We start from the raw sequence: 57671 nt of genomic DNA, 5'->3' as shown, positions 1-57671 counted from the left end.
CCTGGTATCGGCCAAACCCAGGCCGACCATCAACAGTGTCGTCGCCGGGTGATCGTGCAGGTCTCGGTTGGAGGCCTGCTCGTCGGCGAGTTCCAGCGCGGCGATCCGGCTCTGCCGCCGGGCGGTCTCCGCCTCGGCGATCGTCTGGTCGGCCAGCTCGCCGCCCCGGTGGACCAGCGTCCAAAGCAACCGGGCCAGGCCTGTGACGAACACTGCCCAGCACGCCGTTATCACGCCGTCGATCACCGAACCCTCGGGGCGCCCGGTCGCCGTCCCGACGACCATGCCAATGATGACGACGAGGCCGGCGAGACTGCCGGACATCCGCCCTTCGTAATACTGATACGCGACGCAGGCGAAAGTGCAGAACGGCACAATCCATGACTTTCCGCTGCTTAACCAGCCTGCCGAAACAAGCCAGCTCGTGGCAAGAGCCAGCGCCGCCAGCGCGCATGCATCCACTGCGGTGACCCAGCGCGGCGGGTTGCGGAAGACCTGGCGGGCGTAGAAGACGCTCCAGCCCGCGAGCACCAGCGAGGCGGCGGCGCAGGCATACCGCATCCGCGGCGAATCAGCGGCGGCTATCGCGACCACTGCGGTGATCGGTAGCGTGACTACTCTGATCACGGCGGCGTAACGGCGGCCAGCTGCACGAAGGCTCTCGACCGCGTCACCGGAGTGGGCGAGTAGCGCGGTTTCTGGAACCCGATCATGTCGGACGTGCGGCATCAGAACCCACCCGTCGTCAGCAACGTGTGCGGGCCAACAGTATCGGCGCAGTTCACACCATTGTGTGGGGTGAACACAGGACGCCGGACAACCACCGCAGCGATCACAATCGACTCGGCGGCCCGCGAGGGGGTGAGGCCGCCCGGCTCCCCGAGCGCACCGTCGCGTCAGGAGCCGTCGAATGACCGCTGGAGGGAACGATCTCATGAACGACAGATCTTGGCGGGCCACAGCGGCCCGCCGTAGGGAACCGCACGGTACGACGCGTCTCGCCAGGCGTCGGCTGGCCACCGTGTTGACCGCAGGCACTCTGGCGTTGGCCGTTGTGCCCGCCGCCTCCGCCGAGGCCGTCACCGCCGCTCAGCATGACGAGCAGATTCGCTATGCCAAGGAGACGATGCTGCTCAGCAACCGGCAGTTCGCCGAGCGCAAGGCGAACTTTGTCGCTGCGGACTGCGGGACGCTGGACAACATGGACAAGTGCCGTAAGCCGGTGCCGTACAACCAGTTCGACTGGGACACCGACAGCTGCAGCTGGCCCACGCCGGAGAGCTGGCGCAAGCTGTTCCACCCGGCCTGCCAGCAACACGACTTCGGCTACCGCAACTATGGCAAGAGCCTGACGCTCGGGCGGCACGAGGACACCCGCCGATGGATCGACGACCGGTTTCGCGTGGAGATGAAGTCGATCTGCAACTACCGCTTCAGCGACTGGACGCAGTACGCGAACTTGCAGGCCTGTTTCAAGGAGGCTGATGGCATGTACGCGGTCGTCCGGAACCTAAGCGACTGGAGCAGGCCGCTTGCCCGGCCCGTCGCACAGCAGACGCCGGCCGCGCCAGCCGCGCCGGCCACGTTCGCGGAGACCACCGGCAGTGTGACTCATACATGGACGAATCGGCAGAACGCGGGCGGCTCTGTCGGACCAGTGATTTCGGCCGGAACCACGGTGCAGGTCGCCTGCCGTGCCGATGGCTTCCGGGTCGCCAACGGCAACACGGCCTGGTACCGCATCACGTCGAGTCCGTGGAACAACACCTACTGGGCCTCCGCCGACGCCTTTTACAACAACGGAAGCACCTCCGGCAGCCTAAGGGGCACGCCGTACTTCGACAACAACGTCCCGGTCTGCTGACCACCACCGAGCTGCGGAGAACCGAGATATGACCACCCACATCGGCAGCGGCCCGGCGCCATACGGCGGCGGGGACACCCTCGGCACCGTGCTGGGCCTCGCCGGTGTGGTGCTGGCCGTCGCTGTCATGCTGTTCCAGCCCGCGCTGCCCTACGAGATCAACAGCTCACTTGGGATCGCGCTTCTGGTGTGCTCCTCGGCCGCGCTGGTCTGGCTGATCAACCTCGGCGTGCGGTGGCGCCGACAGCAACAGCGCCCCCGGGGGTTCCGGCGTACCACCGCGATCACCGGTGTTCTCGGGGTGCTGTTCATCCTGGCCGCCATGCAGGTCCAGGAAACCGGGGTCCGCACCGCCCACTGCGAGTTCGGCGTGCACGGCGTCGGGCACGGCATGGTGTGGGCCAAGGTCGAACCCCGCGAGCCCGGCAAGAAGTACCAGATCACAGTGTTGTGGGCGGGCTGGACCGGCCGACCGGATCCGGTCGTGCTGAACCAGGCCACGTTTTTCACCTTCCTCAAGCGCGACGTCTACAGCCCGGCCGCCGACGTCATCACCGACCACGACGCGAAGATCACCTGCGGGGACGGGCGCCCGCCGGCCGACGAGGACCAGATCCATCTCGTCGGGGCGGACTGGATCCATGGCAAGGCCGAGCCGGTCGCCCGGCGCTGATCACTACCCGAAGGGTTCGCCTGGCGGCCCACCCGGCGCCAAGCCAGCTGCGAGCGCGGGTGCCACAAGTCAGGGCCGCGAGGGTGCCCGTCCGGGTGTACAGAGCTGATCGGGTGCAAACAGCTGCGAACCACCACGGTGCCCGGATATGGCCGCGTGGTGCGGTCAAACGACGTGTGCTGGGGTCAGAGGTGCCCCCCCAATACCCCTACAGAGGGCTGAGGATCGATGACAAGCCTTGATCACCGTGTAGCGGCGTTAGGCAGCTCAGCATCAAGAGCCACCAACCGACGACGAGCTACCGACCGTAACTGTCGGTAATAGAAGGACCGAGGTTCAGGTGACGTGAGCCGGGCTATTGCCGACTGACGCTGGTTGCGTTCCTGGCCCTGCTGGGGAGGCGATCGGGGGCATCGTCGTCGAGCCCTGCCTCCGACAGGAGGCGCAGGTAGCGGCTCTGCAGTTCGGTGGCCGCTTCGTGGTCACCGTGAGCGGTGAGCGCGCTGCGGGCGCGGGCGTGTAGGTCTGCGTTGTACGGGTCGATGCGGAGGCCCGCCTGCAATACGGCAAGGCCGCGCTGCGGGTCGGGTTCGGCCTCGGCGAGGGCGGCGCAGGCGTCGATGACATACCGACGGGTCGCTTCGCGAACGGGGTCGAGCCATGGCCAGATGCGTCCGGCGGCGACGTCAGCGGGGTAGGCGTCGAGGACGGCGTGCCAGGCAGCGGTGGTGTTGGTGACGGCGGTGGCGGCGTGGTGAATGGCGGCTTGCAGCTGCCACAGGTCGACGTTCAGGTATGCCGGGTTGAGGCGATAGCGGTCGTCGGTGTGTTCGATGACGTGCAGCCCGCTGGCATCACGGATGACAGTGCGGAGTTCGCTGAGGGTGGTGTAGAGCCGTCCGGTGAGAGACCGGCGGGGGACACCGGGCCAAATGGCATCGGCTAGCTGTGAGGTGTTAGCGCCGGTGGGGTGGCTGGTGGCGAGGAAGACGAGGATCTGGAGGGCGGCGCTGCGCCGGATGGTGAGAGGTTCGCCATCGACGAGAAGGGTGGGCTCGCCCAAGACACGTAGACGAAGCCGCCGAATGGATGCATCGGGCCGGCTGCGGGGCTCGCCTCGGGTCGCCTGCCGCGGCAACCTGGTTTTGGGTGGCACCACGTGCGGCAGGGGAGGGCCTGGAGGCGGTGCCGGGTCGGGGTGGACGATGACGGCGAGCAGGTCAGCCGCCGCCACCTGGTCCAGGACACACAGTCGAGTTCCAGGCTCTTCGGGGCGCAAGGGGTCGTGCAGATGGCCTGTCGGGGCGGCCTGCCAGGTCGGGCCCGCCGGCCATCCGCCCAGCACAACGACCCGGCCACCGGCCGTGGCCGCCATACCAGCGAGGTCTCTGACGTCGTAACCGTCGCACTCCTCCTTCAGCAGGAGGACGATCCTCGGTGAGGGGGCGGACTCGACGAGCCGGGTTACCTCGTGGATGGTCTCCACGGTGGTGAGCCGTGGTAGACGCCGGTCGAGTGCCTGCGCGTCGCCGCCCAGGAGGCTGGTCAGCGTTGCACTGGTGGTGACCAGCGTTGGGGTGCGGAGGTGGTGCCCGGCCAGCAGTGCAGTGATCAGCAGACCTCGGCCGATCGATAGCGTCCCTGGTCCGCTGACGCCCAAACCGCTGACCGGGAGGGCGCCGACAAGTGAGGCGAAGCTGCCCGAAGGCTCCGACGCAACCGACGGGGCGGGAGGGTCGGCGAAGGCTGCCTGCACGGCCGCGACGGTCGGGGGCAGCCCTGCGGCGTCAAGTTCCTCGCGGCGGTGTGGGCCGGGTGGGCGGGGCTGGTAATCGCGGCGGCGGCGTAGCCAGACGAGGGCTGCGGCAGCAGCGACCTGCTCGGCGACCTCATCAGGCAGCCAGCCGCCGGCCAGGTGAATCCCGTCATCGCTCGCTGCCATGTCGTTATGAATGGGGCTACCCCCGTCGGAATCCTCGGGCATCCCTGCCGCAAGCGGAGGCGACGGCTGCGGCGGAGCGATGGTGACCGTGTTGGTGGCGACGCCGAATACTGCGGCTCCCGCCATTCCGCTTGCCGTCGCCTGCAGCGGCGTCGGCAGCGGAAGCCGGCGCAGCCATCCCACGGTCGTCCGCAGACGGGTCAAGACCCGTACGGCGACGGTGTAAGCGAGCAGCAGCCACAGCAGCCACGCTCCGACCGTTAACGCGGCGGTGAGGCTCTGCTCGGTCAAGGGCTGCTGCACCCACGCCCGCACCTGCTCCGTGCTCGGCCACCCGCGTATGGGTGGGCCGATCAGGAGTAGCAGCACCACCGGCGGACCTGTCAGGAGCGCGAGGACGACCAGCAGCGACATCAGCTGGCGCGGCCACCGCACCTCACCCACCCCCGCCCGAGGGCCTGGCACCCGCTGAGCGCTGGGCAGCGACAGGGCTCGTGGTGGCGGGGCGGATGATGCGGGTCCACAGTCGGGCTGCCCACCACATCGCTACGGCCACGGCGTAGCTGACGCCGAGAATGCCGGCGGCCTGCCTGCTGACGATCGCGGCGCTGATGACCGCGACGGGGGCGCCGAGGATGAGGCGGAACATCAGCGGAGTCACCAGCGCCATGACCAGCCCGACGCCGAGGAGAAGCCCACCGACGCGCCCAGAGATGTCGATGAACAACAGCCGGTCGGGCCACCTGTCGGCCGTCAGCGAGTACTGGATCAACCCCATGCCGAGCGCTGCGGTGACGATCGATCCGGTCGGTGCGGCCAGCAGCGCCGACCAGCCGCCGTGCGGGGCACGCCATTGCCGGGCGGCGACCACCGCCATCGCCACGGCCATCACCACGATCGGCGTGATGGGCCATAGGGCCCATTTTAGGAAGGGACCTACGGGTTCGCCGAAGTACTGGCTGGTGACGACCGCGTAGAGGCCGGCGATCGCCGCGCCGAGGCTGACCGCGGCGAGGATGCCGATACTGACCTTCCCGCCCTCGGTGCGGGTACTCGGGGAGGGGCTACGCGCGGCGATCAGGGAACCGAGGACGGTCCCGGCGGCGAGGCAGGCCAGCAGGGCGAACACGGCGGCCATCGTGAACTCGCCCCAGTTCAAACTCACCGAGCGGTAGACGTTCATCAGATTGAACTGCTCGGCGGTCAGGAGAACCTGCCAGATCAGGGCCAGCGACGCGAAGCCCGGCACCGCGATCGCCACGGCCCGTCGCACCGGCGGCACCGGCACCTCCACCAAAACCGCCGCCCCCGCATGCGCGGCGCCAGCGTCCGCAGCACCCCGAGCGGCCACGAGCTGAGGCTCGGGAACAACCGTGGGGGTGATACCCGTGCGCTCGGCGACAACCGCGTCCAGGTGCGGCAGGTGGGCGCTGCCGCCGACGCAATAGATCCCGGCCAGGTCGCCGGGGGAGAGTTCGGCGGCGGCGATGGTCTCCCCGACCAGCTCCGCCACGCGTCGAATTGCTGGCAGAGCGGCTTCGACGAGCATGGTGCTGTTCGCGACGACCGGTGCTTGCCCGGCGAGCGGCACCGTGACGGCAGGGTGCGCGCCCAACGTCTCCTTCGCAGCGCGGACGCTCTGCGTCGTCGCCCAATCGCCCATGCCGTCGCCGGGTGCGTCCCGGCCGCCTGTCAGAGCGGCGGTCAAGGCCAGGTCGACGGCGGTGCCGCCGGCGGCCGGGTCAGCGAGGGTCGAGAGGACCTCAAACCCCGCCGGGCCGCGGCGAAGTACCGTTACCTCCGCGCCCGCGCCGACGTCACAGACCACGATGAACGCCCCGACCGGCAGCTGCAGACCGCTCGCCAATAGGTACTCGGCAACGGCTACCGGCGCCTCGACGAGACGCGGCTGCGCAAGACCCGCCCGATGCGCGGCCTGCCTCATCCAGGTACGCCGACGCGGCCCCCAACCCGCCGGAACCACCAGCCGCACATCCCGCACCGGCCCACCAGCAACCCGCTCGGCCTCGGCCGCGACCGTCCGCAGCGGCGCCGCCGCCAGCACGAGTGCCTCCACCGGCGTCTCGTTGACCGTGACGTCGTCATCGACGGCGCGGCGAGGGCTCGGAATAAATCTGCTCGGCTGATCCACGGCGGCCTGCCACGCCCGCTGTCCCGTCCGCACCTCCCCATCGGGGCCCACGTGCACAGCGCTGGGCAGATACGGCAGCCCGTCGAAAGAGAGCGCAGACGCGCTGCCATCAGCCCAGACCAGAACAGCCACGGTGCTGGCGTCACCACAATCGATCGACAGCCGCGCTTCCCCCGCCTGCATACACACAGTCAAACATGAAGATCTCGTTCACGTCATCTGTTGATCACGCAGAGGTAGCTCGGTGCCGCCCAGCCTGTCCGGTGATGCCGCTACCAGGCGAGCGGTCGTCGCTGGAAGTAGAGTCCCCCGGTCGGGCCGTCTGACGGCAGTGTGGCAAGCCATACGAACGTGTCCGCAGCTTCGTCGGGCGTGGAGTTCGCCTTTCCGTAGGCCAGGCGAGTGTCGACCTTTCCCGGGGACGCCGCGTTCACCAAGATGCCGTCGTCCTTGAGCTCAGCTGCGAGGATGCAGGTTAGTGCGTTCACCCCAGCCTTGGACACTCGGTAGGAGACACTTCCGGTTCCCATCTCGCCGAAGGTGCCCATGTGGCTGGTGACGTTGACGATCCGGCCGTACCCGTTCTTTCTCATCTCAGGGATGGCTGCGGTACAGCAGCGCCAGGTCCCCGTGATGTTGGTGTCCAGGGTGGCTCGCACCTTCTCGATGTCGGCGCTGGCCGCTGCCTGGCCTCGGTCGATGGCGATGCCGGCGTTGTTGACGAGGATGTCTAGCCGGCCGTACTGGTAGCTCACGTCTGCCATGGCACGAGCGACGCTTGCCGGATCGGCGATATCTAGTTGCTGGCCGGATGCGGAGAGTTCATCCGCGAGTAGCTCATCGGCGGCCCGATGTGCGGCTTCCTCGGTGCGGGCGGTGACGACCACGTGGGCGCCGGTCTCGGCTAAGGCGCGGGCGATGGCTTTGCCGAGTCCGCGATTGGAGCCGGTGACAACTGCGACCCTATTGGCCTCGCTCATGTCAGCAGACTACGCACGCGTTCATCCAACGCCCCTGCGGCGGGGTGTCGATGCGCCACGAGGCGACCATGGATGTCCAGCAAGCGGCGATGGTTGCGCACGGATCGGGTGGCGACGACATCTGGAGCAGCCTGGGCAACGAGGCTGCACGCCTGCTCGACATCTCCGAGATTCAGTACGGAATCAGCGCGCCAGATCAGATAGGTTGCGCGGTCCCGGCTGCGCTCGGCCGGTTGGAGTGCGAGGGTCTGCTGAAGCCAGTAGTCACTGGCATGGTGGCGCTGCAGGAGTAGGTAGCAGGCCGCAACCTGGGCGGCGTATTCCGCATGATCAAAGTAGCTGGCCCAGGCTGGGCTTGCTTCATCATCAGCGCGTGACATCTCTGTGTCGGCCTCTGCGAGTCGGCGCTCGCACGCTACCGATTCACCAAGCACTGCGTGTGTACGAGCCAAACGGGTAGTGAGCATCGCTCGCACGCGGGCGGGCGCGTCCTTCGCCCCAGCTCGCGCAGCATCGGCCAAACGGAGGGCCTCGGTGGGGCGTTCCGTGTCGACCCGCTGAAGGCTCATGCACTTCAGGATGTTCGCGCCTGCCGCTCGGTCGGCTGCGGAGTGGGCAGCGTGGAGGGCCGCAAACCAGTAGCGCTCGGCCGCCGCGTGGAATCCTGCATCGAAACTAGCCCAACCAGCGATCCGCCCCAACTCGGCGGCGACAACCAGCAGGCGGTTGCCGGCAACCTCCGAGTAACTGCTGTGGCGCAGGAGATCCGTTACCAGCCGAAGCTCAGCGTCAACCAGTGACCGCACGCTCCCGCCGCCGAGGCTGGCATCCATGCGGCGCAGGGCCGGCAGTCGCTGTTCAAAGCAATCTAGGAGGTCTGTGTCGACGCGGCCTCCCTCAAGCGCTGCGTTGATCTTCGGAGGCTCGGTTGCGAGCCACCGTTCGGCTATCGCAGCGGCTAACCCGGCCTGCATGATCAGAAACCCTCGGCGATCTAGCACTGCTGGTCCTGCAGTGTCGTCAAGCAAGGCGACTGCTCCGTTGACGGTCCAGGGCGCTGACGTGCTGATCGCGGGACCGGTAGGGAGCCAGTGGGGCCACCCGAGCGCCCTAACTGTTTGCCTATCGACGCCGAGTTCGTCGGCCAATGCGACCTGTGAATCCTCATCCGGCACCACGCCCCATCGCTCCCAGCGCCAAGCCTTCTCGCGCCGGGCTGCAGTGTTTAGACGGCGCGCGATGACATCGACGAGATCTTGTTGCGTCCAGCTTCGCTGTTCTCGAACGTAGCTCAACGGATGCACCAAGAGCTGACTCCGTGGCGATGGTGTCCGCGTCATCCTGCCTCCCGATCGTCGCCGTCACTCTAGTCCGATCCGGTCAAAGAAACGTGCTCTCAGCTGCGGAAACTGCTCAGATTCGTCATGAGACAACAGCGAGACAACAAGCTAGGCGTCGATTTGCTCTGGTCGTTCGGCTTTCCTGAACGGGCCAATCCGTTTCGGTGTCGACCGGTCGCTGTCGGTGATTGGACCGCGCAGAACCCAGGTCGCCCGGCTCGGCGGTGAGCAGGGGAGGTCCGCCCTAGAGGCGCTGGCGAGCCTCCTGCATGGAGGAGTCAAGTTGGGGCCGAGAGAGGGGTGGCTTAAAGATGCACCGGAGAAAGTGGTTTGTTCCGGCCGACGATAGGTCGTTCGATCCCGGAGGCAGCAACGTGACGCGGAATAGGGCTATCGAGGCACGGGTAAAGACGTGTGCGGAAGATCCGAAGCCCAGGCGGGTGGTGCTTAGCGTTGGCCGCCCACCCAGGACCAGCCGGCGCGATGGCTGACCTGGGGCTCTCGCTGGCGGTCGCCCTCGCCTCGCATGGCCGAGCCGCCGACCACTTCTGGTCGTTTATGGAGGACCGCAGTGTGCGGCTACTCCCGCACCAGTTCGCGGCGGTGTTCTTCTCGACGCTTGGGCAGTTAGTCGCGGGTCGGGGTGATCCGGCCGGTCGGCGTGCGGCGTTGGCGGTGTTGGGTCGGATGTACCGTCGTTTTGATCTTCAGCCCTATCACGGTACGGCCGTTGCGGCGGCGTTGGTCGATACGGTGCGCCGGTTCGCGGGCGAGGGTTGGGAGCCCGAGCTGGCGGGTCAGTGGGAGGTGGGGTGTCGGCGGGCGCTTCGGCTCGCGGAGCGGGCGGCGGGGGTGTTGGGTGATGGTCCGCATGTGACGTTCGGCGAGGTGGAGGCGTGCGAGGCGGCCTCTGATGGTGTCGCGGTGTTGACTGTTCGGCCCTTGCGGAGGCTTCGGTATTTGCCTGGTCAGGCGATGCCGGTGTGTACGCCTCGGTTGCCGGGGTTGTGGCGGTGGTATTCGCCGGCGAGCGTTCCGCGCCCGGATGGGCGGGTGGAGTTCCACGTTCGTGCCGTGCCGGAGGGTGTGGTTTCGCCTGTTCTGGTCGAGCGGGTCGCGCCGGGGGAGCTGTTGTGGCTGGGGCCGGCTTCCGATGTCGGGTTGTCGCTGGAGGCCGCTGGTGACGCCGATCTGCTGTTGGCGGCTGGGGGTACTGGTCTCGCGCCGTTGCGGGCGTTGGTCGAGCAAGTTGCCGCGTCGCCGGGCGGTCGGCGGGTGACGTTGGTGGTGGGCGTGGGGACGCTTCTGGACCTCTACGACGCGGTCGCGTTGGACAAGCTTGAGCAGGCGCATGGTGACTGGCTCACGGTCGTGTTGGCGTTCTCGAACGACCGTGATGTGGAGCCCGCAGCGCAGGGTGATCTGCTCAGCTTGGCCCTGTATCACCATCAGCCGGGGCAGGCGTTCTACGTCTGCGGCTCACCGCGGTTGATCGAGGCAGCGCGGCACCGGCTGCCAGCCGCAGGGGTCGCCGCGGACAGCCTGCATCTCGCTGCGACTTTCCATCGCGCGCTCGATTCGGCGCTGTGGGTGTCTCGCCAACGCTCAGCGCACGCTGTCCACCTGGGAACCGGGCTGGAGACGGCCGGCGACGGTAGCTCGCTCGGCCAATTCCGGGGGGAGGCGCCATGAGCTTGATGGAGACGGCGGTCCGGCGCGCGACCGGCGAGGACGTTGACGCTTTGTCCTCGGTTATGGCTGACGCGCTGATGGCCCAGCCCATTGGGGTTTGGCTGGTTCCTGATGTGGCCAAGCGTGCAGTGGTTCTGCGTCGCTGGGCACGGCTTGTGCTGTTGCAAGGGCTGGAGCGCGGTCGCGTCGATACGACCGACGATCGGGCGGCGGTGGCGGTCTGGTACGCGCGGTTGGAGCCGCCCCCGCCGGCTGCCGCATGGGTGTACGACCTGCACAGGCTCCTCGGCCGGCACGCGGGCCGGTTCGCCTTGCTGCACGCCTGTGTCGATGGGCTGCGTCCCCACCGTCCGCATCACCAGCTCGCTCACATCGCGATCCGTCCTGGGTACGAGGATGCCGCGCAGGCGTTGCTGGCCGCCCATCACCAGACCCTGGACCATGCGGGATTGCCGTCGTGTGCGGAGTACAGCGGCGACCGGCCCGGAGACGGACTGCTCGCCGAAGTGGGTTATCAACCGCGCTCGCCGGTCCTGCTTGCGCCAGGAGGTCCGGCTCTGTGGCGGATGTGGCGCCCTCAACCTTGCGACGAGCAGCCCTGCCGATCGGCTGGTGGTGGGCTGCCGCGACGAGTCCGCCTGGACCGCACCGCGACTCCTTTCCTTGGCCGCGTCATCCCGGGCGCACCGCCGCGTTCTCGCTGACCGCCCAGTAAGGCACCGACTTTCTTACCTGCTGGCGGCGACGTTTCGCCGGCGCGGCACGTCATCACACCCTCATACCGAAGGAAGGCACCCCTCATGCTGACCCGAGCCGCTCCGCCCACCACCGCACTGCGACCACGCAGTCCCGCCTTGGGGCGCTGGTTGAGGTTGCCAGCGCGGATCGCGGCTGCCGGTACCGGCACTGCCCTCACGCTCGCAGGCGACCTGGCGTCGTCGGAGTACGCGTGGGGTTATGCGATCCGGCGCGAGTGGCCAGACGGGGCTCACGACCTGTTCGGGTTCACGCCCGCCGCCGGCACCGCGATTCGCCGGCTCCAGCGCGACCGGAGCTTCTGGCGTGGTGGCCCGGTACGGCCGACGGCGGTCTACCTCGTGCCCGCCAATGCCGCCGATGTGGGCGCGCATCCCGTGGATGGCTGCCGTAGGTCGGGGTGCCCGGACTCGCCGGAGCGGGGGCAGCGGTGAAGTCGGCGCAGGTGCAGGTGGGTCTGGCGCGGCGGACCCTGACGCCGTTCGGGTTGTGGATGTTTGGGGCGGCGGCGTCGGCGCCCATGGTGGTGCTCACCGGAGGCATCGTTGGCACCTATGCGACGACGAAGGTGGTGGCGCTGCCGCTGACCTTCGTGATCGTGGCAGGAACGGTGGCGCTGTTGGCGGTGGGGTACGCGGCGATGGCGCGCCAGCTCGGGCACCCGGCGGTCTACTACGCGATCCTCGCGCACGGGTTGGGCCGGAGTTGGGGTGTCGCTGCCGGCATGGTCGCCCTGGTGGCCTACAACGCGATCCAGATCAGCCTGTATGGGCCGTTCGGGGCGACGATGGCAGCCCAGCTCGGCGGCGCGTGGTGGGTGTGGGCGGGCCTCGCCCTGGTCGTCGTCGGAGTGCTCGGTGTGCGGGCGATCATGTTGTCGACCCGGGTCTTGGCCGTCGTGCTGGCCGCGTCGTTGCTGATCGTCGCGGCGTTCGTCTTCGCCGGGGTGGGACAGCCAGCCGGCGGGGAGGTGTCCTGGGACGGCTTCCACGCCTCGGGTCTGGCGGTCAGCGGGATCGGCGGCGCGGTCGCCTTCGGCGTAGCCGCGCTGATGGGCTTCGACGCGCCGGGGTCGCTCGTCGAGGAGGCCGTCGAACGTAGGTCAGTTGGCCGGGCCACCGTCGGCGGGGCACTCGTTCTCGGCGGGGTGTATGCCGTTGCCGCGTTCGCGATGGGGGTGGCGGTCGGCCCGGACGTCGTTGGGGAGGTGGCCGCTGATCCGGCGTCCGGGTTGCCGTTCTCGGTCCTGACGCGCCTGGGCAGCTGGTGGACGGCCCTGGCGAACGTGGTGCTGATCTTCGCGATCGTCACGTCGATGCTGGCGTTCCATGCGGTGCTCGCCCGGTATGTGTTCGCCATGGCCCGGGAGAAGGTACTGCCGGCGGGTCTTGCCCGGACCGGTAGCGCGACCCGGGTTAGTGCGCCGCGTGGTGGGTCGTTGATGCAGACGGCCGTCGCGGCGGTGGTGGTGGGGGTGTTCGCAGTCAGCGGTGCTGACCTGGTGGCGGTGATGTTCACGTGGCTGTCGGCGTTGGGGGCGATGGGCCTGCTGTGTCTGCTGCTGGCCGCGTCGGTGGCCGCGATGATGGCACCGGCCAGGGTGCGCGGCCCGCAGGCCGGTGCGTGGGAGTGGCGGCTCGCGCCCGCCTTGGGTGTGCTCGGCGGGTCGGTGGTGCTCGTGCTGATGGTCGGCAACGCCGGCTCTCTGCTCGGTGCCGCGCCCGGATCGCTGTATCCGTTCCTGCTGCCCGTGATCCTCCTGGCCGCCGCCGTTGCGGGCGGAGTGTGGGCCGGGCATCTGCGCCAGGCCCGCCCGGAGGTCTACGCCGGCATCGGCCGTGGCACACCAAAGAGACATGCCGTTCCCGACGCCATGAACCTCTCGATCTGAGGAGGGCGATGATGAGGACCCACGCGGCTACGTCACCTGGCGGGCACTACGGCGTCGACCCCCTGGACCCGCGCTGGCGAGCGGGCTACCCGCCCGCAGCGCCACCTGCCGACCACCCCGAGCCTGCGGTCACTGTGCCGCCGCCCGGCTACGGCGCGGCACCTGTCCCCACCGGGTACCAGCGGCCACCCGACGCCGCCGTTCCCCCGATCCCGCCCCCAGGCCCGGCCGGCTATGAGCACCGCTCTGCCGACGGCGAGGTGCCGGCTGACCTGCGCTGGGCGGACCTGCGCCTGCAGGTCGTGTACCGGTCCAAGCGGCTGAACACCGGCCACCTTATTGAAGCCGATCAGGCGTTCGGGGGGCGCGGCGCGGTCGGCCCTCACGCGTTGATGCTGTTCTTCGTCTCCGACGCGCCCAACGAGCCGCACGGCTACCGCTTGCACACCGCCCACCGCACGTGGCCGCAGTCGCCGGACTCCGATGTCTTGCCGCAACTGCTCGCGGAGATGGCTGAGGTGGCCGCGGACAACATCGCCTCCATCGGACGCGAGTGGAGTCCCCTCGGTCCAGAGGGTTCCATGGTCAACGGCGGGGACATGACCCTGCCTCCAGGTGCGTGGTACGTCGGTGTGGGTGTCAGCACCCTCGATTCGGACCAGGGCCGTTGGTACCAAGTCGCCCGGACATTGCGCGAAGCCGCCGCCGCTGGCCGCTACATGTCGGCGTTCAACCTCAAAGGTCAGTGCTATGTCCTGTTGACCGACGGCACCGCCCTGCACCTCGACCGCGACCCGCAGGCCCGCCTCGGCGACGACGGCGTGCGCTGCAACAAAACCCTCAACCCGGACCGGATCACCTACTACAACCCGTACGAGCGCCTCACCGAGCAGGGCGACGACGAGACCCGCGACATCTGGCGGCAGCTCACAGCACTGCACCACACCCTCACTACGCACCTGCTCGCGGGGCGGCGGGCGTGACCGGTCATCAGAGCCTCAGCCTCGGCGACGCTGCGGACCTCAGCCGCGCGCCGATTGACGTCACGGCCGTGCTCGACCACCTGATCCAGGAGGCCGAAGCCGCCGCCGCGACGAGCATCGGGTTTCCCGGCGCCGTGGACCTCGATTACGCCGAGGTCATGACCCGCCTCGGCAACCGGCTGTGGAACAACATCGGTGACCCCGCGGACCTTGGCGGAGTTGCCGATACCCGAGTGCTAGAGAGGGCCGTCATCGGCTGGGTCGCCGACGCCCTCGCCATGCCGCGAGATGACCGGTGGGGTTACGTCACCACCGGCGGCACCGAAGGCAATCTGTCCGCCCTGCACACCGCCCACCACCGCCACCCCACCGCCCGCATCTACTACTCGACCGCCGCCCACTACTCGATACCCAAGATCGTCCGGATGCTCGGGGCGCGCGGCGTCGCGGTCAACGCTGACGCGGGCGGGGAGATGGACTACGCGCACCTCGCCGCGCAGGTCGGCCGCCGGCGACGCTGGCCCGCGATCGTGGTGGCCACCGCTGGCACGACCCTGACCGAAGCCGTCGACGACACCACCTCCATCCGCGCCGTCCTCGACGAGCACCAGGTAACCGGACACCTTCACGTCGACGCGGCCCTGTCCGGCATCCCCCTCGCACTCGACGGCCGGCTCCGCCTCGATGACGACAGCGGCATCAGCAGCATCGCCATCAGCGGACACAAATTCCTGGGCGTGCCAACGCCCTGCGGGGTCGTCCTCATCCGTGATCACGCCCGCCACACGGTGAGCCACATCGCCTACACCGCCGCCCTCGACACCACCATCACCGGCTCCCGCTGCGGCCTGGCCGCCGCCCTGCTCTGGCACGCCATCGCCACCCACGGCCACGAAGGGCACCGCTGGCGAGCCACCCAAGCCCGCCGCCTCGCGGCTTACACCGTGGATCAACTGAACGCCGCCGGCTGGCCCGCCTGGCGACACCCGCACGCCTTCACCGTCGTCCTGCCCACCCCGCCCGAGCAGGTGCGCAAGAAGTGGCTACTCGCCACCGACGGAGCCACCAGCCACCTCATCTGCATGCCCGGCGTCACTCATGGCCAGGTTGACGCCTTCGTCGCCGACCTCACTGCCATCGCGCCACCGAGGCCGATCCCGCGCCCCGGGCAGCGACCGCACCACCAGACCAAAACACACGAATCGTGTTAGGAGCACCGCAATGACGACCACCCACAGCGGCCAACTGCGCCCTGCCCCGCTGCGTGAACTGCTCGACCCGATCATCCGGCAGCAGCTGAACCGGCTCGACATTCAACCCGGCCAGCGCGTCCTGGAGATCGGCGCGGGCGGCGGTGAGGTCACCGCCGACCTGGCTCGCCTCGTCGGCCCTCGCGGCAGGGTCACGGCGGTCGACAAGGACACCACCTACCTCAACCCAACAGGTGTCATCGACGTTTATCAGCGGGACCTGAACGGTGACGACCTTCCGGGCGAGCCCGACAGCTTCGATGTCGTCGTGGCCCGGTGGCTGCACGGCGAGCTGCCACACCCCGCAGAGGCGCTGGAGCAGATGATCGCCCGGCTGCGTCCCGGTGGCTGGCTCGTCCTGGCCGACGTCACCGACACCCCGCCACGAGTCTTCTGGGCAACCGACGGCGACGTGTGCCTGATCCACACCGTCATGCGACGCGTCTACCACACCATCGCCGGACTCGACGGTGCCGGCACCTGGACGGCCGACACCCCCGCCCTGCTCGTCGTCAAGGGCATGCCGCAGGTCTGTACCCACGCGTCCACCGAGACCTGGACCGGAGGCGGCCCCGGGTGCCAGCTACTCGCCAACGTGGTCGACGACCTCCGTCCCGTCCTGACCACACCCGAGGTCACCGATGCCGACCTCGACCGGTTCGTCACGCTCATGGCCGACCCAAACGTTCTCCTGGGCTCCTACGAGGGCAGGGCTATCCACGCCCGCAAGGCAACCGAATGACATGCGCCGCACGGGGCGCGGGCAGGGTGCGATCCGTCCGGCTGAGTCTGTGGCAGACACGACGAAAATCAACGCAATCTCCTATGTCAGGAACTTGGGCCACCGGCAGGCCGCCACCTACAACCAGCCATTTCCGACCCGGGTAGTCGCCGTGCGACGACTACCCGACCGGTTGCCGCTCATCGAAGTGGGCGCGGCGGCCGGTGCCGGCCGGCGGCAGGGGTGCCCCGTTCCCCTGCCGCCCCCGGCCTGACGCGCCGCAAAGTCTGTGCCGGTAGCTGCGGGGGCTACCTGCCCACCCATCATCCCACTCCCTAGGAGGGTCCATGAACGACCTGCTCGTCGCCAACGACGACCCGTTCCAGCTGGACGTCCAGATCGTCACCGAGGGTCCCGTCGCCGCTGCACTGTTGGCCGACACGGACGACGGCTGCGACACCCAGAAGAACGGCGACTGCTAGTCGCTTGTCCTTGCCGGTTCCGGTGAGCGACCCGAACGTTCACCGGAACCGGCGACCCCCTGCAACCGAGCAAGTTCCCGTGTGAGGAGTGGATCGTGGCGGCGAGAAGCAGTCTGTACCGGCATGTTGATGCCGCCACGATCCGCATCGCCGCGCACTCGTGGCGAAGCGGCAGCATGCCGTGGCCGCATCGAGGCGATGCCCCAGGCATTGATGGCTGGCTGCGAGAGACGTGGAAGCGCCCCGGCGCGGCCGAAGCCGTGTGGACTGCCAGTCCTGAGTTCGCTTTCCGGGTCGAGGCGGTGTGCGCTGGCGGGACATTCGATGCCGGCCGCGGCTGGCGGATGGCTCTGGCACTTGCGCGGTACCTGGTGCGTGCTCAGCGGCGGGCAACGCCCTTTGGGTTGTTCACCGGAGTCGCCGCACTGCGCTTCGACCGGGCTGCCTCGGTCGTACCGTCAGCGACCTCGACCCTCCGGGTACGGCCGGACGCGGGCTGGCTCGCGTCTCTGATCGCACGGCTCGAAGCCGACCCGCATGTGCGCCGCAACCTGCGGGTGCAGGCAAACAACCTCACGGTGGGACAGGGACTTCGGCTCGCGGTAAGGCGCCGGCCGCACGCCTCGCTACCAGCAGATGGCACCTCTTCGGTGAGGAACACGGCTGCCGTGCGGCTGGCCGTGTCGCTAGCCGCCGCGCCGGTGCTGTGGACGGAGTTGGTCGACAAGGTGACGGCCGCGTTCCCACGAACTCCGCCTGGGTCCGCGGACGCGCTGGTTGCCGATCTGGTCGACCACGCTGTGCTGATCTCCAGCCTCCGACCGCCGTCAACCTGCACCGACCCGCTGCGACACATCCTGGACCAGCTCGACGCGGTGCAGGATGACCACCTCAACGAACAGCAGCCTGTCGCGGCTGCACTCGAGTCGTTGCACGTCGACCTGGGTGGCGTCGCAGCCGGTACGGCACATCTGCGTGAGGTGGCTGACCGGATGCGTCGGGTGGCAGCGGATCCACAGCCAGTCGCGGTGGATCTTCGGCATGCGGATCAGGTCACCCTGCCGCTTCAGGTCGCTGTCGAGATCGTGAGCGCTGTGGGTGTGCTGCGACGCTTGACGTCCCATCCGGGCGGTCGGCCGGAGTGGCGCGCGTACCGTGCCCGGTTCGTCAACCGCTACGGCATGACGGCGATAGTGCCGCTGGCTGAGGTGATCGATCCCCTGACTGGGCTGGGCTACCCGGAGCACTTCACTCGTGCGGCCGAAGCACCCCCAGCCTCGTTGTCAAGCCGTGACGAACGGCTCTTGGCACTGGCCCAGCAGGCAGTGATCGACGGCGTCCAAGAGGTGAAGCTCGACGACGCAGCCGTGAAGGCCCTGGCCAGCTCCGCGCCCGAAGAGGGCCACATCAGCCCTCACGTCGACGTCACGGCAGAGATCCGCGCGGCATCGCTGGACGTCTTGGCGAAAGGGCGCTTCACGATCGCGGTGACCGGCGTTGGCCGTTCGGCGATGGCGACGAGCGGACGCTTCCTCGACGCGCTGCCCGCTCCGGAGCGGGAGCGAATGTGTAAGGAGTTCGCGCGGCTACCCGTTGCGGTGGACGGGGCCATGCCGGCGCAGTTGAGCTTCCCACCACACCGTCTGCATGCGCAGAACGTACTGAATGCCCCGCTGGTCCTTCCGTGGCTGATTTCCTTGGCTGAGCATCGTCCAGCAACCGAGGATGTCATCCACATTGGTGATCTTGGTGTGGCTGCCGGCCGGGATCGACTGGTGTTGGTGTCGATGTCGCGGGGGAGGGTGGTCGAGCCGATGGTCGCGCACGCCGCCGCCCTGCACACGATGCCGCTGCTCGGTCGGTTTCTCGTGGAGTTGCCCCGAGCGATGGACGCCCGGCTGAAACCATTCGACTGGGGCGCGGCTTCCTGCCTGCCCTTCCGGCCCGCCCTGCGATACCGGCGGACTTTGCTCACGACCGCCAGGTGGCGCATCGACCCGGCCTGCCTGCCCGCTGCGAACGCGAGCGACAGCGAATGGTTCGCAGCCTGGGACGTAGTGCGTTCGAGGCTGCGGCTGCCCGGGTGGGTGCAGGTCGGCAGCGGCGACCAGAGGCTCCGGCTGAACCTCGATCAGGCCATGGACCGGTCCCTGTTGCGTGCCCACCTGGACGCCAGCACCGAACCGATCACCGTGGTCGAGGCGGCGGGTCCGGAGGACTTCGGGTGGCTGTCCGGGCGTGCTCACGAGATCGTCGTGCCGGTCGTCTCCACGGCCGAGCCCGCCGTGGCGCCGGCCGTCGTCTCCGCACGGGGCTCGGGGCCGCCGCCCGCTCCGGCCCCGCCGATCATGCCCGGAGCAGGCGGCATCGTGTCGGCGTCGTTGGCCGTCGAGCCGCCAATGATGGAGCTGGTCTTGCTGCGCGGGCTGCCAGCGCTGCTCGCCGGCTGGCCCGAGCCGCCGCTGCGGTGGTTCGTCCGCCTCCGACGTCCCATGTCGCACCTGCGACTGCGGCTGCACACCGAGGATTACGGCCACGCGGCCGTACGGGTCGGCCGGTGGGCCGCTGCCCTTCGACGGCAGGGCCTTGCCGGAGACCTGAGCCTGGACACCTACCATCCCGAGTCAGGCCGGTACGGAGACGGCCAGGCGCTGGTCGCCGCGCACGAGTTGTTCGCCGCCGACTCCACCGCAGCCTTGGCGCAGCTCAGCGTGCAACCCGAGCGTCAGGTCAACCGGCACGTCCTTACCGCCGTGAGCATGATCGATCTGGCAGCCGCGATGCTCGGTAGTCGCAACGACGCATGCGAGTGGCTGGTCGCCCACCCGGAGCAGGCCGGGCCGACGCCCATCGGCCGGTATCTGCTGCGCCAGGCGGTCGCCCTTGACCCGACCGTCCTGCCGGAACAGGTCCAGCAGGCATGGCAGGAGCGATCCCGGGTCGCAGCCGGCTACGCCGACGCGCTGTCCGCCTTTCGCGGCCCACGGACCCCTACCTCCGTGCTCACCTCGCTGCTACACCTGCATTTCATTCGCACTCATGGTCCCGACGAACGTGCCGAGCAGGTCACGCATCGGCTCGCTCGCCATATCGCGCTGGCGACCGTACGCCGCCGGGTCCGCGCGGCAGGAGCGTCTCAATGACTGCTGTGCCGCTTGCGAGTCCACTGCTACGGGCAGCCGAAACGATGGCCTCGTGCATCACCGACACCCTGATGAAGCCGCCCCCTCCGGCCTTCACGGCGGATGACTACGGGTCACGAAGTACCCGCTGGCACGCCCAATCCCTATCGCGAGGTGCCGCCGGGGTAGCGATCCTGCACGGCGTGCGCGCCCAGACGGGGCACGGAGGATGGGAACCGGCCTACGAGTGGCTGCGACACGCGACCGCTGACACCCTGAACAACGGCAGCGGAGCAGGGCTGTGGTTCGGTGCGCCGGCAGTCACCCACGCGCTGACCACGGCCGCGCCGCACGCCCATCCGGCATCCCGCGACGCGCTCGACTACTCGGTCGCGGATCTGACCAGACGGCGTCTGGCCGCCGCGGAGGCCCGCATGGCGGCATGTGCCCGGCCCACGCTGTCGGAGTTCGACCTCGTACGCGGGCTGACCGGCCTCGGCGCCCACCTGCTACGCCGCGAACCAGACGGGCAACTGCTCCGGCAGGTGCTGACGTACCTGGTGCGGCTCACCGACCCGGTCGACATCGACGACGAGGCTGGACGGCTCGCGCCAGGCTGGTGGAGCGGCGACCCTTCCGATCCCGACAGCCCTGCATCAGGCGGGCACGCTAACTTCGGCATGGCGCACGGAATCACCGGCCCCTTGGCGCTCCTGGTGCTCGCCATGCGCGACAACATCCTGGTGCCGGGACAGGCCGAAGCAATGGGCCGGATCAACACCTGGCTGGACGATTGGCGGCAGACCAGCGCAACCGGACCATGGTGGCCAGAGAGGATCACGGCAGCCGAGCTGCACGCCGGCAAGCCTGCGACACGCGGACCGGCTCGGCCGTCCTGGTGCTACGGCACCCCCGGCATAGCCCGCGCGCAACAGCTCGCCGGGATTGCCCTCGGCGACCTCGTTAGGCAGCGAACGGCGGAAGATGCCCTGGCCCGCTGTCTGGCCGACCCCGTTCAGCTCAACCGACTCGTCGACCCATCGCTGTGCCACGGCTGGGCAGGACTCGCCGCAACGGTTTGGTACGCCGCTGTTGACGCCCGCACCACCAGTCTGCACACCCACATGTCCCACGTGATGCGCCTGCTGATCCAGCACGCCACCGACGCCACCCCGGCGCGATCCGGCCTGATCGCCGGCCACGCCGGAGTCGCTCTCACCCTGCACACGATGGCCACCGGCACCGACATCCGCTGGGCAACCAGCCTGCTAATCCACTAGAGGAGGAGACCACCCATGGACCTCGACCTGGCCTCTGACATCAGCCCACCCATCCAGGCGGTTTCGGTTTGCCAGTGGCGTCAGGTCAATCTGACCTTCGCCGATTGGCATGCCGCCGAGAAGTACGCCGCAACCCGGCTCGCCCCCGCACTAATCAGCGCCGAGGACAGCGGTGTGATCACCGCGTTCTGGTTCATCCGCAAAACGCAGACATGGCGGTTGCGGCTCCTGCCCGGCGACCGGCAAGCCAGGTTCTACGCTCTCCTCGCTGACCTCACCATTGACGCCCGCATCCGCGGCGTCACCGAGCCCATTTACCGGCCCGAGGCATACGCGTTCGGCGGCGACCAGGCCATGACGGTCGCGCATACCCTGTTCCACGCCGACAGCCGCCACATCCTCGGCCATCTCGCTGCCAGCGGCGCCCACCGACGCGAACTCGGCGTCGTACTCGCCACCCGCCTCATGCGTGCCGCCGGACTGGAGTTCGCCGAGCAAGGCGACGTCTGGCGACACCTCGCGATCCGCCGTCACCAGTCCGACACGCCAGGACCAAGCCCTCAGCTGATCGCCGCCGTACAGCGGCTGCTCATTGCCTCCGACGACGCGCCGGGTAGCCCGCTGGCAGCCACCCCCCAATGGCCGCAAGCCCACGAGCGGGCAGGCGCAGACCTCGGCTTCCTCGACCAGCACGGCGCACTCACCCGCAACCTGCGCGGGGTGCTAGCCCACCACCTGCTGTTCCTCTTCAATCGGCTCGGCATATCGGCCGCCGACGCCGGGCTCCTCGCGACGGCAGCCACGCACGTCACCTTCCACCACTCGTCCACCGACGCCTACGACAAGCATCAAATCGCGCCAACAACAGAGAGAAGTACACACATGGTCCACCCACCTGACGTCGAACCTGAAGCTCCCAGCGCAGCCGTGCTTCGCGAACAGCTCGTCAGCGCCTTGAAACAGCGCGGCCACGTCCGCTCGGCTTCCATCGAGCAGGCGTTTCGCAGAGTGCCCCGCGAGCAGTTCCTCCCTGGTGTCGATGTGGCTACCGTCTACACCCGCCGCCAGATCGTCACGAAGCGCGACCCCAGCGGCGCCGCGCTGTCCTCGGCGTCGAGCCCCAGCCTCGTCGCGGACATGCTCGAACAACTCGATCCACACCCCGGACATCGCGTCCTGGAGATCGGCGCGGCCACCGGCATCAACGCAGCCCTGCTGACCGAGCTGACCACCCCCAGCGGCAAGGTCGTCACCATCGAACTCGACCAAGACCTCGCCGACGGCGCCCGCGCCAACCTCGCCCGCGCCGGCTACGACACCGTCGACGTGATCCACGGCGACGGAGCCCTCGGCCACCCCGACGCCGCGCCCTACGACCGGATCATCGTCACCGCCGGAGCATGGGACATCTCCACCGCCTGGTGGGACCAACTCGCCAACCACGGCCGCATCGTCGTACCCCTGCGCGTACACGAGAGCGGCCTGACCCGATGCCTCGCCTTCGACCGCACCGACACCCACCAACTCGTCAGCACCACGACACCGCTGGTCTGCGGATTCGTCCCCATGCGCGGCACCGCAGAACACACCGACCACCACGTACGCCTCGACACCGACGTGGCCCTCAAACTCGACGCCGCCGACCACCCCAACCGACAGGCGCTCAGCCACGCCCTGAGCCACCCCCGGCACGAACGCTGGACCGGCATCGAAGTCGCCGACGCAGACCCCGTCGGCCATCTCGACCTATGGCTACTCGTGCACACCAGCACACCGTTCGGCCGCCTCGGCGTCGGCGACACCGCCCGCACCAGCGGACTGGTCACCCCCGCCTACCGTTGGGCCGGAGCCGCCATCTACCACGGCGGCACCATCGCCTACCTCGCCTTCCAACCAACAAGCGAAGGCCACCACGAAATCGGCGTCATCGCACACGGACCAGACGCCGACAAGCTCGCCGCCGAACTCACCAACCTGCTCGACCAATGGGACGAAGCGGGCCGCCCCAACCAACCCACCGTCACCGCCCAGCCAGCAGGAATGCGACCTGCCGAGCCCGGCGACATTCAGCGGCCCGACACCACCTTCACCATCTCCTTCTGACGGCACACGCCGGGGCGGTGCCCAACCCCGCCCCGGCCACCCCAGGCACCAGCACCGCCAACCACCACGCACCACCGAACAGACCACGATGCCAACATGCGCCTCCGCCGTACGTGAGGACACCATGCCCCTGCCCCTCGCATCCACCATCGCCGCCCGTTTCCCCCTCGTCCCCCGCAAACGCCCGCCAGCCAAACCGCTCGACGTACGAGTGAGCCGACTCGCTGCACTCGCCGAGACCGCCCACCGCGAACATGACCCGGATACGGCATCCATGGTTTTCAACGGAGCCGCCCTCGTCGCCTCCGACTGCGGAGACGCGGAACTCGCCCGCACCTGGTGCCAACAACACGCGAACCTCTACCTCAGCAAAGCGCCGCTAAACGGGCACACCGCCCGCTTCGCCCTCGAGCCCGTCATCAACCTCGCCCGCCTGCGCATCCGAGACGGCGACGGCGACGGCGCACACCGCCTGCTCACCGACCTACACACAGCGATCGTCAGCGGCAGGCACGCCGTCATTGACGACCTAGAGATACATCCCCAGCAGCTCACCGCTGATCCCGGCGAAATCCAACAGATCATCAATTGGCTACGCGGCATCCTGCTCTCCGACGGAACCCGCGCCCTCACCCTGTCCGGCCGCTGGGCCGACGCACTGGCTCACGTGCAGCACTACGACGGAATCGACCCCACCCTGCTCGACGGGCGACAGGTCACGATCGTCGCCCACCTGATGCAGGGCGACGGCGAAGAAGCCGCCGACCTGCTCAGCCGAACGAAGATCGAACAGCCATGTGAGCAAACGGTGCACGACCTCCTCCAGAGTTGGCACGCAACGACGATCAGAGGCACCCCCACAACTGATTACGCTAGCCTGATAGCCCGAGCGTCGGCCCCCGCGGCGAGCAGAGGACTTCCGGTGTTCCGCGTGCGGCTCAGTCTCACGGCCCTGGACCTTTCCGCCGGCGTGCCGTCGTACATCGCAGATGACCTCATCAAGCGGCTCGCGGCACACGTGATCCATAACGAGGATGCCAACGCGGCGCGCGAACTCCTTAACCATCCAGCCGTCGGCCCTGAACACCAGGGGTCGCTGGGTCTACTGGTCGAGTCGAGCGGGTTGGGTCTAGGGATCTTGCCGGATGCGGCACTGGAACCACTGTCGTTAGCCCTCGCTGTGGCCGGCAACGTTATAACTGGCGCGCCTAGCTCTGCGTGACCCGTCGAATGAGCAACCGAGGTCGTGACGATCGATGGCCGAGCGCTGCTGGCCTGACCGCCGCGACGCCATCGGCCGCGTGGCCGCTGGCGTCGTGATGGGCGATGATGTTCTATGACGCAGGCCCGGAATGCGACCGAGACCAATAGTGCATACCGGCATTTCTGTACATATATTTGCGGCTTCGCCAGATAGGCCTCACGGTACGGGCGGTCTGTCGGATAGCGAGAGGTATGAACCCGAAAATGGCATCTGGCGCTGCACCACACGCGGGCGCTGAACCACGTGGCGCTGGTCGAGTCGATATCCATCAACTCTGCTCCCGCAGCAGCCTCAGAGGGCAGGGCGTGCCTTGTGGCAAATCCTCGATCTCTCGGCTTGGCAGTCGAATCCTTGACGCGATTCCACCGCATACGACTTTGCATGTTGCGGGTGGAGGGCTCTCGTAATATCCCGTCACCCGGCGGTTTTCGGGGGTTCCGCCTCCCGAGAATCTCTCCCCTAAATGAGAAGAGGGGAGAGCGGTGCCCATAAGCTATGGACCAGCCCAAAGGCAGACATCCTGAGTAATGTGGACAGTCGGCATGGATGCACGCGGGGATGCCCTGCGCCATGCAGGCATTGCGGTTCGGTATCGATGATCAAGCCCGAAAGGGCGGCTACCGATGCGAAAAGATGGCCGGTAGGGTATGCCCGGTCATGGTCGAACTGAAGGGGGCAGTACGGGTGGATGTCTTCGAGGTTCACGGACGCTTGGTCAGCGACTACGACGCGTTCACCTCGTCTCTGGTGCATATGAGGGACACGCGGGTGGCTGGTCATGTGCAGAACGAGCGCGCCAGCAAGACTCGCTGGCCGGATCCGTGGTTGTCACTCAACCCGGCATTCGAGCCCGCTGGCACGGCCGCAGACCTAGTCGCCGAGGGACTACTGCATCCGATGTGCGAACGGTTCTTCCGAGTGAAGGTGGCTGAAGATGATCCAGGACGGCGCCCGCTAACCCTGCACCGTCATCAGCGGGAGGCCATCGAGGCAGCCCGATCCGGCAACAGCTACGTGCTCACGACTGGAACGGGATCGGGTAAGAGCCTCAGTTACATCGTTCCGATCGTCGATTCCGTGTTGCGCGATCCTGCCCCCAACCGGATCAAGGCAATCGTCGTCTACCCGATGAACGCTCTCGCTAACAGCCAGTTGCACGAACTGGAGAAGTATCTTCACTGGGGGCTCCCCAGCGACAGTCGCCCGGTGACGTTCGCCCGTTACACCGGTCAGGAAAGCGAAGCGGACCGAGACCGGATCCTGAGCCGCCGCCCCGACATCCTGCTGACCAACTACGTAATGCTGGAATACCTTCTAACCCGACCGGTCGAGCGCCAGCAATTGATCGGTGCAGCCCAGGGCTTGCGCTTCTTGGTTCTTGACGAGTTGCACACATATCGGGGACGCCAGGGCGCGGATGTGGCTTTGCTTGTCCGTCGGCTGCGGGAGGCTTGCGGATCACCGGGCCTGCAATGCGTGGGCACGTCGGCCACGATGGCCACCGAGGCCACCTTCGAAGAGGCTCGCCTGGTGGTATCCGACGCTGCCACCAATCTATTTGGAACTCTGGTTGAACCGGAGCGGGTGATCGGCGAAACCCTGGAGAGGGCCACGCTTCCCCTGGCTGAGGTCACCATGGCGCTTGCCGCGGCCGTCAAGACTGCTGCCGGGCCTCGACATGACCGCTCATATGACGAACTACGCCGAGATCCTCTGGCCTCTTGGATCGAGACCACCTTTGGACTACGGACGGAGACAGGGTCCGGCTGGTGGGTGCGGCAACAGCCAACCCGGATTCCCAAGGCCGCCGCCGAGTTGGCGGGCTTGATCGGCGGGGACGCCGACACCTGTGTACGGGCTGTCGAAAGCATCCTGCAGGAGGGGTCCCGTGTCAGGCACCCGGTGACAGGCCGCCCACTGTTCGCCTTCCGTCTGCACCAGTTCCTCTCCAAGGGCGACACCGTATACGTGAGCCTCGAGCCGGAGGAACAGCGTTACATCACCGGCCAGTACCAGGTCAGCGTCCCCGGCGACCGGAACAAGATCCTCATGCCGTTGGCGTTCTGCCGGGAATGCGGCCAGGAGTATTTGGTGGTCGCCAGGCGAACGGGTGCCGATGGAACCGTGACCTATGTTCCGCGGCGAGATCGGGACGCCGAAGGCGGTGACGCCGTCAACGGCTATCTGTACGTCAGTGGGGATCACCCGTGGCCGTCGGAGTCGACAACGGCGATTGCCGAAGGTCGACTGCCGGATTCCTGGTACGACGTTGATGCGGCAGGAAATCCCTACGTACTTCCGAGGCTGGCGGACCACCTGCCGCGGGACGTCTGGGTCGGCGTCGACGGCGTGCAGACCGATGCCGGGCACGGGCTCCGTGCGTGGTACGTGCCGACCCCGTTCCGGTTCTGCCTGCGGTGTCGGGTCTCTCATGAGCAGGTACGGGCTCGTGACTTCGCGAAGCTTGCGACGTTCAACGCCGAGGGTCGCAGTTCAGCGATCTCGCTGGTGAGTACCAGCATCATGCGCAGCCTTCGCGCCCAGCCCGATCTATCCGATGACGCGCGCAAGCTGTTGACCTTCGTCGACAACCGGCAGGATGCCAGCCTGCAGGCAGGACACTTCAACGACTTCGCGCAGATCGTTCAGATTCGCGGAGCACTCTATCGTGCCGTTTCAGACGCCGGATCTGATGGACTGAGTCACGACGATGTGGCGCAGCGAGTGGAGGCGGCGCTCGACTTGCCGATCACCGACTACGCTCAGAACCCGGAGGTCAAATTCGGGCAGCGGGAACAAGTACGCCGCGCGCTCCGCCAGGCGCTGGCATACCGAATCTACGGCGATCTGGAGCGCGGCTGGCGGGTGACCATGCCGAACCTAGAACAGACCGGACTGCTGGTCTTCGACTACCTCGATCTTGCAGAGATCGCGGCTGACGACGGATGTTGGAAGGACCGCCACCCTCTGTTGGCTGACGACGCAGCGGATCATCGGGAGGCGTTGGCGCGAATCCTGTTGGACGAGATGCGCCGCTCTCTGGCAGTCGAGGCCGAGGTACTGTCCGCCGAGGGATTCGAACGCCTGACGGCGCAGTCCGAGCAGCTCCTAACCGGCATTTGGGCCTTGCCGCCAGGTGAACCGCGCGTCGGCTCACGCATGGTGTTCGGCTCGTCAGCCGGATCCCGCCGTTCCATGGATGCGGTTCACCTGTCCGGGCGAGGCGCGTTCGGGCGTTTTCTGCGCCGTCCACGAGAGTTCACCTCGAGCCTTTCGGTTACCGTCGACGACGCCCAGGCGATCATCACGGACCTGCTGAGGGTCCTGAAGAAGTATGGGCTCCTCACCGTTGCCGCGGAGAACCACGACGGCCGACGCGGCTACCAACTGAAGGCCTCGACACTGCTCTGGCGGGCTGGTGGCGGGCACAGCGGCGCCCCGGATCCCCTGCGCAAGGTGGTCGACCCTGAGGTTGGCAGCCATGTGAACACCTTCTTCCGGGATCTGTACGCCCGAACCGCAGCTGAGCTGGCTGGCCTGTACGCCCGGGAGCACACCGCCCAGGTCCGGGCCGAGGACCGCCTCGATCGTGAGGAGGCTTTCCGCAGGGCTGAGCTGCCGCTGCTCTACTGCTCCCCGACCATGGAATTGGGGGTGGACATCGCCACCCTGGCCGCAGTTGGGATGCGGAACGTCCCGCCGACTCCTGCCAACTATGCCCAGCGCTCCGGACGGGCCGGGCGTAGCGGGCAGCCCGCCCTGGTCACAACCTACTGCTCCACCGGCAGCGCCCATGATCAATACTACTTCCGTCGCTCCGAACAGATGGTGGCCGGCAGCGTCCGGCCGCCACGCCTGGACCTGACAAACGAAGACTTGCTGCGATCCCACCTGCATGCCATCTGGCTGGCTGAGAGCGGCGCGAGTCTGGGCAGCCGCATGACCGATGTGCTGGACGCCTCGGCGGATCACGACACCGATCCCCGGTTGCCGATCCATAGGCATCTGGCCGATCAGTTGTCCGACCCGGCAGTCCAGAGGCGGGCCGCGACTCACGCCTCGGCGGTGCTGAACCAGTTGGATGCGCAGCTCTCCCAGGCGGCATGGTGGTATCCGGAGTGGGCCGACGACGTGATGCGGGCGGCGTACACGCAGTTCGACGATGCATGTGAGCGGTGGCGGCGACTGTACTGCGGAGCTTTGGCCGAGCAGCGCGAACAGAACCGCCGAGTTCTGGACAACACCACGACTCCGGACGCCAGGAAACTGGCCCAGCGGCGCCGGATGGAGGCCGAGAATCAGCTGCGGCTGTTGAAGAACGAGGATTCCGACCAGCCGTTCAGCGACTTCTACAGCTACCGCTATCTGGCCTCGGAAGGTTTCCTGCCGGGATACTCGTTTCCCCGGTTGCCCTTGGCTGCGTATGTGCCGGGGCAGCGGCTTCGTGGTTCCTACATCCAGCGGCCGAGGTTCATCGCGATCGGCGAGTTCGGCCCGGGCGCCCTCATCTATCACGAGGGCCAGCGCTACCAGGTGACCAAGGTGCAGGTGCCGGCCGGCAACGACCCCGGCGACGTAGCGACCGCTGAGGCCCGCATCTGCGCTGCCTGCGGCTACTGGCACGATCGGCAGGCCGGAGTGGACTGCTGTGAGGGGTGCGGCGCCGAGTTGGGCGGGGCATTGGGAAACCTGATGCACCTGCAGACTGTGCACACCGTACGCAGGCGCCGCATCTCCTCCGACGAGGAGGAACGCCGCCGGGGCGGCTTCGAGCTGCAGACGGTGTACCGCTTCAGTGAGCATGGTCAGCGGTCCGGCCGGCTGGAGGCGGAGGCGACGACATCCGACGGGAAGCCGGTGGCTCAGGTGGTCTACGGAGACACCGCCACCGTACGCGTCATCAACCGTGGCCGGCGGGGCCGTCGAGACCCGAACAATCTCGGGTTCTGGCTGGACCCCGTGCGAGGGCAATGGTTGAGCGAAACCCGAGCTGTCGATAGTTCACCGGAGGACAACGACTTGGGATCGCTGTCCCAGGCCGCTCGGGCGGTCAAAGTGTTGCCGTATGTGGAGGACCGCAAGAACATCGCGGTGTTCCGGCTGGCCGGACCGGTCGATGACACCGAGGCGACGACTCTGCGCTACGCCTTGGAGCGCGGCATCGAGACGGTGTACCAACTGGAAGATGCCGAGTTGTCCAGTGAGCCGCTGCCGGACCGCGACGGGCAGGGGCGGATGCTGTTCATCGAAAGCGCCGAAGGCGGGGCCGGCGTCCTGCGTCGCCTACACGACAAGCACGATGCGCTGGCTCTGGTGGCTCGTGAGGCATTGCGCATCATCCATGTCGATCCCGATACTGGTGCTGATCTGGGTCACGCGCCGGGAGCGACCGAGCGTTGCGAACGCGGCTGCTATGACTGCTTGTTATCTTACAGCAACCAGCTGTTCCACCGCCGCATCGACCGGCTCTCGGTGGTAACGACACTGCGTGCCCTGGCGGGTTGCACGGTTGGCGCTCCGAACGCGCAGCCGGGACCGGCGCAGCGCCACGAGTCGCTGATTGAGACGACTACCGGCGAGCATGGGCGCCAACTGCTGACATTCCTGCTCGAGCATGCCTACCGGCTGCCCGACGACTCCAATGTTCTGATACCCGACTCGCAGGCCCGGCTGGACTTCGTCTATCACCTGCCCGGTGGCGACGTCGCGGTGTTCGTCGACGGCCCGATGCACGACCATGCGGAGACCACTCGGCGCGACACCGCTATCACCGACCGGCTGATGGACCTCGGCTGGTTGGTGATCCGCTTCCGGCATGATGATGACTGGTATCAAGTAGCCCGGACCTACCCGAGCATTTTCGGGCCGGGCCGCGACGGGGCCCACGGAGGAAGAGGCGCATAGTGTCAGCGAGCAGCATCCAGTACTCGCCGGGATCCCTGGTGGCCGCCCGTGGCAGGGAATGGGTGGTCCTCCCCGACTCTGTTCCTGGTTTCCTGCTGGCCCGGCCGCTCAACGGGGACACCGAGTTCACTACAGGCCTGTTTCTTCGCGAGGTCACCCCGGCGGAGTTCCCACCGCCCACTGCGGAGACTGGTCAAGTAGGTGACCACCTCGCTGCCGATCTCCTGCGTACGGCGTTGCGGATCGGGTTCACCTCCAGCGCGGCACCCTTGCGATCGATCGCCTCTATCGCGGTCGAGCCACGCCAGTACCAACTGGTGCCCTTGCTAATGGCTCTTCGGATGTCGCCGGTACGCCTCCTCATCGGCGACGACGTGGGCATCGGCAAGACCATCGAGGCTGGACTCATCGCCAAGGAGCTGCTGGAACAAGGCGAAGCCCGCCGGCTGGTCGTGCTATGCAGCCCGGCCCTGGCGGAGCAGTGGCAGAAGGAACTATCGGAGAAATTCGGCATCGACGCGACTCTGGTGCTGCCGTCGACCATCACCCGGCTGGAACGTCCCCTGCCCAGCGACCGCTCGGTGTTCGAGGAACACCCGTACACAGTGGTGTCCACCGACTTCATCAAGGCCGAGCGCCGGCGAGCGCAGTTCGCCCGAGCATGCCCAGATCTGGTCATCGTCGACGAGGCACATACCTGCGTCGGCGCCACCGGGATTGGGACCCGCCAACTGCGCCACGAGTTACTACGCACCTTGGCCGCGGACACCTCCCGACACCTGCTGCTGGTGACCGCGACCCCGCACAGCGGCAACGAGGACGCATTCCGCGACCTGATCGCCCTGCTCGACCCGCGGTTCGCCGACCTCAACCTCGAAGATCAACGCGGTCGCACCGAGCTGGCCCGGCATTTCGTTCAACGCCGTCGCCGTGACATCCGCAGTTACCTGGATCAGGACACGCCGTTCCCTCGAGACCGACAGATCCGGGAGGTAGCCTACGACCTGGGCTCCGACTACGCCCGCTTCACCCGCAAGATCCTCGATTTCGCTCGGGAGAGCGTGCGAGACTCCGACGGGCTGCGGCACCGGGTGCGCTGGTGGTCGGCTCTGGCCCTTCTGCGGTCGGTCGCGTCCTCGCCGCGCGCTGCGACGGCGACGCTGCTCGCCCGATCAGTGACCGCAGCCGCTGAATCCGAGATCGAGGCGGACCAGTTGGGACGAGCTGCCGTTCTGGATCTCACCGACGACCCGTTGGAGAGCGCCGATGCCGCGCCGGGCGCGGACGACGATCAGCTGTCCGAGTCCATGCGTGACCGTTTGCGGTCGATGGCACGCCAGGCCAAGCTGCTGGAAGGTCCGGTCAAGGACGTCAAGCTCGGCGCCCTGATCCGTGAGGTCACTTCGTTGCTGGCGGACGGCTACGACCCGATCGTGTTCTGTCGGTTCATCCCGACGGCCGAGTACGTCGCCGAGCACCTGCGGCAGGCACTGCGGAAGAAGGCCAACGTCGAGGCGGTAACCGGCACCCTGCCACCGCCAGAACGTGTCGAACGCATCGACGATCTCACCTCACGGCCCGGCCGGCACGTCCTCGTCGCCACGGACTGTCTGTCCGAGGGTGTCAACCTTCAAGAGCATTTCCAGGCCGTGGTGCACTACGACCTCGCCTGGAACCCCACCCGGCACGAACAGCGGGAGGGGCGCGTCGACCGATTCGGCCAGCGGCGCAACTACGTCCGTGCGGTCACCCTGTACGGCATGGACAACGGCATCGACGGCATCGTCCTGGACGTACTCATCCGCAAGCACCGCACCATCGCCAGGCAGACCGGGGTGGCGGTGCCGGTGCCGGAGCAGAGCGATTCCGTTCTGCAAGCTCTGGTCGAGGGCGTTCTACTGCGCCGGGACGAGCCCGACCAACTCGCCTTTGATCTCGACCTGGGACTGGCCGCCCGCCGCGACGCTCTGCACCGCGATTGGGAGAGCGCCGCCGAACGTGAATCGAAGGTCCTCACCAAGTACGCCCAGTCCGGTGTGAAACTCGATGACGTCCAACAGGAGCTGACGGCACTCCGTCGCGCTCTAGGTACCCCGGCCGACGTGGCCCGTTTCGTCCGGCAGTCCCTCACCGGTCTGGGTGCTGGCATCACGGTTGACGCCGACGGTATCCGTGTACCCACCCAAGGACTACGCCCAGGCACTCGTGTGGCACTCGGTCTGCCCAGCGACCGTGAAGACACTAATCTGTTGTTCCGATACGACCTTCCGGTCGAACCCGGTCAGCATGCCATGGTGCGCACGGATCCGACGGTGGCCGCACTGGCCCGACACGTGCTCGAATCTGCCCTGGATCCCACGACCGACGGCCCGGCCGCCCGGTTGGGAGTCATCCGTACCGCGACCGTCTCTGCCCGTACCGTACTCCTGCTGGTGCGCTACCGGTTGTTGCTGACCTTGCCCGATCAACGCGCGATAGTGGCCGAGGACGCCCAGGTCATGACATACCGGATTGGCTCGGGTGGCCAGCGTCTGTGGTTGAACGACGAGGAGACGACTGCGCTGCTCACCGCGACCCCAGATGCGAATGTTCTGCCGGAGCTGGTCACCAGCGCGATCAATCGGGCGCTGGGTGAACTCGACGATGTTCAGGAATACCTGGAACAACAAGGTCAGGAACTAGCCGTGTCAGTCCGAGAGGCTCACCGCCGGATTCGTGGTGCGGTCGCGGCTCGCGTCGCCGGATTGAAGGTGACCCTGGGCGGCCGTCCAGACGTTCTCGGCGTTTACGTATATCTGCCGTCCGGATCCATACCGCAGGAGGGCACTCGATGACGACCGCTTCCGCGAACATCTATACGGCGGTGACGATCGAGGGCGGCCTTCTTCCCGCGGACCTGATCGGAGCGATCATCGCCGGGGACCGGGACGTGCCCGGCATCCGCTCCGAGGACTACCACCTGGCCAGCGGCGAACGCCTCGGGGAGGCGGCAACTCGCCGGTGGGAGTATCTGCGCGGCGTCTACCTTGGATTCCGCGATCGGCTCGCCGCCCTGCCCGAAACCGATCCGGCTACCACCCTTACCCGGGAACGCTGGATCCTGGTGCTGCTCAACGAGCTGGGCTTCGGTCGGGTGCCATTCGTTCGAGGCGGCATCGCCGCTGAGGGCCGGACTTTCGGCGTCAGCCATCGATGGCAGCACGTGCCTATACACATCATCAGCTGGCACACTCGGTTGGACGCCCGCACCGGTGGCGGCGAGGCGGGCCGGCCGGCCCAGTCCATGGTTCAAGACCTGTTGAACTGCAGCGACGACTATCTGTGGGCGATCCTCAGCAACGGCAGGCAGCTACGTCTGCTGCGCGACTCGACCACAATGGCCGCCAGCTCATATATCGAGTTCGACCTGGAAGCCATCTTCGACGGCGAGCTGTACTCCGACTTTGTCCTGCTCTACGCACTCCTGCACGTCTCCCGGCTCGAGCTGCTCGACAGGGCTGACGGAGAACCACCCACCCCTGCCGACTGCCGAATTGAGCAGTGGCGCAGCTACGCGGCCGAGACCGGCACCCGCGCTCGCGCCGAGCTACGTAATGGTGTCAAGGCCGCCCTCGAACAACTGGGTACCGGATTCCTGGAAGCCAACTCCCGGCTGCGGGACCTTCTGCGAGAGAACCGGCTCAAAGACCGAGAGTTCCACCACGAACTGCTTCGGCTGGCATACCAAATCGTATTCCTACTGGTCGCTGAAGAACGTGACGCCTTGCTTGACCCGGCCGCCACTGACGAGGTCAAGAAGGGTTACCTGGCCTACTTCTCCGCCAGCCGGCTGCGCCGCATCGCCGAACGCAGGCAAGGCGACCGGCACACCGACCTGTGGCAGAGCCTGGTCATGGTGCTCGACGGCCTGGGTGACGACGACGGGCTTCCCGATCTCGGTCTACCCGGACTCGGCGGTCTGTTCTTCCGCGCCGGCACGTCCAACGGCGACGATCAGCACCCGGACCTGCTGCGCGACTGCACACTGACCAACGAACGTCTGCTCGCCGCGATCCGCCCGCTCACCGAGATCCGCGATCGGCGCGGCAAGCGCCGCCGGGTCAACTACCGGCATCTGGACTCCGAGGAACTTGGCGGTATCTACGAATCTCTGCTGGAACTCATTCCTCGTCCAGACGTCCAGGTTCCACGTTTCTGGCTGGAAGAAGAGGTACGTGGTAGCGATCGTAAGGAGACGGGTTCGTACTACACGCCGACTCCGCTGATCGAGGCGCTCCTGGATACCGCCCTCGAACCGGTCATCGACCGGTACGCCGTCAGCGGCAACCCTGACGATCTGCTCGATCTGACTGTCTGCGACCCAGCTTGTGGCTCCGGACATTTCCTCGTCGGTGCTGCCCGCCGCATCGCCAAGCGCTACGCAGCGCTCTACCTGGGAGACGAGCCCAGCCCGGTGCAGATTCAGGCGGCGATGGCGAAGGTCGTGCGCCGCTGCATCTTCGGCGTCGACATCAATCCCCTGGCGGTCGAGATCACCAAGATCTCACTATGGCTGGAGTCCCTCGAACCGGGTAAACCGCTGGCCTTCCTGGACGGCCATGTGAAGGTCGGCAATGCTCTGCTGGGTACCACTCCGGCGCTGCTACGCCAAGGCATTCCCGACGACGCCTACAAGGCACTCGACGGCGACGAGACTGCCGTTCTTGCCCAAGCTCGCAAAGACAACCGAGCTGCCCGGGAACACGGCATCGACACGCTGTTCGGCCTCGGCGACACCGTGCCGGTCGATAACGAGTTCCTGGCCCGGCAGACCCGGGCGATCCTCAACACCACGATCAAAAACCTCAGCGATGTACGCGAACAGGCCCGCCGCCTACGCGCCCTGGAGAACGACCCGGACCGCCGCCGCAAGCTGCAGGCCGCCGACGCGTGGTGCGCCGCTTTCGTCTGGCCGGCGCGTTCGGACGGGCCGAGCCCGATCACCACTCAGAACATCCGTGCCATCGAACGGAGCGAAGGCCTCCCGAACCTGGTCGAGGACACCCTGAAAGCCATTGCCGCGGAATATCGCTTCTTTCACTGGCACGTGGAGTTTCCCGAGGTCTTCGACGTTCCCGCCGACGACGACTCAGAGGTTGACCCAACTACTGGGTGGCGCGACGGATTCTCCTGTGTTGTCGGCAACCCTCCCTGGGAGCGTATCAAGCTGCAGGAACAGGAGTACTTCGCCGCACGCAACCCGGATATCGCCAACGCGCCGAACGCTGCCGCACGCAAGCGGCTCATTATGGCTCTAGCTACCAGCGAGGAGCCGACCGATCGGGATCTTTACACCGACTTTCAGCAAGAGTTGCGCCTTGCCAGCGGCTGGGGCTGTCTACTTCGTCTGACTGGCCGGTATCCGCTTACCGGGCGCGGCGATATCAACACCTATGCGGTTTTCGCTGAAACTGGACGAACCATCATCAAGCCGCAAGGCCGGTGTGGCTTGGTCCTTCCGACCGGCATTGCCACGGATGCCACAACCGCGCCATTTTTTGGCGATTTGGTCCGAACTGGCACGCTGGCAGATTTTCTTGATTTCGAAAATGAGGAATTCCTTCTCAGCAACTCCGTGCATCACAGCTTTCGATTCTGCCTGCTCACCATATGCGGCCGGGAAGCAGTAGTCAAGAAGGCGAATTTCGCTTTCGGGTCTCGAAATATTGCCGACATCGAACCTCGGCGAATGAGCCTGCCGCCAGCAGACATCTTGCTCCTCAACCCTAATACCGGCACGACCCCACTATTTCGATCTCGCCGCGATGCTGCTATCACCCTCGGGATTTATCGTCGCGTCCCGCTATTCTGGCGCGAAATGCCAGAAGAGAACCCGTGGGGGCTGTCTTTTATGGCAATGTTTCACATGTCAAACAGTTCTAAGTTCTTCCACACTCGCCAAGAGCTGGAGGGAGATGGTTGGCAACTCAGTGGCAACACTTTTGCCCGTGGTTCGAAACGCATGCTGCCGCTGTACGAAGCAAAGATGGTTCACTTTTTCGACCATCGACTGGGGACATATGAAGGCCAAACAGAGGCTCAAGCAAACATGGGAACACTGCCGCGTGTTAGCAGCTTCCAGAAGGCGAACGCCGACTATGCTGCTCTTCCGCGCTACTGGATAGATCAAGAACGAGTCGAAAATACTGTACCGGATGACTGGGGGCGGGATTGGCTGCTCGGCTGGAGGAAGATTTGCCGAGCCGTCGATAAGCGAACTCTGATCGCCTCTCCTATGCCGCTTGCGGGATTCGGCGACTCAGGGAATCTCATGTTTCCGAGAAAAGGAAACCCATCTTGCCTAGTTGCAATGCTTTCATCCTTCGTACTTGACTTTGTTCAACGTCAGAAGCTTGCTGGAACTAACCTAAACTACTTTCAGGTTAAGCAGTTGCCAGTATTTCCGCCGGATCGATTCACTGAATGTGCCGTATGGGATTCACGACTCCGTCTAGAGGAGTGGATCTCGGCGAGAGCGAAGGAGTTGATGTATACGACGTGGGATATGGAGGCTTTTGCTCGAGATTTGGGAGATAATGGAGCGCCATTTGTGTGGCTTGAAGAACGGCGCTTCGCCATTCGGGCAGAATTGGACGCAGCGTACTTCCATCTCTATGGCGTGGAGCGTGACGATGTCGCCTACATCATGGACACGTTCAACGCGTTCCGGAACGACGATCCGGACCGGTTTGCTCGGACCAAGGAGATCATCTTGACGGTCTACGATGCCTTGGCGGAGGCCACGGCGACCGGCAGGCCGTACCAGTCACTGCTCGACCCGGCACCCGGCGAGGGACCTCGGCACGTGGGTGTCTAAAGTGGATGTTGGCTCGTATCCTGCCTAAGGTGCCAACGCAGCGGAGGTGGGACGTGTCGCAGCCGAACGTCGAGGAGACAATGGAGCAGGTTCTCGCCCAGCGTACGGACCTCGACCGTTACAGGAGCAACAAACGGCTGATGTTCGCCGCCGAGCTGATGCTGGGCCCGGAGGACGTTCACGACCTCGCCCGGAGCTCCTTGACGGATCAGCCCGGCGACCGTTCTTGCGACTTCGTCCACGTGGACCGGGCACAGGGCTTGATCGTGGTGGCGCAGGGCTACGAGGCCACCAGCACCACGCGACTGACTGTTGAGCAGCGCAAGGTCCGCGACCTCAACCAGGCCGTGAACCGAGTCTTCACGGCCGAGACAATTGGGCTGCCGGCACCTCTGATCGCCGCCATCCAGAATGTGCGTGCAGCCTTGGACGACGGCGTGATCCGGCGGATCGAGATCTGGTTCGTCCACAACCGCGACCAGCAGGCCGACCTGGAGGAGGTGCTGAAGGACGCGCAGGACATCGCACGCAATGCGGTCCAGGTACGGAATCCGCAGGAGGCGGAAGAGGTCGAAGTGGTTGCCCACCAGATCTCCCGGAAGGTGCTGGCCGACTGGTTCCGCAGCTTGCAAACCCCGATCCTGGTCACCGAGCCGATCCGAGTTCCCGTCGAGAATTGGCTTGTCGAGAACACGCCCTCCCGTGACCGCCCGGTGTGGACGGGATACCTGGCGACCGTGTCAATGGAGTGGCTCAAAGGGCAGTTCTGGGCACACGAGAACAACCTGTTCTCGGGGAACGTCCGCGGCTACCTCGGCAAGGTCAGCAGCGCCTTCAACATCAACAACGGCATCCGGGAGACTCTACGGACCGAGCCAGGCAATTTCTGGATTTACAACAACGGCATCACGGCGCTGGTCAACAAGGTCTACCCCGACGGGGGTGAGCTCGTCGTCGAGGGCCTGTCCATCGTGAATGGTGCGCAGACCACCGGCGCTCTGCACCGTGCGTCCCAACTGGGGGCACTCGACGAGGCCCGGGTGCTCATCCGGTTCATCCAGTGTGCCGATCCGGCGATCATTCAGAAGGTCATCAAGTACACGAACCGGCAGAACGCCACCGTGCCCGCTGACTTCCGCAGTAACGATCACGTGCAGCGGCGCCTGGTCAAGGAGTTCGAGAATCTGGGCGTCGTCGGCTACACCGGCGGCCGGCGAAGCACCGAGACCGACGGGATCCGCCGGACGCCGAGCGATGGGCTGTCCGCGACCTACGTGGCGCAAGCGGTGGCCTCGTTTCACGGCGACCCCGGTACCGCCCGTGAGCCGGGGACCATCTGGACCGTTCGCGACACCTATCGCCGGTATTTCAACGGGCGGACCACCGCAGCGCACCTGTTGCTCTGTGGCGGGCTCGCCAGGGCCGGCGATCGGAGGCGTGAGGTACTCAAGGGCGAGCCCAGAAAATTGGCGGCACAACAGGAATTCTTCGCGCGCCAGAACTCCACCTGGCTTCTCGTCGCGGCGCTCGCGGCCTCGCTACCCGTGATCCTGCCCAGGTGCCCCGACGACAAGCTGCGGATCCGCCTGACCGGCGGAGGCCTTGACCAGGCAAGTAACATTTGGCTGCCCTTCGTGGAGGCGGTCGGCCCAAGGCTCGAGGTCTGTCTGGGCGGTCTCCTGGACGATCCTCGTGCGCTGCGCCAGTCGGACACCGTACGCGAAAAATTGGTGTACTTTCGCGAACAGGTCACACCTGACATCGAAAGCCAGGACGATGCCCTTGCCGCGTTCCGGGATGCAGTCCGGGTGGTTGGGCCATGACCACGGACGACCTAGAAGCCGCTCCGGTCCAGCAGGTTTCGGCCCGGATGCTGCATACGGCGGCTCAAGTGCTCGCCGGTCATCGGGGCGGGATGCGGGCCCGTGACCTGTGGAACAGGGTGATCGAACAGGCGCCAGGACTCGACACCGCCTTCGAGGCGGCCCACACCGGCACCACGTCGGTACACCAGCACTTCCGCTACATCAGCATCAATGCCCGGCACGCCGGATGGATCTATAACGAAGAGCACCTCTGGGGCCTGTCCCCGGTCGGCCGCGCTGCCCTACGCGACTACCTGGACCCCGATGAGTTCTTCCAGCAGGCTCGCTTCGGATACCGCGAGTGGAAGCGGCAACGGGCCGGATCCGACCAGGTCGTTGACATGCTGATCGGCGTACCGGAAGGCAGTTGGATCGCGGCACCGGATCTGGCCCGGCAGGCCGGACTCGACGCCTCCATGCTGATCCGGTGGCTCCAAGGACCCCGGCCGGACGGCTGGCACCGGGTGCTCGACCCAGACGGCGGCCTGCCTGAGATCCTTGCGCTCGACGAGGAGGAGCGGCGCCATTGGGAGCAGCTTCTCAACGGCGACGACGGCATGACCTACATGTTCGGACAGGCCCACCCGTCGCGACGTGTCCTGGCCGAAGATCTGGCACTGTTCGTCGGGACTGACGAGCCTGGCCGGCGAGCCTGGTTGATCCGCGGCGCCAACGTTCAGGGCGAGAACCTGCTGCGTTCCCTCTGGCTTCCCCAGGGCTTGTGCTCACTACCTGCCTCCCGGCTACCCGAACTGCCCGCAGGGGTGAGCACCGAACAGGTCAAAGCCGCGATCAGCCGCGGGTACGGGCATGCCAGCGCGGCGGAACGCGCCAAACTCACCACCGAATACCACGCCTTCCTGACCCGGATGCGACACGGCGACATCGTGGTCAGCAACTCGGGCAACGAGTACTTCCTAGGCGAGTTGACCGGCCAGCCAGCCTTCGTCACCAGTGTCGGCCAGCGAGCGAACCTGCAGCGTACGGTCAATTGGCGCAACGTGTCGGCGCCGGTGGCGTTCCTCGACCTGCCGGATGAGGTCGCTGCCCGGGTTAGCAACCCGGATGCCGAGGTCATCGAGCTCACCGAGTTCCTCGGTGATCTGGAGGCCATGCTCGGTGAGGAGCCCGAGCAGCCGGTCACGGCCCGCGATTTCTCCCTGCCGGACGTCACCGACGAGTTCGCCGAATCGGTGTTGATGGACCAGGGTTGGCTGGCCGAATGCCTGGCGCTGCTTCGGGACCGCCCGCAACTGATCTTCTTTGGGCCTCCGGGCACCGGCAAGACCTATCTGGCACAGAGGTTGGCCGAGCACCTCACCGGCGCGAAGCCGGAGAACACTCAGCTGGTCCAGTTCCACCCGGCCTACAGCTACGAAGACTTCTTCGAGGGCATCCGTCCTCGGTTGGAGGGCAACGGCGAAGGGGTGGGTTTCGAGTTGCACCGCGGCCCGCTGCGGCGGCTTGCCGAAGCGGCGCGTGCTCGGCCCGACGAACCGTTCGTCCTGATCATCGACGAGATCAACCGGGCCAACCTGGCGAAAGTCTTCGGAGAGCTGTACTTCCTGCTGGAGTACCGCAAACGATCCGTCAACCTGCTCTACGGATCCGACGAGGGACGCGGGTTCACGCTGCCCGCGAACCTGCTGATCCTTGGGACCATGAACACCGCAGACCGGTCGATCGCCTTGATCGATACGGCGATGCGGCGCCGGTTCGCGTTCGTCGAGTTGCACCCCGGCGAAGAACCGATCATCTCGCTACTGGGCCGCTGGTTGGTGAAGGAGGGACTTCCACTGACTGCTGCCTCGCTGCTGGCAGAGCTGAACGCACGGATTGCCGAGCGCGACTACCGCATCGGCCCTTCCTACCTGATGCGTCGAGCGGTACACGACGATCCGGCTGGCCTCGCCCGAACCTGGCGTACCCAAATCCTGCCTTTGCTGGAAGAACATCATTACGGTGACGGCACCGACGTTGCCGGGACGTACGGCCTCGACGCGGTGCGTGCCACGGTCGAGCGCAACCCGTGACCGGCGCTTCCCCAATCTTTCTCGTCGAGGGCGGAGGCCAGGTCGAGGTCGAACTCGCGGGCAATCAGGCGTCATTGCTGGCAAGTACCAAGATCGTTCAGGTGACGCCAGGTCCACGGACGGGGCTATGGCTCGTACGCGACAACGCGCGCGTTGGGACGGCTCGTGTCGGCGCCGGAGCCGAAGCCGTGACGGTCAGTATCCGCCCGAAGGTGGCGATCGATCGCCTGCTGTTCCTGATCGGCTATGGCCGGCGCGGAACCTCATGGCGTCAGGAGGAGGTGGATGCCAGCGCCTATCCCGATCTGCTGCCGGCGGTTGCGTACGCGTTCGGCCGCGCTGCGGAACGCGCGCTGCGGCCGGGTGTGCTTTTGGGCTACATCTCGGAGGAGGACACGCTTTCAGTGGTGCGGGGCAGGATTCGACACACGGATCAGATCCGGAGACGGTTCGGACTCATGCCACCAATCGAGGTCCGTTTCGACGACTACAGCGTCGACATCACGGAGAACCAGCTTCTGCTGAGTGCCGCCGACCGGCTACTGCGTCTCACCGGACTGCCATCTCCCGTGATCAGTCCTCTGCGCCGCATCGGCCTTCGGCTGCCAGGCGTTCGCCGGCTCGTCCCCGGCCGTCCGCTGCCGCCCTGGTCGCCGAACCGGCTCAACAGCCGCTATCACACCGCACTGGGACTGGCAGAGCTCATCTTGCGCGGCGGCTCTTTCGAGTTCGACGACACCGGTCGCCGGATCGCCGTGGACGGACTACTCGTGACCATGTGGCAGGTATTCGAGGACTTCGTCACCATCGCCATGGCTGACGCGCTCCGCCCCTTCGGCGGGCGTTGCCAGCCTCAGGACCCCCGCTTCTTCCTCGACCACGCCCGGCGGATCAAACTCAAGCCCGATCTCGTCTACTACCGGCCGGACGAACTGGGCAGGGAAACGCCAGTTGGCGTGATCGACGCCAAGTACAAGCGGTCGGCGGACAACGCGGACATCTACCAGATGCTCGCCTACTGCACCCGGCTGAACCTGCAACGTGGACACCTGATTTACGCCGCGGGCGAAGCAGACGCTGTGGAACACCATTTACACACCGAGCACGGGATCACCGTCGTACAACATTCCCTCGATCTCGCCGGCCCATCGGACTCCTTGTTGAATCGAATCAACGAGATTGCAACCGAGTTCGCAGCCAAATAGTGCTGACACAGCTTCAGCCACCAGCACGTCACGCGCCGGCCAAGGCTAGTGCCTCGTCATGCGGCCCTGAAGGGGTAATCCGGGTAGCGGATCTTCGACTCGGCCGCCGGCTGTGGTAGCCAGGGGTCGTCGTTCGCACCGGGAATCCCAGCTACCCGCCGGAGCCTGCCCTATGTGCACGGTGGACACTCGAACTATGTCGATGAGGGATGACCCCGCCGAGGAACGCGAACAGTGGATCACGGCGATTTGTGGGGGCCTGGTCGGGCAGATGGCGGAGCATCCGGCGCTCGATCTGGCGGGGATCGTTCCTGGGCTGGGCGACATCGACATGGTCCGGGCCCTACTCGTGGCGCGTGTCGCCGCCCTCGTTTCCGCTGGCCGCTCAACCGCTGACATCGTAAGGCTGCTCGCGGACAGCGGTGTTCTCGCCGAGCCAAGCGTCGAGCCAGAGCTGTTGAGTGGCCTGGTCGGGATGGTCCGGCGGCAGTTGGCTTCTACCGGGATGGGCGACTCGGTTTGGCTGCTCGGCTGCGGGCTGCGCGCGTGGAGCCCGGAGAGCACCTATCAACTCCTGCTGGAGCTCTGGTCAGAGCGGCGCCTCGGATCGGTCCCGCGTGGCCGGGTCAAGCGGGAACTCGCCCGGCTGTGGGGTGTTCGGGATCGGGCCTGGCTCGAGGACTGCCTGTCGCGCTCGCCGAGCCCGCTGGAGGCGTACGCGAACATTTGGGCGACGCTAGAGGCCGAGCCGGACGTCCGGGTGCGGACCTGCGCTGCGATCGCGTGGCGCGGAGACGCCGAGAGCGAGCAGGCGCTCGAACGCTGGACGGACCCGTTCATCAGGGACGCCTCGAAGGCCCGGCACCTACTCACCATCGGGATGGACCGGATTCGCGCCGAGCAAGCGCTGCGGTTCCTGCGCCGTCTCAAGGACTCGCCCGATGTGAACCTGAGGATGATCACGTCCCGGGTCATGGAGATCATCGAGGGGCAGCGGAAGCGGGTCCGCGAAGCGGTCAAGGGCCTCGCCACACTGGAGCGCGATTTGTTACGCGATCGCACCGACGAGGAACGCTTCCAGGACGGGTGCCTCGCGGAGCTGCTGCGCTGGTCGTGCACCCCAATGGTCAGTTCCTGGACGGACGGGTCGGACGCGACACACGGCCTACGCGGTCCGCTGCCCTGGTGGCGGATCCATGTACGCGGTGACGACCAGGTGGAGGCAGCCACCGCTGCCCTGGCCGAGGGGACCCGACTCCTCGGTCTGACCCGCGCCCCTGCCCGGCCGGACCGGTTGGAGCTGATCTGTCGCCGACCACGCAGCGGCTCACCCGGCCTGCGCGCCCACTTCGCATTCGACCTCACCAACCCGGCCCACGCCGGCGAACTCCTCCTAATAGGCCGACGGGGCGACATCTGCATCGACTTGGTCGCGACCTCCGACATCGAGGAGGACACTCACTTGGGCACGCTGCGCGTCACGGCCGCAGACGAACTCGCGCAACTGCTGACCGAGATCGCCTCGCTTGCGCTCGACGACCTCCCTGGCAGCCCTGAGGTGGATGCCGACGGCCACGGGGCCTCGACGCTTGGTGAGGCGCTGCGGCAAGCCGCCGACAGTGCCGCGAGCCTCGACCCCTGGTCTGCCGACCGCGCGATACTGGTCACCAGGTCGGCAGGACCCGCCGGGGAGGTCGTGCTGGAGACCACCGACCCACCGACGCCACTGGCACGACCCCGCCGAGGCAAGGCGGCACCGGAGTCGGAGAGCGGGTTCGTCTACATACTGCGGACTCCCGCCATCCCCGACATGCTCAAGATCGGCTTTTCCCGCCGGCTCCCCGAGGACCGTGCCGACGAGCTGTTCAGCACCCCGGTGCCCTTCCCCTTCGAGGTGACCTACCGCGCCCTGACCATGCGCGCCTACGAGGTCGAGCAGGCGGTTCACCGGCTGCTCGACGCCCAGCGGGTCGCCCCCGACCGCGAATTCTTCCGCGTCGACCAGGCGATGGCCGAGGAGGCAATCCGCTTCTGCCAGCAGCGGGTGACCGGGATCGCTAGCTGGGAACCGATGCCTGTGGTGCACCGGTTACGCGCTGGTGACCGGATCACATTGCCGCTAAAGGCCGGCCAGACGTTCGTCGTCACGGCGTACCCGAGCCTCATGGCGCCGTCCGCCGAGGCGATCGACATTTGGCAGGCGCTCGCTGACGGGGACCTGCTCGAACTGCACGTCACCGACGATCCCGGAATGGTCCGCGGCCTGAGCGACGGCGACGAAGGGGCCGAGGAGGACTTGCTGCCTTACCTCAACCGCGACGGCAGCGCACCTAACGGCCACCTGGTCGGCCGGGACCGCCTGGTAGCCGGGGACCGGCTCAGCTGGCTCTCTGATCACGCCCACGTGGTCTTCGAGATCCACGACTTCTGCCAGGTCGTCTGCCGCACCTGGGACCTGCAGTTCGATGCGGAGACAGGCTTTCCGTTACTGCTCAACTACGTCCTGCGGCCGGTGGGTCCCGCCGCTGCCGCACGCTTCCTGGAGGTGCTCACGCTGGACACCCCGCGGACGTGGGCCCCGCGAAATCCCGATCCGGCGGACGGCTGGGCGACGGCCGCCACCCGCGCGAGCCGGCCAGAGGACTGGCTGCCCCAACTGCGCCGACAAAATTGATCGCCACGCATCCCCACGGCCTAGTAGTGCTTTGTTAGGTTGGTACCAGTTGGTGGCAGAGTGGGCAGAATTCGAGCCAGGTCGCGAGTTGGTATTGCAGTTCGCGCAGGACGGCGTAGAGGCTCAGGTCTGCCCTGTTGCTTTTGGGTCTGCGAGCCGTAACTGGGTGAGGAACAGTTGGGCGGCTGCGGTGAGGGTGACGTGGCGGTGCCAGCCAATCCAGGAGCGGCCTTCGAAGTGGTCGAGCCCGAGGGCGGTCTTGAGTTCGCGGTAGTCGTGCTCGATGCGCCAGCGGCTTTTGGCCAGGCGGATCAGTTCGGTAAGTGGTGTGTCGGCGGGCAGGTCTGATAGCCAATAGTCGGTGGGTTCGTCCTGGCCGGGTGGCCATTGCACGAGCAACCAGCATTCGGGCAGGACGCCGTCCTCACCCCGGTGTGGTGCGCGTTGGATGGCGCGGCCTGCGGGCCGGATCCGTAGGGCGATGAAGTGTCCGGCAAGGTCGCGGGTGGGCTGGCCGGGGGCGCGATCGGCGGTGGCGATCCGGTCGCGCCAGCGCACGTGCCGGGCGCGGTGGGCGCCGTGAGCGAGGGCGAGATCTTTGAGGCTGCGGGCGGGTTGTGGGTATCTCGGTTTCGGGTGCATACCGACCCTGGCGTAGGGGACCTCGCCGGGTTGAGCGTCGCCGGGTTGGGCGGTGGTCGACGAGGTGGTCGCCACGATGTAGCCGATGCCGCGTTCGGTCAAGCCCTGGCGGAACTCGGCGACCTGCCCATGGCCGGCGTCGGCGGTCAGCAACGGTGGACGCAGGCCCCACCCGGCCAACTCGTCGAGCATCTCCAAGGCCATCATCCACTTTGGCCGGTACCGCTGCTCGTCAGGCAGCTTTGAGGCTGACCGTCGCCGCAGGATCTGGTCGATCCGCTCGGCGGGTGGCGGCCGTAGGCGCGTGTGTGGCTTCTTCGCTCCGGCCTGGTCACGGGTCACGGGTTGCTGGCGCAACCTGCGGGCGTGCGGGTTGGTGATCTTTCCGTCAGTGTCCGCGGCGCAGGTCTCGTCCCAGGACTCAGGCACGAACAGCCGCCAGTCCAGCACCGCCGACGCGTTGTCAGTCGCGGCGTGAACGCTCACGGCGATCTGGCAGTTCGCGACCGAGAGTGCCGGAATACTGCCGGGCCACGCACGCCGAGGCTTTGCCGTCCTTGGGGAACCCGGTGTCGTCCACCACCCACACCTGCGGGCACACCAGGTCAACAGCGGTCTTCGCCAGCCGCCGCCGCACACCGGCGACATCCCAGGTCGATGAGGTCAGGAACTGCTGCAACTGGTGGTGATCCACCCCGAGGCGCTGCGCCATCGGCTGCATCGATTTGCGCCGACCGTCCAGCATCAGCCCTCGCAGATACCGCAACCCGGTCGCCCGCTGATCCGACCGCGGCAACCCCGCGAACAGCCCGGCCGCGAAGTCCTCCAACCGCGTCCGCACCCGTGCGAGTCCTCGCTCGTCCACAGGCGGGAGCCAAACACAACCCAAACAGCCCTACAAGCGACACACCGGAATAACCTAACAAAGCACTACTAGGCGCCGACAATCGAAGGGTCACTCGGCTACGAGAGAGGCCTTTTGCTCTGGGACGCTGACACCCGGTCCCATGCTTGCCCGGTGTCCCACCGGTGCGACGGGGTAGGAGACTGGAGCGCGTCGACGACGTAGGTCTCGCACTAGGGCCCAGAACAGAAAGATCAACGGGGCTAGGCAGCCGACGTTGCCGACGATCGTGCTGCCCCAATCGGGGTAGCCGTTCGTGACCGTGGCGCCGATCGCGCCGACCTCGCCTACGAGGAAGACGATGATCGCCACCAAGAGCAACGTCCGTCGGGTCCGTTCCCACTTGACTCCGGCGGGCCTTTCAATGCGGGTTGGAGCATTGCTTTCGAGGGCGTACTGGTGGTGGCTCGACCTTGTGGCCGTGACTTCCGCCGTGTCCGGTCTAGGGACGAGAACGCCCAGGCTCTGCCGAGCAATCTGAATCGCGTCGTGCAGAGCGGTGAAGGCATCGTTCTGGCGTAGTGAGAATGGCATCGAGTCGGGGTCACCCAGCGGGGGTCTTCCGCCGAATCGGCCACCCCATCGCACTGGCGCCGGCGGTCGGCCCTGGTGTACGACTTGGAGGTACCCGTGGAAGAAGACCGTCCCGGGTCGCATCGCAAGTTCCGTGACCTGGCTGAGATGGATCTGTTGGTCTTTCTTAAGGGCCGGCCCGAATCCGCGCCAGCGCACAGTAATCCACTCACCATCGAACTGTACGGACCCGAGTAGACCCTTGCCATGCAGCGGCACGGCCGTCTGCACGAATCGATGCGTTTCGGGGGTGCGATCGTCCTTAGCAGATGGACGATGCCGGGGTGTCGACGGGAGAAGAGTGGCTGGCAGGGGGAGTGGCGTGGGCGCGGTTGGCGTAACCACGGCGACGATGAGTTCGCCCTCACCGAAGCCAAGCCGGCGCGGGCGTTGCGGCGATGGACCCGACACGATGCGGTGATAGACGTACTCGTACAGTTCGGTGACGGTGATCAGCCCATCGCCGTCGAAGTCGGCGGCGCCGGTTCTAATGCCAGTGGCGACTGCCTCGGTGAAGTACGACGGCTGCTCACGCCCCATGCCGGAATCGCTGAGATCTTCGAAGCTGAGTTCGGTGTCGCCGGACGCCGTGATGACCGCCACGCCGCTACCCTGTGGTAGGTCCCGCAGGAGGGTGCGGACGTTGATGTCTGAAGACCGGGCTCGCATGCCACGGATGAATGCGCCGCTGAAACAGCAGTCAATCAGTACGACTGTGCTCCTGGCTCGGCTCGCGGCGAGTTGCCCACGTACCCATTCGGCAGACACAGATGTAGATCCGAGCAGATCCGGATGAGTATCAGCGAAGACGAAGTGCAGGTCGCCGCGGATATTCTGGTGGCCGTGGCAGGACAAGTAAAGCAAGTTGATGTCGTCCGGCTTCGCCTTGCCGAGGAACTCCTCGATCGCCCTCTGGGCCTCGTTGGCCGTACAGTCGACCCGCATGGTCACCGTGTAAGCCGAGCCCCTGGGGTCGGCGAGTACCTCGCCTAGCACCCGGACGTCATGATGAGCCGCCGGCAGCGCTGCAAATCCAGGATGGGCGTATGCGGCGCAGCCCAGCAGGAGCGCCCGCCGAGATCGACTCACGGCTGCGGGGTCCCCGACGCCACCTTTTCTAGATACGCCGAGACTAGGGCCTCGCGCTGCCGGCGAGTTACGACTCCGCGCAGCCGCTGGCCATCGATCTCCACTTCGATCTCTGCCGGTTGTCGACGCAACCAGGAGGCCAGAACGTCGACAACCGGAGTCACCAGTTCGGGAGCCATCGAGACGACGAGTGCGCCGACCGCGACCAACTCCAAAGCCTTCGCGCCGTCTGGTAGGGAGCCGGCGACAGCTGGAGACACCTCGTTGACAGCCAGGCCGAGCAGTTCCGACTGGAGCTGCCGCGACATGGCCGCTACCTCGGATGGTGTGTACCCGATGCCGCTCACCCGGACACCCAGTACTGCCAGATCACCCATTCATGCCTCTCCTCCCACGTACGGCCTGCTGCGAAAGACGTGCCGATGCATATTACCGAAGTCAACAGGGGTTCGGCGCTGTCGTAGATCGATTTGGCCTCAGTTGGACAAAGGGCTATCGCCACCCGGCTACGGTTGATCATTGGCAGACCGCTGTCTGGTGGCCGCGGTACCGAGCACTCCCGCCGCCTAAACCGAGAAGAGTCTTGGTGTAAGAACGGGCCCCCGCTCGTCGTCAGGAGACGAGCGACCGGCAGGGCCCAGCGCCTGCTCGACTACGGAGTAGAACTGCTCGGCATCGCCCCCTGACCGGGCCTGCCGAACGCTATGTTGCTGCAGGTGGCAGTGCTCGGCGGAAGCGGTCCGTTGCCGACCATGGCGACGGTTGGGTTGTGGTATCGATCGCCCCACCGGCACGAACCCCTTGCCTGCGGTACGCCTCATGACCATCGCTCCATCCATGATCAACATCACGATCGTCAAGGCCCAAGGATTCGCTCCTTAGACGAGGTCGTTAAAGATTGTGGAAATCCAATAGGTATAGGCCCCGAACACCGGTGACGGCTATGCCGGAATCATCCGGCAACCAGACGACCTCCGAGATATCTGCCTCAGTTCGGAGCATTGCCAGACACCGGATTGTGGCCGAATCGACTTGCCAAAGCCGCACAGTTCGATCAGCGCTCACAGTTGCCAACCGATCGCCTCGGGGCGAGCTTGCAATGCTAAGGATGGCGTCACGGTGACTGATCCCTGCGGCCCGAGCTACCCCAGTCTGTGTTTCTAGGACCAGCAGGCCACCGTCCCGGCAGCCCACCACGATTCCGGCCCCGCCCTGAGCTGCTTGCAACACGGATGCGCGTCCCGGCGGAAGCACGGAGTGCCAGAGGATTGCGGCGGGCATCGTGAAGACTAAGACAGCACCGCTGGCGGTGTGTGCGGCCAACCAAGTGCTGTCAGGTGCGGCGTCGAGATGGATAATCCGATCGTTGGTGAGTTCGTCTCCCGCTTGCCACAGTCGGCTGAGGGTAAGCCGACGGTTCACCCCGTTGGCAGTGCGGGTGAAGACTTCGATGCCTCGTTCGACGCTAGAGGCCAGCCAGGAGCCGTCCGGTGCCGCGGCCAAGGCTCGCACGATCGACTTCGTGCCTAGGGATGTTGGCAGGGAATACCGCTCGTCGGTCTCCGCTTCCCATACCTTGATTCCGTCCGCCGTGGTCGAGGCCAGCCAAGCCCCATGAGAAGCAGCGACCGTAACGGGATCGGCCATTAGCGTGTTCAGTGTGCAGAGCGTAACGCCTTTGGTGGCATCGCGGATTACGATACTGCCATCGGCGCGGACGACTCCGATCCAGCGCCGTCCTGATCCCGGGACGATGTTGCGCCACAATCTCCCTCCATTGGAGTCGAAGCGCAGAGGGCGTGTTGCATCAGTCGATGCACCGGTCCGGGTGTTCCATGTACGGACTACGCCATCGCCTACTGCAGCAACCTCCGAGTCGTCGTCGCCGATGACGGTCAGCGATCGCAGCCGACCTTGGAGCCCAGCCGACAGCGCGTCCTCAGCGACGTCGACGGCTGGGTCCCAGATTCGGATGGCACCATCCTCGCTGGCGCTAGCTATCCACTCACCGTCGGGTCCACTAACGATCGCGGTAACGCGGGCCTGGTGGCCGTTAAAAGACGTCCTGTGGCCAGAGTTACGGTCCTGGACCTCGATTGCGCCGTACTCCGTACCCCACGCTAGCCACTCACCGATCATTGACATGGACAGAGCTGAGATCACACCAGGGTTGTCTATGCTGAAGGTGTCTGAGAAGTCACCGTCATGCCAGATGTAAAACTGGCCTCCCGCGCTCGCGATGAAGCCCTCGCTAGGGTCGGCAACTAATCCGAGGACCGGTTGCCCTGTGCCGAGATCGAGTGTCCTGACCTTACTGCTTGCTAGGTCCACTAAGTGGACCCGTCCGGCACTCGAACCGAGGGCCACATCCCAGCCTCCCTTAAGAAGACAACCCGAGAGGACCGGGTCGAGGAAATCTGACAGCAACTCCTTGCTTGTGGAGTCCCGAAAGTCGTGGAGGTAGGTCACTCCTTCGCGGGTACTCGCCACCACCCGGTGCTCGTCCACCATCACCACCGACATCACCCAACTGCCGTCAAATTTCGCTCGCGCGACTGGCCCCTCATCCGTGACGTCGAAAAGGCTGGCAGAGCCGTCGTCGCCCGCAGCGACAAAACGGCCCTCGGCAAAGGTGGATAACGACCGCACCCAGTCGCGGTTCGCCTCGTACGACCTGGTGAGAAGGCCAGTAACGGTGCTCCACGCGCGCACGGTGCCGTCGCCGCCACCAGCCAGCAGGATGCGTCCGCGATCGGCTGTCGCCAGCGCTAAGACCTGTGTGTGACCTCCGGGCATCACCCTCAACAAGGATGTGTGCGGCGCGTCTGGGAGCGAAAAGCGACCGACCAACTGTGGCGTCACCTCCAGCGCCAGAAGTCGACGAATCTCGGGACCCCACCCCCGCTCGTCGAGGAGTCTGCTGGCGAAGATAGCGACCACTGACCGAGCCGGATCGGTTTCGGTCAGCAAGTTCGCGCTGCGAAGCAGCACACGCCTCAGCACCCGGGAACGCGGGTCCCGCACCAACGACAGGTCGACCGCCACAGCCACGGGTCCGGCGAGGACGAGTTTCTCGGCGATCCAGCGCAAGTCTGTGATGAGGTCCGTAGCCCGATTCATGTCACCTGACTCGCAGAGGTGATAGGCAAGGTGCCGCCACAGATAGTCTGCCGATGGCTCAAGTCGCCACCACGCTGTTACCGGAAGGTTCTCGGCGGACGGCCGCAGCATCTGCTCCTCAGGCAGAGTGATCGCCATGGCATCAAGGAAGGTTCGGTTGAGTTCATGGAGCCGTTGCTCGCCAAGGTTTCCTCTCAGAAAGGCGCGCACGACATCGTGGAGCTGGAGGTAACTTCTTCCTCCTTCTTGGTCGATGGTAGTCAGCGACAGGTTGGCCAGTTCGGCGGCTGTATGAGCTGAGCTGATTTCGTCCAGGCCTGCGGTCGCCGTCCAGAGACGCGTAACCGTCTCTAAGTCGAAGCGCTCGTCCTCTGCGAAGATACTCAGTTCACCGAGGCGCTCGGCGGCGTCGTTGCCGAGCAGGGTCGTTCCTGCCTCGATTGTCGCCCGGACTGCCCGAGCACGCTGCTCGGGCACGTCCAGGTCGATGGACGCAGTCGGGAGTCCGAGGTCGTCGACAGCAGCAGGCCCATGGTCCCTAAGCCGGGCCAGAATTGACGACGCCGCAGTCATGGTGTCGTGACCGAGAGTGGCGTGCCGATGCAGGATTCGATTAACTAGGCGGAGCAGCAGCGGCCATCGGCCTGTGTGCCGTAGCAACGCTTCTGCCGCATCTGGTGCCAGGTCAGGAATTTCCCACCCTAGAAGGCGCCGGGCCTGGTCTTCGGACATTTGGTCGACTTTGACCGTGATCGCTTTCTCCGGCAGCACGGCTGGCGATCGGGTAGTGACGAGCCGTACGGCTTCCGGGCCGCCCTGCAGAAAGGGCGTGAGCTGATCCTCCTCCCACACGTCATCGAGTACGACCAACATGCGACCGCGCTCGCCTAGGAGCCTGCCCAGGTGTTGTCCGGCCAGGCGAGGGTCCGCGAATCCAGGTCGTTCACCCGTGATCAGTTCCACCAAATCATTAATTTTGTCGGCGATTGGCGCGGGGCCGCGACAGTCGCGGCCCATTGTGATCATGTAAATCTTGCGTCCAAAATGCTTCTGGACACGGTGATCAGCACAGACTATTCGGGCGAGCGTGGTCTTCCCGAAGCCACCTGCGCCCCGGAGAGCGGTCGTGATTCCCACGGCGCTCGTGGTGCGGCGCCTCCGTATCGCCTCGACGACCTCCTCCAGCTCCCGGCCTCGAGGCACGATCCACCGTTCGGGTATCGGGGCAAGGGGCGGAAGCGGATCGCCGGGGCTGCGGTCACGATGGGCACTGATCTTCAGTGACAGCCACGTCAGGAATGCGGTTGCCACAGTAACACCCACAGTCCATCGGAACGGATAGCGGCGGATGTTTTCCAGGCCGGCGGGCCAGCGTGTTTCGACGTTAGTCAGGGCGTTTATCGCGACGGCACCGATGCTGGTCAACAGGCTGACAGCGACGGACACTATAACGATCGAACTCCGCCCTGCACCCGGTCGCAGCTTTCTTCCCACCGAAATATCACCGTGACTTAAGCGATTAAGGCTTTGCCCGCAGTTATTATGCGCGGTCGTCGCCGACGAGAATCCTTTATACCCGATCCCGTCAATCCTCGCACCCCAGACCGGCGTTGGCGCTTCAAATTCGGCAGTCAGCTGTACTGATATCGGCTCATTACTGGCTGAACTATTGCTTATGCACCTAATCGGATATTTGGCAGGCCTGCGGGTGGGCTGACTCATTAGTACGAATAACGGTTTCGCCGAATGGAGCAGGCAGGTCAGGTTGTGCTAACCATCTCGTCGCACGGTTGTTGGGACAGCAGTCACTTCATTGGGGTGAGGTGCGGCTGGTAGGGCCTTGAGTAGCTTGGTGGCGTTCTCGGTCGGTGCGCCCGACAGCAGGCCGGTGATGGCGCAAATGGTGGCGTCCAAGTGTTCGCGTCGGCCGTGGCAACGGGCCAGCATCCGCCAGTTCAAGGTACCTATCGCAACATGGAGCGCGTGCGGGCTCCGGCCCGCGCTGAGCGGGTGAGCTCGCTCAACGCCACGACGGCTGGTTGGGACTGCTCCTGGTGGACCTCGCCACCCAGGACTCGATCGACACCATCGTCGAGCGGCTGCACCTTGAAGCGCCCGAACAGACTGGTGACGACGACGCCGACCTGTTGCGGTCGCTCCAGCAAACCGCCGCTCAGGCGCAATTCGCCATCATCGACGGCCAGGAGGAACTGCGCCGGGTCATCGAGAATGGCGACGTCGGTTCGTGGCGGGTGTTCCTGCACCCCGAGCAGCGCCACTACGCCGTCCGTCGCTACCGGGGTCCCTTCCGGCTCTCCGGGGGGCGCCGGAACCGGCAAGACGGTCGTACTCCTGCACCGCGCTCGTGCGCTGGCCTGCGAACGCCCGGATGCGCGGATTGTTCTGACGACCTTCACCACGAACCTGGCAGACGCGCTGCGCGACGGTCCCGGCTAGCTCGATCCGACGGTTCAGCAGGCTACGGTCCTCACGCAGTCCGGCGTGTACGTGACAAGCGTTGACGCGCTGGCCGCCGCTGTCATTCGTGCCGCCGGTGACGGCATCGCCAATGCCATCCAAGCGGTCCTGGGCGACGTCCGATCCACCCCGACCGGCCGTACCCCGACCGGCCGGTGGCGGGACGTCATTGAGGCATCGGCGACCCCGCTGCCCCCGGAGATCGTCAACGAGACCTTTCTCAGCGCCGAGTACGCGCAGATCGTTCTGCCCAACAAGGTGAAGAATGAGAACGAGTACCGCCGGGTACGCCGGCCCGGCCGCGGGGTCGCCCTCGACCGTGCCAAGCGGGGCAGCGTCTGGGCGCTGGTCGCTGCCTACCGGGCGCAGTGTCGCATCGACGGCACGCTCGACTTCGCCGAGGCGGCCGCTGTTGCTGCCGCCCACCTGACAGCCAGCGGCGGCGAGGCCGACCACGTGCTCGTCGATGAAGGTCAGGACCTGTCGCCGATGAACTGGCAGATGCTGCGCGCCCTGGTCGCGGAGGGCGCGGACGACCTGTTCATCGCCGAGAGCTCCTACCAGCGCATCTACGGCAGTCGTACGGTGCTGGGCCGGTACGGCATCAAGATTGTCGGCCGGTCGCAGCGGCTCAGCCTTAACTACCGCATCACCGCCCAGAACCTGCGCTTTGCGATGGCCATACTCGACGGCGGTGACTACGTCGACCTCGAAGAGCGGGCGGAGGTTACCGGCTACCGCTCGGCGCGTTCGGGGCCGGCACCAGCGGTGGAAGCCGTCGAGTCGCTCGTCGCCGAACTCGACATGATCGCTGATCGCATCCGCTCGTGGTGCGATGGTGGGGCGACACCCGGGACGATCGCGGTTCTCGTAGCCGACAAGTTTCAGCGGGAACGGGTCGTCAACGCGCTCAACGAGCGCGGTGTGCCCGCACGGGCAGTCGACCGTGACCGCCCGGGAGAGGGTCGGGTGCTGGTGATGACCATGCGCAGGGCCAAGGGCATGGAATTCGCCAAGGTCGTGCTCGCCGATGGGGGGTCCCAATCGGCTGCCGAGAAGGTCAGGCTCAACGATCTGGATGCCATCGAGCGGCAGGACGCTGAGCTGCGGGCCCGGTCATTGGTGTACGTGGCTGCAACCCGTGCTCGCGATGAGCTTCTGGTGTTCCAGCGCCCATAGTTCTTGATTGCATCGGGTGCTACCGCACTGCAAACCCGGCCGAGCCGGGCAGCTACCAGCGGTAGTCGATTATGGCGTCAGCGTCTGTGTACGGCGCCGGTGGGGTTGCGGTATCGATCGCCCCTCGGACACATTATTTCCCCACGAACTGTGATGGTTGTTCGTGTTTTGCGTGATCCCCGTCCCGTTGGGCGGGGATTTTTGCTGTCGTGGCGAGGAAGCTCCCCGCCGGGGTGAGCGGATAGATCGGTTTCGGCTTCGATGGTCCACGCGTGGTGGTCACACACAATGATCATGTTGTTGGTGCGTAAGTAGGCGGCAAGCTTTTCCTGGGTCAGGGCTGCGCAGTGCGGGATGGCGACGGTGTAGCCCGCGGTCGTGTCGGGTGCGGTCGAGCAGGTGGTCTTCCCGGATGTAGAGGATCGTCGGTTGGGCGGAGCTCCTGGTGCGGGTGCTCGTGTGTCCGTCTCGGCATCGGTAGCCGGGTCGGCCGTGGACCCAGTGGGAGTCCATGATCCGGCCGCACACGCCGCAGCAGATCACTCCGGCCAACACATAGTGGCGGGGGACGCCGTCGGTAGGGGTCGGTGCGCTGCGGATTGCCTGAATGGCGACGAAGTTTTCTTCGCTGACCAGCGGAGGGCGCGCGATCTCGCGGGAGATGACCCAGTCGGTGGGGGCGGTCCACCGTTGGATCTCGTGGACCCGCTCAGCCCGGGCGACACCGAACGCCCTGCCCGGCCGGCGAAACGTGCAACCACCGGAGCCCCGTGCCGGCCGTGCGGGGCATTGAAACATCCTGATGATTCATATATAGTAATCCGATAGGAAAGCGCTTTCCTGAACCGACTTCGGGAATGTTTCCGAAGCGGTAGCAACCTGTCCGTTGAGAAGATGACGCGGCGGCGCGCGTCCTCCCTGCGTCAGGCAACCACCTGATCCCACCCCCGTCATCCGGGCCGGCGTTTGCGCTGCTGCGCGGATGCGAGCGCGAGAAGGATTGTCATGAGCTTTCAAACCGTCCCAGAGGGCGCCCGCCGGCGGCGCCGGGCGCCAGTCCTCGTTCTAGGGCTGAGCGTATTGCTGCCATTTCTGTTGGTGCCTGGTCAGGCACACGCCGCGATCCCACCGCAGGACCCCGGGGTTACATTGCGCACCTACGACCTCGGAATCGATCGGTCCGGACTCTGCACGCTCAAGCCCGGACAGACTCCCAACGTCGACAAGCTGATGCCCGTGATCGACTGGTCGACCCAGGCCGACTTCGGCGTCGCCGACAGGTTCCACACCCAGGTCGTCGCGAACATCAACATCACCACTGCCGGCTCGTACGTGTTCCGGCTCACCAGCGACGATGGCTCCCGCTTGCGCATCGACAGAAGCACCGTCGTCGACAATGACGACGCGGACAGCACGTTCACGACGGTCATCGACCACGACGGCCTTCATGGCGCGTCGCCGAAAGACGGCACCATCGACCTGTCCGCCGGCTATCACAAGCTGCGCATCGAACATTTCGACAACACCAGTGGGCAGGCGCTCAGACTCGAGTGGCGGCCACCGGGATCCACACAGTTCTCGCTCGTGCCGACCACGGCGCTGAGCACCGAAGCCGGAGTGACCCGGGTGACCGCACCTGGCACCAAGGAATGCGTCGAGGGGGTGGACAGCCCGGGGGACGGGCTGCCACTGAACGCGGTGCATCCCAATTACACGCTGACCAATCTGCGTCCCAGCGGGTTCGAGCCAAAAGTCACCGGGATGGACTGGCTGCCCGACAACAGGCTGGCCATCACCACGTGGGGCGGCGACTACGGCACCACCACGCCGCTTGGCGAGGTCTATGTCCTGGGCAACGTCACCGGCACCACCTCCGCCGCGCAGGTGACGGTGAAGAGGATCGCCACAGGGTTGCAGGACCCCATGGGAATCAAATATGTGGACGGTAAACTGTACGTCGCGGAGCGGTACGGGCTGATCGAGCTGACCGATGCCAACGGCGATGACATCATCGACAGCAGGCGAACGGTGGCGACCTGGCCGTTCGGCGGGACCTACCACGAGTTCGCGATCGGCCTCCTGTACAAGGACGGCTACTTCTACCTCAACCTGTCGGTCCAGATCACTCCTGGCGGACGCTCTACCAAACCGCAGCTCGCCAACAATCGCGGCACCGCTATCAAAGTCAACAGGGCGACCGGACAGGTCGAGTACACGGCAAGCGGGTTGCGTACCCCGAATGGCATAGGGTGGGGCCCCGAAGGCGGCATCTTCGTCACCGACAACCAGGGCGACTGGCTACCGGCCAACAAGCTGGTGCATCTCAAGCCGGGCCGGTTTTTCAACCACTACAACGATCCGGCCGGTCCGTTCGACTCGAACGCGGTCACACAGCCGGTCCTGTGGCTGCCGCACAACGAGATCGCGAACTCGCCGAGCACACCGCTCATGCTCACCCAAGGCCTGTTCGCCGGCCAGATGCTGTTCGGTGATGTCACCTATGGCGGGATCCAACGCGGGTATCTGGAGAAGGTCAACGGCGAGTACCAGGGTGCGGTCTTCCGCTTCACCCAGGGACTCGAGGCCGGCATCAGCCGGATCACCATCGGCCCCGACGGTGCGATCTACGCGGGCGGCATCGGCGGTGGACAGGC

The 57671-nt window shown here is 66.2% G+C and carries 30 protein-coding genes and 2 pseudogenes (2 of these 32 cut by a window edge); 22 read left to right on the top strand and 10 right to left on the bottom strand.

Features of this window, described 5'->3' with window-relative positions; all coding sequences use genetic code 11:
* Positions 1-729, bottom strand: partial view of a sensor histidine kinase gene (locus ACWER9_RS07585; RefSeq protein ID WP_452301014.1) — the 5' portion only. It extends 444 nt beyond the left edge of the window; the window shows 729 of its 1173 coding nt (coding positions 1-729); its start codon is at positions 727-729; its stop codon lies off the left edge, out of view.
* Positions 730-1021: 292 nt separating this feature from the next.
* On the opposite strand from ACWER9_RS07585, the gene ACWER9_RS07580 reads away from it, so the two are divergent.
* Complete coding sequence (locus ACWER9_RS07580; protein WP_452301013.1) at positions 1022-1864, top strand: phospholipase A2; 843 nt, start codon at positions 1022-1024, stop codon at positions 1862-1864.
* A gap of 28 nt (positions 1865-1892) precedes the next feature.
* Positions 1893-2537: a hypothetical protein gene (locus ACWER9_RS07575; protein ID WP_452301012.1), complete on the top strand. Its 645-nt coding sequence runs from the start codon at positions 1893-1895 to the stop codon at positions 2535-2537.
* 355 nt (positions 2538-2892) lie between these two features.
* Here the strand turns inward: ACWER9_RS07575 and ACWER9_RS07570 are convergent, their stop codons facing one another.
* The 4 genes from ACWER9_RS07570 to ACWER9_RS07555 form a co-directional block, all read right to left on the bottom strand.
* The gene (locus tag ACWER9_RS07570; RefSeq protein WP_452301011.1) at positions 2893-4914 is read right to left on the bottom strand and encodes an AfsR/SARP family transcriptional regulator; all 2022 of its coding nucleotides are present in this window, start codon (positions 4912-4914) and stop codon (positions 2893-2895) included.
* Position 4915: 1 nt separating this feature from the next.
* Positions 4916-6664, bottom strand: coding sequence for an Hsp70 family protein (locus ACWER9_RS07565; protein ID WP_452301010.1), 1749 nt, complete (start codon positions 6662-6664; stop codon positions 4916-4918).
* Positions 6665-6903: 239 nt separating this feature from the next.
* Entirely contained in the window at positions 6904-7611 is a 708-nt protein-coding gene (locus ACWER9_RS07560; protein ID WP_452301009.1) for an SDR family oxidoreductase, read from the bottom strand.
* The gene (locus tag ACWER9_RS07555; RefSeq protein ID WP_452301008.1) at positions 7608-8585 is read right to left on the bottom strand and encodes a transcriptional regulator; all 978 of its coding nucleotides are present in this window, start codon (positions 8583-8585) and stop codon (positions 7608-7610) included. The genes ACWER9_RS07560 and ACWER9_RS07555 overlap by 4 nt, the downstream gene beginning before the upstream one ends.
* A gap of 849 nt (positions 8586-9434) precedes the next feature.
* Here ACWER9_RS07555 and ACWER9_RS07550 point away from each other — a divergent pair.
* The 18 genes from ACWER9_RS07550 (at position 9435) to ACWER9_RS07465 (ending at position 45032) form a co-directional block, all read left to right on the top strand.
* Positions 9435-10643 carry an FAD-binding oxidoreductase gene (locus tag ACWER9_RS07550; RefSeq protein ID WP_452301007.1) on the top strand — a complete coding sequence of 403 codons (1209 nt, stop codon included), beginning with the start codon at positions 9435-9437 and terminating at the stop codon, positions 10641-10643.
* Positions 10640-11347, top strand: a complete 708-nt coding sequence (locus ACWER9_RS07545; protein ID WP_452301006.1) for an N-acetyltransferase — start codon at positions 10640-10642, stop codon at positions 11345-11347. The genes ACWER9_RS07550 and ACWER9_RS07545 overlap by 4 nt, the downstream gene beginning before the upstream one ends.
* A 497-nt stretch (positions 11348-11844) precedes the next feature.
* Entirely contained in the window at positions 11845-13290 is a 1446-nt protein-coding gene (locus ACWER9_RS07540) for an APC family permease (RefSeq protein WP_452301031.1), read from the top strand.
* A 260-nt stretch (positions 13291-13550) separates the two neighbouring features.
* Positions 13551-14273 carry a hypothetical protein gene (locus tag ACWER9_RS07535; protein ID WP_452301005.1) on the top strand — a complete coding sequence of 241 codons (723 nt, stop codon included), beginning with the start codon at positions 13551-13553 and terminating at the stop codon, positions 14271-14273.
* Positions 14270-15484, top strand: a complete 1215-nt coding sequence (locus ACWER9_RS07530) for a histidine decarboxylase (protein ID WP_452301004.1) — start codon at positions 14270-14272, stop codon at positions 15482-15484. The genes ACWER9_RS07535 and ACWER9_RS07530 overlap by 4 nt, the downstream gene beginning before the upstream one ends.
* A gap of 10 nt (positions 15485-15494) precedes the next feature.
* Complete coding sequence (locus ACWER9_RS07525; protein ID WP_452301003.1) at positions 15495-16265, top strand: class I SAM-dependent methyltransferase; 771 nt, start codon at positions 15495-15497, stop codon at positions 16263-16265.
* Positions 16266-16591: 326 nt separating this feature from the next.
* Entirely contained in the window at positions 16592-16726 is a 135-nt protein-coding gene (locus ACWER9_RS07520; protein ID WP_452301002.1) for an FxLD family lanthipeptide, read from the top strand.
* 95 nt (positions 16727-16821) lie between these two features.
* Positions 16822-19869, top strand: a complete 3048-nt coding sequence (locus ACWER9_RS07515) for a lantibiotic dehydratase (protein WP_452301001.1) — start codon at positions 16822-16824, stop codon at positions 19867-19869.
* Complete coding sequence (locus ACWER9_RS07510) at positions 19866-21128, top strand: lanthionine synthetase C family protein (RefSeq protein WP_452301000.1); 1263 nt, start codon at positions 19866-19868, stop codon at positions 21126-21128. The genes ACWER9_RS07515 and ACWER9_RS07510 overlap by 4 nt, the downstream gene beginning before the upstream one ends.
* 15 nt (positions 21129-21143) lie before the next feature.
* Complete coding sequence (fxlM, locus tag ACWER9_RS07505) at positions 21144-23231, top strand: methyltransferase, FxLD system (RefSeq protein WP_452300999.1); 2088 nt, start codon at positions 21144-21146, stop codon at positions 23229-23231.
* A gap of 124 nt (positions 23232-23355) precedes the next feature.
* On the top strand, positions 23356-24453 hold the full coding sequence (locus ACWER9_RS07500) for a hypothetical protein (RefSeq protein ID WP_452300998.1): 1098 nt from the start codon (positions 23356-23358) through the stop codon (positions 24451-24453).
* 699 nt (positions 24454-25152) lie between these two features.
* On the top strand, positions 25153-30399 hold the full coding sequence (locus tag ACWER9_RS07495) for a DEAD/DEAH box helicase (RefSeq protein ID WP_452300997.1): 5247 nt from the start codon (positions 25153-25155) through the stop codon (positions 30397-30399).
* Positions 30399-33233: a helicase-related protein gene (locus ACWER9_RS07490; RefSeq protein WP_452300996.1), complete on the top strand. Its 2835-nt coding sequence runs from the start codon at positions 30399-30401 to the stop codon at positions 33231-33233. The genes ACWER9_RS07495 and ACWER9_RS07490 overlap by 1 nt, the downstream gene beginning before the upstream one ends.
* Entirely contained in the window at positions 33230-37255 is a 4026-nt protein-coding gene (locus ACWER9_RS07485; protein ID WP_452300995.1) for an Eco57I restriction-modification methylase domain-containing protein, read from the top strand. Before ACWER9_RS07490 ends, ACWER9_RS07485 begins: the two co-directional genes overlap by 4 nt.
* Positions 37256-37308: 53 nt before the next feature.
* Positions 37309-39078, top strand: coding sequence for an AIPR family protein (locus ACWER9_RS07480; protein WP_452300994.1), 1770 nt, complete (start codon positions 37309-37311; stop codon positions 39076-39078).
* Entirely contained in the window at positions 39075-41153 is a 2079-nt protein-coding gene (locus ACWER9_RS07475) for an McrB family protein (RefSeq protein ID WP_452300993.1), read from the top strand. The genes ACWER9_RS07480 and ACWER9_RS07475 overlap by 4 nt, the downstream gene beginning before the upstream one ends.
* Positions 41150-42358, top strand: coding sequence for an McrC family protein (locus tag ACWER9_RS07470; protein ID WP_452300992.1), 1209 nt, complete (start codon positions 41150-41152; stop codon positions 42356-42358). Before ACWER9_RS07475 ends, ACWER9_RS07470 begins: the two co-directional genes overlap by 4 nt.
* Positions 42359-42554: 196 nt before the next feature.
* The gene (locus tag ACWER9_RS07465) at positions 42555-45032 is read left to right on the top strand and encodes a GIY-YIG nuclease family protein (RefSeq protein WP_452300991.1); all 2478 of its coding nucleotides are present in this window, start codon (positions 42555-42557) and stop codon (positions 45030-45032) included.
* Positions 45033-45155: 123 nt separating this feature from the next.
* On the opposite strand, the pseudogene ACWER9_RS07460 reads toward ACWER9_RS07465, so the two are convergent.
* From ACWER9_RS07460 to ACWER9_RS07445, 4 genes and pseudogenes are all read right to left on the bottom strand, one after another.
* A pseudogene (locus ACWER9_RS07460) lies at positions 45156-46539 on the bottom strand (IS701 family transposase).
* A gap of 90 nt (positions 46540-46629) precedes the next feature.
* A complete protein-coding gene (locus ACWER9_RS07455) occupies positions 46630-48240 on the bottom strand; it encodes a caspase, EACC1-associated type (protein WP_452300990.1) in 1611 nt (536 codons plus the stop codon).
* A complete protein-coding gene (locus tag ACWER9_RS07450; protein ID WP_452300989.1) occupies positions 48237-48617 on the bottom strand; it encodes a hypothetical protein in 381 nt (126 codons plus the stop codon). The genes ACWER9_RS07455 and ACWER9_RS07450 overlap by 4 nt, the downstream gene beginning before the upstream one ends.
* Positions 48618-49131: 514 nt before the next feature.
* Complete coding sequence (locus tag ACWER9_RS07445; RefSeq protein WP_452300988.1) at positions 49132-52806, bottom strand: NB-ARC domain-containing protein; 3675 nt, start codon at positions 52804-52806, stop codon at positions 49132-49134.
* A 566-nt stretch (positions 52807-53372) separates the two neighbouring features.
* Here ACWER9_RS07445 and ACWER9_RS07440 point away from each other — a divergent pair.
* Positions 53373-55017: pseudogene (locus ACWER9_RS07440) on the top strand (UvrD-helicase domain-containing protein); the annotation flags it as partial.
* Positions 55018-55296: 279 nt separating this feature from the next.
* Here the strand turns inward: ACWER9_RS07440 and ACWER9_RS07435 are convergent.
* Positions 55297-55815, bottom strand: coding sequence for a zinc ribbon domain-containing protein (locus ACWER9_RS07435; RefSeq protein WP_452300987.1), 519 nt, complete (start codon positions 55813-55815; stop codon positions 55297-55299).
* Positions 55816-56022: 207 nt separating this feature from the next.
* Here ACWER9_RS07435 and ACWER9_RS07430 point away from each other — a divergent pair, with 207 nt between their 5' ends.
* Positions 56023-57671, top strand: partial view of a family 16 glycoside hydrolase gene (locus ACWER9_RS07430; protein ID WP_452300986.1) — the 5' portion only. 1384 nt of this gene lie beyond the right edge of the window; only the first 1649 of its 3033 coding nucleotides appear in the window; its start codon is at positions 56023-56025; its stop codon lies beyond the right edge, outside the window.

The sequence above is a fragment of the Micromonospora sp. NPDC003944 genome (assembly GCF_053605225.1).
Note: the sequence above shows the minus strand (reverse complement) of the source record. Positions and strands in the feature narration are given on the sequence as shown.

Bases quoted from the DNA above. Each gene is read 5' to 3' on its own strand.
- ACWER9_RS07575 (WP_452301012.1), top strand. From the start codon at position 1,893: ATGACCACCCACATCGGCAGCGGCCCGGCGCCATACGGCGGCGGGGAC.
- ACWER9_RS07560 (WP_452301009.1), bottom strand. From the start codon at position 7,611: ATGAGCGAGGCCAATAGGGTCGCAGTTGTCACCGGCTCCAATCGCGGA.
- ACWER9_RS07555 (WP_452301008.1), bottom strand. From the start codon at position 8,585: ATGCAGGCCGGGTTAGCCGCTGCGATAGCCGAACGGTGGCTCGCAACC.
- ACWER9_RS07550 (WP_452301007.1), top strand. From the start codon at position 9,435: ATGGCTGACCTGGGGCTCTCGCTGGCGGTCGCCCTCGCCTCGCATGGC.
- ACWER9_RS07545 (WP_452301006.1), top strand. From the start codon at position 10,640: ATGAGCTTGATGGAGACGGCGGTCCGGCGCGCGACCGGCGAGGACGTT.
- ACWER9_RS07525 (WP_452301003.1), top strand. From the start codon at position 15,495: ATGACGACCACCCACAGCGGCCAACTGCGCCCTGCCCCGCTGCGTGAA.
- ACWER9_RS07520 (WP_452301002.1), top strand. From the start codon at position 16,592: ATGAACGACCTGCTCGTCGCCAACGACGACCCGTTCCAGCTGGACGTC.
- ACWER9_RS07510 (WP_452301000.1), top strand. From the start codon at position 19,866: ATGACTGCTGTGCCGCTTGCGAGTCCACTGCTACGGGCAGCCGAAACG.
- fxlM (WP_452300999.1), top strand. From the start codon at position 21,144: ATGGACCTCGACCTGGCCTCTGACATCAGCCCACCCATCCAGGCGGTT.
- ACWER9_RS07500 (WP_452300998.1), top strand. From the start codon at position 23,356: ATGCCCCTGCCCCTCGCATCCACCATCGCCGCCCGTTTCCCCCTCGTC.
- ACWER9_RS07495 (WP_452300997.1), top strand. From the start codon at position 25,153: ATGGTCGAACTGAAGGGGGCAGTACGGGTGGATGTCTTCGAGGTTCAC.
- ACWER9_RS07485 (WP_452300995.1), top strand. From the start codon at position 33,230: ATGACGACCGCTTCCGCGAACATCTATACGGCGGTGACGATCGAGGGC.
- ACWER9_RS07475 (WP_452300993.1), top strand. From the start codon at position 39,075: ATGACCACGGACGACCTAGAAGCCGCTCCGGTCCAGCAGGTTTCGGCC.
- ACWER9_RS07465 (WP_452300991.1), top strand. From the start codon at position 42,555: ATGTCGATGAGGGATGACCCCGCCGAGGAACGCGAACAGTGGATCACG.
- ACWER9_RS07450 (WP_452300989.1), bottom strand. From the start codon at position 48,617: ATGGGTGATCTGGCAGTACTGGGTGTCCGGGTGAGCGGCATCGGGTAC.
- ACWER9_RS07435 (WP_452300987.1), bottom strand. From the start codon at position 55,815: ATGTTTCAATGCCCCGCACGGCCGGCACGGGGCTCCGGTGGTTGCACG.